Here is a 56215-nt window from a genome sequence, read left to right as displayed (position 1 = left end):
GGCTCCGCTCCGCTGCGCGTCCCTGTTCCACGGCCGTCATCGCGACGCCTCCTCGAAGACGATGTCGGTCGACGCGTCGTCGCGATCGGTGCTGGCCAGGATCTCCGCCAGGTGCACGGTGCGGACCCCGGAGCGCAGCCGGGACAGACCGCCGCCGATGTGCATGAGGCACGAGGAGTCGCCGGCGGTGCACACCTCGGCCCGCGACGAGAGCACGTTCGCCATCTTGTCCGCGAGCATCGCCGTCGAGGTCTCCGCGTTCTTCACCGCGAACGTGCCGCCGAACCCGCAGCAGACCTCCGCCTCGGGCAGCTCGACGAGCTGCAGGCCGCGCACCGCGCGCAGCAGCTGCAGCGGCTTGTCGCCGACGCGCAGCATCCGCAGGGAGTGGCAGGTCGGGTGGTAGGTGACGCGGTGCGGGTAGTAGGCGCCGACGTCGGTCACGCCGAGGACGTCCACGAGCAGCTCGGAGAGCTCGAAGGTACGGGCCGCGCCCTCCTCGGCCGCCTGCGCGAGCCCCTCGTCGCCGGCCCGGCGGGCGACCATCGCGTGCTGGTGGCGCACGCACCCCACGCACGAGCCCGACGGCGCCACGATCGCGTCCACGCCGTCGTCGAGGGCCCGCCCGAACACCTCGACGTGGTGGCGCACGACCGGCAGCGCCGTGTCCAGGTAGCCGGTGTTGACGTGCATCTGGCCGCAGCAGGTCTGGTCCGCCGGGAAGACGACCTCGTGCCCCAGCCGTTCGAGCAGCTGCACCGTCGCGATCGGCGCCTGCGGGAACATCGCGTCCCCGAGGCAGGTCGCGACGACGGCGATCCGCATGGGCGGGTCCTTCCCGACGGCCGGTGTGGTGGTCCTGGCGAGTCTGCCCGGTCGGGCCGACCGGCGCTCACCGTCACCGACGGCCGACGACGACGCCCACACGTGTGGTTACCCCGTGACGCTCCGCAATGCAGTAGTCCGCGTTCCGACTACTGCACTCCGCTCTGACCGGTTCCGTCGTCACCCACCGTGTCAGACAATCGGGCACATGCCTCACGTCCTGCACCCGCGTGCCGGGCAGGGACGTGCGACCCGTCGTCAGGAAGCCTGACGATGCCCGGGCGGCTGCGAGCGGCGGGGGGCGAGGAGGTCGAGGCGGCACGCGACCCGATGGTCGCGGGGCTGCCGGGTGCGGTGGCGCTCCTCGCGGCGCACCGCGCCGACCCCCGCGCGCCGCTCGCGGCCGCCGTCGTCGGGCCGGGCGGATCGGGGAAGAGCGCCGTGATCTCCGCGCTCGTCCGCTCGGCCCGCCGACGTGGGGTGACGACCCGACGGATCCGCTCCGGCGACACCGTGCCCTTCCCCTCGGACGAGGACGCGCTGCTGCTCGTCGACGACGCGCACGCGCTGGACGAGGCGACCCTCGCCGAGCTGACCGACGTCGCCGACGACCCGGACGCCCGCCTCGTCGTCACCGCCCGTCCGTGGCCGTGCCCGCGCGCGCTCTCCACGCTGTGGCTCGCGCTCGGCCGGGAGCGCGCACCCGTGACGCTCGAGCCGCTGACCGCGGCGGACACGGCCGACCGCGCGTCCGCCGTGCTGGGTTCCCGGTGCCCGCCGCCCCTCGCGACCACCCTGCGCCGGCTGTCCGGGGGCTCCCCCGCGGTCGTCGACCGGCTCGTCACGCAGATCCGGGACGGCGGCCCCCGCGGGGTGTCGGCCGCGGCCGAGCGCGGCTCGCAGGAGGTTCCGCCCGGCGTGCTCGACCTGCTGCGCCACGAGATCGGCGGGCTCGACGACGGGACGCGGCGGCTGCTCCTCGCGCTCGCGGTGGGAGCGCCCCGGGTCCCGGCCGCGCTCGCGGACGTCCTGGAGGTCGACCGCACCACGCTCGAGGACCGGCGCGAACGGGCCCGGGCGAGCGGTCTGCTGCTGCCCGCCCCGGACGCGCCGCCCGAGCTCGGCGCCCCGGTGGAGACCGTGCCGCCCCTGGCCCGCCGCAGTCTCGTCCGGCTCGCGGCCGCCGACGAACGCCTCGACCTCGAGCGCCGCATCGCCGAGCAGGCGCTGGCGCGAGGCGCCTCGGTCCTCGGGCCGGCGCGCCGACTGCTCGGCTCCGGCCTGCGCGGCGGCGACCTGCCGCGGGTCTTCACCGCCGCCGGCGACGAGGCGCTCGCGTCGGCCCCGCACCTGGCCGGGGCCCTCTACGCGGATGCGGTGGCCGCCGGGGCGTCCCCGGAGTCGGTGGTGCTGCGCCGGGCCGAGGCGGCCGCGCTCGCGGGCGACCTCGACACCGCGCTGCGGCTGGCCGACCCCCTCACGGCGGCTCGCGACGACGAGGAACGCGCGCGTGCGGTGACCGTGGTCGCGACCGTCATGGCCCACCGCGGGACCGGTCGACGCGCCGCCGGGATGCTCGTCGCGGAGCCGGGCCTGCGCGCCCTGGCCGCCCCGGGCCTCGTCGGGAACGGGGACCGGGAGCGCGCCGACGCGCTGCCCGAGGCCGGGACGACGATCGGATCGACCACCGTCCGGTCCGCGGTCGCGCTGACCGCCGAGGGCGTCCTGACCTCCCTGCGCCCCGACCCCGGCGCCGCGTCGGCCGCGCTCTCGGAGCTGACGCGGGCGGCGTCGCTGCTCGAACCGCTCGGGTCGGGGGTCCTGCTGCCCGACTCGCCGTCGGCGCTGGCCGCCCTGGTCGCGCTGCACGCCGGTGAGGTCGACGTCGCGGAGTCGGTGCTGCGGCGCGCCGTCGAGACCACCCCGGGCGGACCGGCACTGGTGCCGCGGCACCGCCTGCTGCTCGCGTGGGTGGCCATGGTGCGCGGGGACGTCGCCGGCGTGCGCGAGCAGGTCACGGCCGCCCGCGCGGACCGCCCGCTGGAGCCCCGGGACGAGCTGCCCGCGGCTGCCCTGGAGATCGCCGTGGCCCGCCGGACGGGCGACTCGGCGGGCCTGAAGGCCGGCTGGAGCCGGGCGCGGGAGGCGCTGGTGCGCCACCCGGTCGACCTGTTCGTGCTCCTCCCGCTCGGCGAGCTGCTCGTGGGGGCGGCCCGGCTGCGCGAACGGTCGGCGGTGCGGGTGGCGTGGGACGCGGCCGACGCGGTGCTCACCGCGCTCGGCGACCCGCCGCTGTGGCGGGCGACCACCAGTTGGTACGGGTTCGCGGCCGCGATCACCGCCGAGGACGTGCCCGCGGCGGAGCGTCAGCTCGCGGCGCTGCGGGCGGTGGCGCACTCGTCGGTGCTGGCCGGCGCTCTGGCCCGGGGCGCCGAGGTATGGCACGCGGCGGTGGTCGGGGAGGTCGACCCGGCGACGGTCGAGAGCGCGGCCCGGGGCCTGCACCGGCTGGGCTGGACGTGGGACGGTGCACGCCTCGCGGGCGAGGCCGCCATCCGCACGCGCGACCGGCGCGCCATGGCGACCCTCCTGGCCTGCGCCCGTTCGCTCGCGGACTCGGGCCGGCCCGCGGCGGACGGCGGGGACCCCGTCCCGACGGCGGGCCTGGTCGCCGACCCCGGCGAGGTCTCACTCTCCGAGCGCGAGCGCGAGGTGGCCCGGCTCGTGCTCGCCGGGCTGACGCACAAGCAGATCGGGGCGCAGCTCTACATCTCCGCGAAGACCGTCGAGCACCACGTGGCCCGCATCCGGCAGCGGTTGGGGTCGACGAGTCGCGGCGAGCTGTTCGCCCGGCTGCGGGAGTTGGTGGGCGGCCCGGTCTAGGCGATCGTGGTGGTCGCGCCGGCCGGCGCCGTGAGGGGGACGCGTCCCGGGCCCGACCCCCGTCAGGCCCGGGACGCGAGGATCAGGAGGCGGAACCGGCCGTCGCAGGTACCGCCACCGGGAGCGGGCCGGAGGAGACGCGCGGAGCCGGGAACGGCCCGTCGTCGGGAACGACCTCGGGTCCGGTGCCGCGGGTGAACTCGAGCGTCGTCGGCTCGAACCCGAGGAGACGCTGGAAGTGGCGCAGCCCGGCGTCGAGCCAGAGGGCGGTGTCGACGGCGAGGTGCCGGACGCCGCGTGCGATCAGCTCCTCGACGAGGTGCGCCGACAGCAGGTAGCGGGCGGGGCCGGACTCGCGGTCGGGCGCGGAGAGCATCAGGTCGAGGCGGGCGAAGGTCCCGTCGACCGACGTCAGGGCGATGACCTCGGTCGCGTCGTCCGCGTCGCGCGCCACCCACGCCTGCACCACGCCGGCGACGAGGTCGCCGCGCACCTCGGGCAGCAGGTCCTCCTCGTCGCGGGCGCGCAGCAGCGCCGCGAGCCGGACCTCGGCCTCCACCCGCCCCATCCGACGGCAGGTCACGCCGGCCTCGCGGGCCCGGCGGCTGTTGGTGCGCAGGGCCTGCTTCGAGCGCCCGCGCAGGTAGTCCTCGACCGACTCGGGCAGCTCGAGCACCGAGACCGCGAGGCGCCGCGGCACGCCGGAGCGCGCCCCGTCGTACTTGGCCGCCATCCGGTCGCCGGTCGCCGAGACCGAGCAGGTCACGGTCAGCTGCGGCAGGTCGGCCAGCACCGGCACCCGCTCGCGCAGCGCCGGGACCGCACAGGCCACGGTGGCCGCCGTGCGCCGCACCCGGCCCTGCACCCGGTGCCGGCGCTGCAACGCCTCGCCGAGACGCACGAACTCCGGATCCGCCAGCCCGCCCACAGTGCCTCCGTTGTCCGAGGGGCCGCCCGGCCGGGGAGACGATTCGGCCGGGCGCTGTCCACCACCGACAACGGCGCGTCCGTATGGCTCTCCTGATACTCCGAACGGTGCACTGACTCTGCGTCCGTAAGCACCACTCGTTCGAGTGTCAGGAGCCCGTGAGCGACACCAGCATCCCCTCGATGCTCCGCACGACGACGCCGCACGCGTCGCTCGTCGTCCGGTCCGACAACGGCGAGGCCGCCCGTCTGCGCCAGCGCTGCAACGTCTCGACGGCGGCCGCACGCGCCGTCGCGGCGTCAGCCTCCGGGTCGATCCCGAGGCGCACCGCGGCCCGCGTCCCGGAGCCCCCGACGAGGCGCTCCGCCTCCTCCCGCACCTCGGCCGGGAGGCCCACCGCCCGCGAACGCAGCGCGGCCAGCAACCGCAGCTCGGCGAACTCGTGCCCGCTCGCGAACACCCGCTCGACCTCGGTGGCCAGCGCCTTCGCCGCCGGCCGCGGCTCGCGCCGCAGCACCAGCTCGACGGCGAGCAGCGCCGACCGGGCCTTGAGCAGGTCCCGCCGCTCGGCGAACTGGGTCGCCAGCACCTCCCGCAGCTCGTCCAGGCCGCTGCGCCGCACCAGCTCGGCCGCGAGGGCCGCCGCGTCCGGGGCCGCCCCGCCGTCGGTCCCCTGGCGCAGCAGGGCGAGGGAGGTCCGGATCCCGAACAGCCCGAGCCGGCCGAGCAGCGCCGCCCGGGTGCCGCCGCCGACGTCGTCCGGCACCGCGGCGACCACCGACGGCGGCGGCGCGACGAAGCGGTCGGCCGAGAGCAGCATCGACTCGGTGACCGCGGGATCGACGCCCGCGAGCGAGCGCAGCGCGAGGTACTCGTCCTGGCGCAGGGTCCGCCCGGTGAGCGCGAGCAGCCCGGCGACGGCGACGACGGTCTGGCACAGCGTCGAGAGCTTCTCGTCGGTGCGGTACCGGCCCGCGATCCGGCGCGCCGAGATCAGCGCGTCGAGCCGGCCGGACCCGATCTCGTCGGCCCGGGACAGGACCGCGACGGTGTTCACCGGGGTCGCCCGGGCGACGTGCCGGTCGTGGAACGACTCCAGGAACCGGGCGTCGGCCGCGTGCAGGTGCCGCATCAGGTAGAGCACGGCGTCCGCCTGCCCCGGGGCGTCCTCGGGGGTGAGGAACTCCCCCGCCCGTCCCGCCGCGTCCGCGGTCAGCGACGCGATGCCCGGGGTGTCGATCAGCGCGGTCGTCCGCAGTCCCGACGACGGCCAGTCGACCATCAGCCGGTCCACGGTCTCGGGGTCGGTCCCGTCGAGATCGATGACGAGGCCGCCGTGCTCGTCGCGGTGGGTGCGCAGCGGCCGCGGCTCCCCGCGCCGGGGGTGCAGGACGATCCGCGGGCTGGGCCCGTCGGAGTACCAGGTGACGACCCGCGTGCACTCCCCCGCGTCGGTCGCCGCGATCTCCTCCCCGACCAGCGCGTTGAGCAGCGTCGACTTGCCCGCCTTCACCTTCCCGGCGATGGCGAGACGCAACGGTTCGTCGAACCGGTCGAGGTGGTGCCGGAGCCAGCCGGCGGCCTGCGGGCTGTCCGCGTACTCGTCGAGGGCGGCCCGCACCAACGAGCGGGCCCGCGACCCGAGGTTCTGGCGGGGAGCGGTCGTCGTCATCGCTGCGGGTCTCCCGCGACGAGCTCGCGGGCCTGCGTCTCGAGGCCGCCCAGGCGCCCGAGCTCCGCCTCGAGGTCGGCGATGCGCCGCTCCCGGTCCGTCGTGACCGTCCGGACGGCCTCCTGCGCCGACTTGACCGACTCCGCCATCGACGTCGTCAGTTCCTGGGCGAGTTCCTGGAAGTGGTCGCGCAGGGTCCGCTGGACGATGCGGAGCATGTCGCGCGAGTCCTTCCCGACCTGGAACGACACGTCGTCGACGTGCTTGCGCACCGCGGTCTTGGCGTCGTTGCGCCGCTTCGCGAGCAGGCGCGCCTTCTCCTCCTTGACACCCTTCATCCCGAGGACGAGCGCCACGCCGCCGGAGATCGGGTTGATCATCGCGAGGCCGGCCAGCGAGGTCGCCATGCCGGCCATGAGCATGCCGCCGTAGCCGCCGCGGATACCGGTGAAGAGTTTCTGCCCGAAGCGGTAGCGCTCCATGTCCGGGCGGACCATCGGGTTGACCTGCCCGCCGAGCCCGCGGGAGGAGATCCGGTCGACGTCCGGGAGCGCCGCCTGCCCCCCGGCGACGAAGTGGTCGGCCACCTGACCGGCCAGGTGCCGCGCGCGCTGCGAGGCCCAGACGAAGTTCGTCGACGCCGCCGCGGCGACGCCGGTGTGCACCCAGTCGGCGAACTGGTCCCAGATCTCGCCCGGATCGCTCTCGTCGATGCGCTCCTCGGCCTCCTTCTGGATCGAACGCATGCGGTCGCGCAGGTCGTACTCGATGTCCGACGTCAGGTCCCCGAACCCGTCGTTGAGGGTCAGCTGCCAGCGCGCCGAGCGCTTCTTGAGGTTCTCCGCCCGCTCCTGGGCCTCCTTGAGCCGCGCGATCAGCACCTCTGCGTTCCCCGGGTCCTGCTGCGCCTCGAGCTCGGTCCGCATCTTCTGGGACATCTGCTCGACGGCGGACTGCACGTCACGGGAGGCCGAGCGGCGGTCCATGACCTCGGCCTGCTTGGTCACGCGGTCGCGCAGGTAGCCGACGAGGGCCTTGAAGCCGGCCTCCTCGTTGAGCGCGGCGTCGTTGGTCCGCGCGGCGACCTGACGCAGCACCGACGACGTCGGCAGGAGCTCCGCCGCGATCCCGGCCCGCGTGAGGTGCCCGCGGTCGAGCTCGGCGATCCGCCGCCATTCCGGGTGCAGGTCGGTCTTCGTCAGCACGCAGGCCACGTTCGGGCACAGCGACATCGCCTGGGACAGGAACCGCAGCTCGGGGGCGGTGTACTCCTGCGCGGCGTCCGAGATCAGCAGCACCGCGTCCGCCGTCGGGAGGGCCCCCATCGTCATCTGCCCGTGCGCCGAGCCGAGGCCGCCGACGCCGGGGGTGTCGACGACGACGAGGCCGGTCGAGAGCACCCGCCGCGGCAGCCGCACCTCGACGTAGCTGACGTTCTCCCGGTTGCCGGGGTTGCCCGCCTCCGAGACGTAGCGGCGGATGTCGCCGAGGTCGACGTCGGTGCGTTCCTCCCGCGACTCCCCCTGCCCGTCGACGGCCTGCTCGCGCACGACCGTCACCGACGGCTGCCCGCTCGTGTACTTCACGACCGTCGTCACCGCGGTCGAGATGTCGTCGTCGACGGGACAGACCTCGGCGTTGACCAGGGCGTTCACCAGCGCGCTCTTGCCCTGCTTGAACTCCCCGACGATCAGCACGCGGATGTCGGGGTCCGCGATGCGGCGGCGGGTGGCGCGCAGCCGCTCGGACAGGTCGGGGCGGTCGTAGGCCTCGGTGGCCTGGAGCGCCAGGTCGATCAACGCGAGCGAGCGGTTCGTCTCGGCCACCGTCGTCTCCCTCCGGGGCTGGCTGGGGTCGGGTCAGGCGGGGTCGAGCTGGGCGTCGTGGTCGGAGTCGTGGTCCGAGCCCTGGTCCGAACCCTGGCCGGAAGCGCTGTCGACGTCGTGGTCGGAGCCGCTGTCGTCGTACTCCGAGCCCGACGACGGGTCCGACCGGTCCTCGGCCGCGAGACCCGAGCCCGGGTCGGGATCGGTCTCCGACCCGCTCGGCTCGTCGCGGTCCTCCGGCCCCGGCCGGAGGTCGTCCGCGGTGGTCGTGACCCGCGGGTCCGGGGCACCGTGCCCGAAGGTGCCGTCCGCAGTGGCGGGCTCCCCCGCGCCGGGCCCGTCTCCGAACCCGTCGTCGAGCCCGTCGTCGAGCGCGTGGTCCTCGCCGACCGGCAGGTCGTCGTGATCGAGGCCCGACTCCGGGGGGAAGTCGGGGTCGCCGACGTCGAGGTCCTCGTAGCCGATGTTCGCGACGAGGTCGTCCTCGGGCAGGAAGGTCTGGTGCTCCTCCTCGGTCCGGACCACGGGCTCGGTCACGGTGATCCGCCCGTGCTCGTCGGTGGTGATCACCCGACCGTCCGCCCCCACGACGGCCGACCCGTGCTCGCCCTCGTAGAGCAGCTCCCGACCCGGCTCGGCGGTCAGGACCGTGCCGTCACCCGCGATGACGTAGGCGCCGTCGGGACCGGAGTAGGCGATGGGCGGCTGTCCCGGCCCGACGACGGGTCGCGCGTATGCCCCGGTGTCGGAGAGCGGGTGGCCCGGGAACGGGCGGGTGGTCGCGGCGACGTCGTCGGACACCGTGGCGCGGCCGTGCTCGCGCGCCTCGGCCTCGAGCCGGTCGATCTCGTCCGGGTCGAGCCGCCCGTGCTCGTCGAGACCGATCCGCTGGTCCAGGGCGCTGGAGAACACGTGGCCCTCGCCGGCGTTCGCGACGCCCGGGACGACGTGACCCTGCGCGTCGAGCGGTTCCCCGGTGTACCGGTCGTAGTGGTCGACCCCGTCCGGCAGCTCGCGGTAGTCGTTCGTGACGGTCCCGGTGCCGTCCGGGCCGTACTCGATCGGGTGCCCGTCGGCGGTGAAGTTCGCGGGCGGGGTGAAGGGGTGGTCGCCGCTCGGCGGCGTCTCGCCCCGGGCGGCCGCGAGGGCCTCGGGGGTGTGCATCGCGGCGTACTCGCCGATGGGGACCCCGGCCTCGCCCGCGGCCCGGTCGTAGGCCTGGACCTGGCCGAACCCGGTGTGCGGGTTGCCCGGCTGGTAGCCGGCGAAGCCGACGTTGACGTGGCCCGCCTGGTACGCGGCGACGTAGGACTGCGGGTCGGGGTAGCCGTGGCTCGCGGCCTCGGCCGCGAGCGCGGCCCAGCCCTCGTCGGTCCCCGGTGCGGGCAGTCCGTCGCCGAGCTCGCCGAGCGGTTCGTGGACGGTGGGGCGGGCGGCGGTCATGGTCGTCATCTCCTGGAGCGCCCGCTCAGGGGGCCACGTCGAGGTCGGGATCGAAGCCGTGGTGGTCGTCGGCCACGGGGTGGTGGGCGCCGAGGTCGTCGTCGGCCGGGTGGTCGGGCAGGTGGTCGAGCGACCGGTCGTGCAGCTCGACCGGATCGCCGGGGTCGTCGACCGGTTCGGTCGGCTCGACCGGCTCGTGCGGAGGGCCGGTGGGCGGAGCTCCCGCCCCGGGCAGGAAGGCGAGGGTCGGGGCCGCGGCGTCAGCGGTCGCGTCCGAGCCGTCGAGGTCGTGGTCGACGTCGAGCCGGGTCATGACGTCGAGGTCGTGGTCGTGGTGGGCGCCGTCGAGATCGCCCGTGCCGTCGAGGTCGAGGTCGACCCCCGGGCCGGCGTCCACCACGCCCTCGAGGCCGTCCGGTGCACCCGCGAGGTCGTCGACGAGGGTCCCGGTCCAGTCGTCGAGGTCGTCCTCGGCGGGCACGACCCCCGTCACCACGGACGGGACGACGCCGAAGTGCCGGGCGAGCGCGTCGACGGCGCTCTCCCCCGCGAGCTGCACCGGCGTGGCGGGGAGGTCGACGACGGCGTCGAAGCGGGCAGCGACCGTGTCGGTCACGAGCGGCATGGAGTGCGCGACGTCGGCCGGGTCGAGGTCCGCGAGGCCCTGCGCCCCGATCTCGTGCTGCGGGTCGGCGGCGAAGCGCGCCCGCGCCGCGGGGTCCGCCACCAGGCCGGTCATCCAGTCGAGCAGGCTCTCCGCTCCCGGCGCCGTGTCCGTCACGCGTGGTCACCTCCTCGTCGTCGTACCGGTCGGGGCCCGGTCCTGCCCGCCGTGGCGGGCCGGACCGGGGACGAGGTCAGAGGTTGAGGAAGCCGGCGTCGGTGTCGACGTTGTTGTTGTCGGTCTCCGAGTTGTCGTTGTGCGAGTTGTCGTTGTCGACGCCGTCGTTGTCGTCGTGCGAGTCGTGGCTCGAGTTGTCGGTCGAGTTGTCGTTGTGCGAGTTGTCGTTGTCGACGCCGTCGTTGTCCTCGGTGTTGCTCGAGGACACGTCGCCGTCGCCACCGCCCAGGCCGACCGCGCCGCCGTGCGAGGCGTCGATGGAGCCGCTGTTGACCCCGCCGTCGCCGAACCCGGTGGTGTTGCCGTTGCCCTGCACCCCACTGTTGGACACCGAACCGCCACCCGCCGCCGAGCCGGTCCCGAAGGCCGAGCCGTCGCCGACCTGGGCGCCCTGACCGGTGTTGACGTTGCCGCCGACCGAGCCGCCGCCGAGGGCCACCGCGCCGTCGCCGGTCGCGTTGCCGGCGCCTACCGCGGAGCCGTCGCCGACGGCGTTGCCGTTCCCGGTGGTGATGTCGTCGAGGGTGTTGTTGTCGCCGACCAGCACGTTGCCGTTGCCGGGCGCGACCTGGTTGTTGTCGCCGGTGGTGACGACGGCGTCGTCCCCGTCGATGTCGAGGTTGTCGCCGAAGGCGCTGCCGTCGCCGACCTGGTTGTTGTTGCCGGCCACCTGGCGGTTGGTGATGTCGCCGAAGTTGTTGCCGCCGATGTTCGTCGACTGGTCGACGATCGAGGTGTAGGTGTTGTTGATGTAGTAGTTCATGACCCGCTCGGCGGCCTCGTGGTGCGTCTCCCCGGGGAGCGGGTCGCAGTTCGGCGGGGGCGGCGGCGCGACGTGCCCGCCGCCACCACCGCCGTGGCCGCCGCCCGAGCCGCCGCCGCTCTGGTTGCCGATGTTGTACTCGCGGTTGAAGCTGCCGGAGTTGACGATGGCCTGCTGCAGCGTGGGGCCGTCGACGTCGCCGAGGCCGGCGTTGTCGAGCGTGTCCCCGGGGTTGGCGAGCGCCTCCGCCCGGGCGTCGGGCGAGAGGCCCATCAGGTACTGCACGACGCGGTCCCAGGCCTCGGCGAGGTCGTTCTGGGACTCGTTGGTGGCGATCGGGGCCTGGCTCATCAGGATCACTCCTCGGGTGACGGTGCCGGTCTGCGGGGCCGCCCCGGTCGGTCGGTGCGGCGATGACGAGAACGCTAGGAATCGGCGGCCCCCGGGCCATCGGGGCGAATCCGTCGGCCGAGGGGGAACGAGTGCGGAGTGTGCTGACCCACGGTGATAGGTGGGAGGGGGGACGTCACTCGAATGGATGCGGGGATTCGCCCTAGTCCCGTCCGCGGCCCCGCTGTGTCCACCACGTGGCCGCGATACTCGGCCGGTCACGACCGCACGGCAGGAGAGAGGGGACGACGGCATGAGCAGCCCGCGCTACCGGCTCGGCATCGACCTGGGCACGACCTACACCGCCGCCGCCGTCTCGCGGCCGGCGGGCGGGTCGGCCTGGGGCGAGCCCGAGATCGTCGCGCTCGGGAGCCGCTCGGCGTCGGTGTCCTCGGTGCTCTACCTCGCCGCGGACGGGACGGTGCTGGTCGGCGAGTCCGCGGAGCGGCGGGCCCGCACGGAGCCGGAACGGGTCGTGCGGCAGTTCAAGCGCCGCATCGGGGACGACGTCCCGCTCGTCGTCGGCGACGCCGTGCACACCGCCCAGGACCTCGCCGCGCGGATGGCCCGCTGGGTCACCGACAAGGTCGCCGAGCGGGAGGGCGGACCGGCCGAGACGGTCGCGGTCACCCACCCCGCGAGCTGGGGCGAGCACAAGCGCGAGCTGCTGGCCACGGCGCTGCGCGAGGTCGGGCTGCCGGCCACGACGTTCCTGCCCGAGCCGCAGGCCGCCGCCGTCGCCTACGCCGCGAAGGAGCACGTCGGGACCGGCTACGCGGTCGCGGTCTACGACCTCGGTGGCGGCACCTTCGACTCGGCCGTGGTCCGCAAGACCGCCGACGGCTTCGAGCTGCCGGGTGCCCCGGAGGGCATCGAGCAGCTGGGCGGCGTCGACTTCGACGACCGCGTGTTCGACCATGCCCGGGCCGGCGTGGGCGCCGCGTTCGACGAGCTCGACCCGGAGGACCCGGACGTCGTCTCCGCGATCACCCGCCTGCGGCAGGAGTGCGTGGAGGCCAAGGAGGCGCTCTCCTCGGACACCGAGGTGACGATCCCCGTCCTGCTGCCCTCGGTGCGCACCAACGTCCGGCTCACCCGCCGCGAGTTCGAGGCGATGATCCGCGGGTCGCTCGACCACACCGTGGCCGCGCTGACCCGCACCGTCGCCTCGGCCGGCCTCTCCGCCGACGACCTGCAGGCCGTCCTGCTCGTCGGGGGCTCCTCGCGCATCCCGCTCGTGGCCCAGATGGTGTCCGAGGAACTCGGCCGCCCGGTCGCCGTGGACGCCGACCCCAAGACCGCGATCGCGGTCGGTGCCGTCCTGGCCGTCGCGCCCCGTGCGGCGGCCCCCCGCCGGACCGCCGCTGCGTCGAACGCCTCGAACGCCTCGGCCGGCGCGGCGAACGCGGCCGTCGCCGCTGCGGCGACCTCGACGCTGGCGACCGGCGGGTCCGGCACGTCCGGCCGCTCCGGCGGACCGGCCGGCCCGTCGTCCGGCCTCCTCGACCTGCGCGCCGCGGCCGCCGCCCCCGCACCGGCCCGGCCCACCCGGGCCGCCCCGCCGTCGGGTCCCGTCCCGCCGCAGGGTCCCGGCCCGACGACGGGTCCGGGCTCGTCGCGCTTCCCGGCCGTCACCGGCGGCACCCGCACCGGACCGCCGTCGAGCCGCTTCCCGGCACCGGACGCCCTGCGCACCGGGCCTGGCTCGGGGTACTTCCCGTCCCCGAACCGCGGGCTGGGGCCCTCGTCGGGCCCGTTCCGGTCACCGGCCGCGGACGACCGCACCACCCTGACCCCGGGCGGACGCACTCCGCCCCGGCCCCCGGTCGCGGGTCCCGCGGCGACGCGGGAGCCGCTCGAACAGCCACCGGCGGACGCCCCGCGCTCCCGGACCCGGCTCCTTCTCACCATCGGCGCCGCCGTCGCGCTCGTCGCGGCGCTGACGACCGGCGGGGTGGTCTACGCCCGCAGCGCGTCGGTGTCGGCCACCGTGACGCCGCCGACCAGCGAGGCGGTCCCGCCCCCGCCCCTGCCCACCCCGTCGGACGTGGCCGTGGACGACGCGGCCCCGGCGGGTACCGGGGGGTCGGCCGGCAGCGGGTCCCGCGGTGGGTCGTCCGGCGGGGCGTCGGATGGCTCGGGCGGGTCCGGCGGCTCCTCCGGCGGTCATCACGGCTCCGGGACCACCACGACGACGACCACGACGTCGAAGCCGCCGAAGGGCACGCCCCCGCCGCCCGAGCCGACCCCGACGGCCGGCGCGATGAACTAGCGGGGACCCACCACGTCGTCGCGGGTGCGGGCCGAGGGGAACGGCAGGGTGTGGATCTCGCCGTCGTCCACGCGGTCGTCCAGGGGGCGCTCGTCGGCGGCGCCCCGCGTCTGCACCCACAGCCACGCGCCCCACCCCGCGGCCGCGACGCCGACGAAGCTGACCAGGCGGTACAGCAGCACCGCGGCGAGCGCGGGGTGCGAGGGGACCCCGCCGGCGACGAGGGCGGCGAGCAGCGCGCCGTCGACGAGCCCCAGGCCGCCCGGCAGGAAGGCCAGGCTCGACGCGGCGGTGGCCGCGGCGTAGGCGACGAGGACCAGCGAGAGGGTCATGCCGTTCGCGCCGACGGCGACGCAGCAGGCGGCGAGGCAGGCGATGTCGAGCAGCCAGTTGGACAGCGCCGAGAATCCGACGACCACGCGGCCACGGGCGTCGAGCTCGATGAGGGCGAGCCCCTCGATCTGCGTGACGAGTTCCGGCACGCCGGTCTCGCGCGGACGCCGCCGGACCCGGTTGACCAAGCGGAGGCCGCCCGAGGCCGCCGCGGTGATGAGGCCGGGACGGCGGCTGACGACGACGATCACGGCGCCGAGCGCGACCACGCCGGCGAGCTGGAGCAGCTGCGGCCCGAGCGTGGTCGCCCGGCCGTTGACCACCAGCGCGGAGCCCACCGCGATCCCGGCCAGGGCGAGGCTGGCGGCGACGCCGCCGGCGACCATCGTCCACGTCGTCACCGGCCCGGAGGCACCCCACGCGCGGCGCTTGCGGAAGGTGTAGGCCGTCGACAGGGCCGCGCCGCCCGGCACGGTCAGGTGCAGGGCGTTCGCCGCCAACGTGACCATGACGACCGCGCGGAACCGGACGCGGACCGCCGCGGCCCGCAGCAGCCGGTGGTGGAGCAGGGAGAACGCCAGGATCGAACCCGCCTCGCAGGCGACGGCGACCGTCACCCACATGGCGTCCGCGTCGGCGAGAGCCGCGCCGGCGGCCTCGATGGTGGGCCAGATGAGGACGGCGCCGACGACGAGCGCGGCGACCACGGCGATCCCGACGACGACGCGGGTGGTGCGGGCGGACGCGACCCGTCGGACCCGGCCGATCACCTCGCCCGTCGTCACCGTCACGTCCTCCACTGTCCTCCATCGACCGCGTTCCGTGCACGCGGGGTGTCGAGCATCGCCGACCGGATTAGCCGTTCGGCGGCACCGCCACACCCTCCGTTCCGGGTCGTCGGTGGGTCGTGCGTCTCAGCGCAACGACCGCACCCACCACCACGTCGCCGCCTCGTCCTCCCGTGCGACGTCCCGGACGAAGCCGCAGCGCGTGAGCACGGTGGTGGAACCGTTGGGGCCGGGCGCGGTCCTCGCGACGACCCGGTCGAGCCCCGCCGCGCGCGCGGCACCGAGCCAGACGCGCACCGCCGCCGTCGCGAGGCCGCGGCCCTGCCGGGCGGGCGCGACGTGGTAGCCGACCTCCACCTCGCCGTCGCACGGCGGCCCGGTGAAACCACCCATCCCGACGACCTCGTCGCCCTCGACGAGCAGGTGCGTGAGCCAGCGCGGGTCGACCCCGCCCTCGAGGGCCTCGACGGTGGGCTCGAGCGTGCCCGGCTCGTCCCACCCCTCGACGAGGACCAGCCCGAACCGGTCCGCGAACGCCTCCGGCTCGAAGGCGAGGGTCACCGCCTCCTCGACGGTGACGGGCCGGACGTCCACGCGAGCACACGCTAGGGGCTTGCCACGACGGCGAGAATCGCGGACATGGGATCCCTGTGGCACCCGTTCTCCGACATGGCCGCCGTGCGCGAGCACGAGTTCGTCGTCGACCGCGCCGAGGGCGCCTGGGTGTACGACGAGGCCGGCCGCGCCTACCTCGACGGGTGCGCGAGCCTCTGGTATGCCAACGTCGGCCACGGCCGGCAGGACATCGTCGACGCGGCGATGCGCCAGATGAGCCGCCTCGAGGCGTACTCCTGCTTCGCGGACATCGCGAACCGTCCCGCGCTCGAGCTCGCCGACCGGCTCGCCGCCCTCGCGCCGACCGGGCCGGACAGCAAGGTGTTCCTCGGCTCCGGCGGCGCCGACGCCATCGACACGGCCGTGAAGATCGCCCGCTCGTACTGGCAGGCGCGCGGCGAGCACCAGCGGGTGCACGTCGTCTCCCGGGAGACCGGCTACCACGGCACCCACGGCTACGGGACCTCGATCGTCGGCATCCCGGCGAACCGCGAGGGCTGGGGCGTGCTCGCCGGCGAGAACACCGTCGCGCCGCAGGACCTCGACGGCGTGGAGAAGGTGTTCGCCGACGTCGGACCGGAGCGGATCGCCGCGTTCGTCATGGAGCCGGTGACCGGGGCGGGCGGGGTCCACATCCCGCCGCCGGGCTACGTCGAGGGCGTCGCCGAGCTGTGCCGCCGCCACGGCGTGCTCCTGGTGATCGACAGCGTCATCTGCGGGTTCGGGCGGCTGGGCACCTGGTTCGGGATCGAGCGCTTCGGCGTCACGCCGGACCTGGTCACCTTCGCCAAGGGCGTGACGGCGGGCTACCTGCCGCTCGGCGGCGTGCTCGTGTCCGCCGACGTCGCCGCACCGTGGTGGACGACGCCCGGCGAGCGGACGCTGCGCCACGGACCGACGTACTCCGGTCACCCCACCTGCTGCGCCGCGGGCCTCGCCACGCTCGACGTCTACGAGCGGGAGGGCCTCATCCCGAAGGGCCAGGAGCTGGAGACGGCGCTCGAGGCGTCCCTCGCCCCGCTGCGCGATCACCCGTACGTCGCCGAGGTGCGGGCCGGGTTCGGCCTGCTGGCCGCGGTGGAGCTGACGCCGGAGGTGCTGTCGGCGGTGCCCGACGCGCCCAACAAGGTGCTCGCCGGGGCCCGGGCGGCCGGGCTGCTGGTGCGCGGCCTGGGCAAGGGGGTGGCCGTCTCGCCGCCGCTGATCGTCACCGACGAGGAGATCCGCCTGCTCGGTGAGGGCATCCGCGCGGGGCTGGACGCCCTGCCGGTCGAGTCGCCGGTCCCGAGCGCGCCGGGCGCCTGAGGGGACCTAGAGCCAGCCGCGGTTCTTGAAGATCAGGAACAGCGTCAGGGCGGCGACGATCATCAGGCCGACGGCGAACGGGTAGCCGAAGGTCCAGTGCAGCTCCGGCATGTCGTCGAAGTTCATGCCGTAGACGCCGGCGATCACGGACGGCGTGAAGATGATCGCCGCCCAGCTGGAGATCTTCTTGACCTCGTCGCCCTGCGCGAGGCTGGTCTCCGAGAGCCGCCGCATCTCCTCGTTCTGGCGCTGGCCCACGAGCGAGGCGTTGACCGTGAGGAGCCGTTCCAGCAGCTGGCGGAACCCGTCGGCGGCCTCCACGCAGGACTCGACGTGGTCGGCGACGTCGCGCAGGCCCCGGTGCAGGACCACCGCGCCGGGGTCGTCCTCGGTCTCGGCCACGAGCGTGCGCAGCATCGCGCGCAGCGGATCGGTGGCGCGCTGGAACTCGATGACCTCGCGCGAGAGGTGGTAGATGCGCCGCGACACGTCCGGGTCGCCGCCGAACACCTCGGTCTCGATCTGGTCGATGTCGCGGCGCAGCTCGCGCACCACGGGGTGGTAGTCGTCGACGATCCGGTCGAGGATCCCGTAGAGCACGGCGCGCGGACCGAGCCGGAGCAGGTCGGGGTCGTCCTCGAGGCGGCGGCGCACGTCCGCGAGGTCGGGCGTCTCGGCGTGCCGCACCGCGACCACGAAGTCCGCGCCGAGGAACAGGTGGATCTCGCCGACCTGGACGTCCTCCTCCGCGTCGACGTACCAGGCGGGGCGCAGCACCACGAACTCCACGTCGTCGTACCGCTCGAGCTTCGGGCGCTGGTGGGCGTGCACCGCGTCCTCGACGGCGAGCTCGGGCAGCGCGAAGTCCCGCGCCACCCGCCCGATCTCGTCGTCGTCCGGCCGCAGCAGACCGATCCACGCGAAGTCCGCGGCCCCGCGGCCGTCGGCGGTCTCCTCGTCGCGCAGGACCGACAGCGTCCCGTCGAGGGACTCCGGCTCGGCCTCCCGCCGGCCCGCCCGGTAGACCGCGTTGTCGACGACGCTCATGGCCGGACGGGTACCCGAATGTCAGCGCCCGAACTGCACGCGGGCCCGGCGCGCCGTCACCGGATCGGGAAGGTCTGCGTCTGTCCGGCCGGGGGGACGGGCGACGTCGGACGGTCGCCCGCGCCCGTCGCGATCGGCTGCGTCGTCGTGCCGGATCCCGACGACGGGTGGCTCGGCGCGGGCGGCGAGGTCGCCGTCGACGACGCGGCGTGCTCGACGCCGCCGTCCCCGGACTCGTCGGCGGCGCCGGAGTCGTCGTCGGAGGAGGTGGAGGAGCCGCTGGAGTCGGAGTCACCGGAGTCGGCGTGGTCGGAGTCGTCACTGCCCGGCAGCCCGAGGTCCGTGAGCACGTCGCGGACCGTCTCCCGGGCCCGGTCCGCCGCCCGCTCGGCCTGCGTGCGGGCCTGTCCGTACTCCTCGGCGCTGCCGTGGCCCCCGTGGCGGCCGTGGCCGTCGTCGTGGCCCGAGCCGTCGTGGGCCAGGGCGGTGCCGGCCCCGAGGACACCGGTGACGGCGACCGTCAGGGTGGTGGCCGCGACGCGGGCGGCGGTGGGACGGTGCCGGCGGTACCGGCGGTGCTCCTGCGGGCGGGCCGCGTGGGCTCCCATGGTGACGATCTCCTGCTCCCGGGTCACGGTGGCATCACGAACGTATCCCGCTGCGGCCACGGGTACACGTCCTTCCGTCGGGGCCTACGCTGCGTGAGGTGGCCAGGTTCTACGACGTGCACCCGCAGAACCCGCAGCGGAGGACGATCGCCCAGGTCGTGGCGCTGCTCCGCGACGGCGGGTTGATCGTCTACCCGACCGACTCCGGATTCGCCCTGGGCTGCCGGATCGACGCCCGGGAGGCGGTGGAGCGGATCCGGACCATCCGCCATCTCGACGACCGGCACCACTTCACCCTGGTCTGCCGGGACTTCGCCCAGCTCGGGCACTTCGTGGAGGTGTCGAATCCGGTGTTCCGGGCGGTGAAGGCGGCGACCCCGGGACCGTTCACCTTCATCCTGCCCGCGTCGCGGGAGGTGCCGCGGCGGCTGGCGCACCCGAAGAAGCGCACGGTCGGCGTCCGCATCCCGGACAACGCCGTGACCCGCGACCTGCTCGACGAGCTCGGCGAGCCCCTGCTCTCGAGCACCCTGCTGCTGCCCGGCGAGACCGAGCCGCCCACCGAGGGCTGGGAGATCGCCGAGCGTCTCGAGCACCAGGTCGACGCGGTGCTCGACTCGGGCGACCAGGGCAAGGAGCCCACCACCGTCGTCGACCTGTCCGGGCCCGAGCCGGAGATCGTGCGCCAGGGCGCGGGCGAGGAACGCGTCTGGCGCTGGTGAGGCTCAGCCGCGCGTGACGTCGAACCGCACGTCGCGGCCCTGCACGGTGCTGACCGTGGCCTTGAGGTTCACGGGCTGGCCGTTCTGCGTGCCGGTGCAGGTGATGGTCGCGCCGACGGTGGCCGGGAGCGGGCCCGGGCAGCGCACGCTGCCCGCGGGCAGCCGCGCCGCCTGCTCGATCTGCGCCGCGACGTCGGTCGCGGCGACGTCGGTGGACGGGAGCCAGCTCGTGGGGATGCCGACCGTCAGCGCGACGACCAGTGCGGCCTCGACGAGGGTCAGCAGGGCACCGACGACGATCGCGGCGGTGGCCGTGCCGCGGCCGGTGAGCCGCTCGGTCGGCTGCTGCTCGAAGACCGCCCGCCCGGACGCGGCGATCCGGCGCCTCGCGACGATCCCGAGGACGAACCCGACCGGGGCGACGAGGACCGCGAGGACCAGCGCGACGACGGCCATCCGCGACGCGCGCGTCGGGGCCGGGGCCGGCATCCGGTTCGGCCCGCCCGGCCCGTAGATCGACTGCACGGGCGGCCGCGGCGGCGGCCCGCCCGGACCGCCGGCCTGCGCCTGCGGGAAGGGACCCGTCGGCGGCCGCGGGGGACCCGGCGGACCCGGCGGCCGGGGCGGGCCGGCTCCCGGGTACGGCCCCGGCGGGCGCCCCGGACCGGGTGGGCCGGGCGGCGGGGCCTGCGGGGGCATCGGCGTCTCCGGGCGGTTCGCGAGGATCGGGGGCTCGCGCCGGATCGTAGCGACCACACCCGACGGCGGGCACCGGCCGCGGGCGGGTCCGGGACACGACGACGCCCCCGCCGGACGGTGTCCGACGGGGGCGTCAGGGAGTGCGGATCAGGCCTCGGTGGATCCCTCGGTGGATCCCTCGGCCGGGGTCTCGGTCGGGGTCACGCCCGCGATCTCGATGCGACGGGGCTCCGGGGTGACCGGCTGCGGGGCGACGTGGGCGCCCGCGATGCGGACGGTGAGCACCCCGGCGTCGTACGAGGCGGACACGGCGTCGGCCGTGACGTGCTGCGGGAGGGCGAAGCTGCGGCGGAACGAGCCGCGCCGCGACTCGCGGAAGCCCTCGCCGTCGTGCTCCTCGCGGCGCTCGCCGGCGATCGAGAGCCGGCGGTCGACGACCTCGACGGTGACGTCGGACGCGACGTCGACGCCGGGCAGCTCCACGCGGACGACGGCGTCGTCGCCATCGCGCACGACGTCGGCGGCCGGGACGAACCAGGCGGACTCGGCCTGGCGCGGGGCGACGGAGGCGACCGAGCCGCGGACGAGGGCGTCGGCCAGCCGGAAGGCGCCGAACGGACCGACGAAGCGGGGGTACCGGACGGTCAGAGCGGTCATGGTGGTCCTCCTCGGACGGTGAAGGGAGCTCGACCTTGCGAGCCACTGACTCCCATAACCTGAGTCGGGACGACTCAATTCCCGCTCCTCGCCGATTCTGGGAGCCTGGGTCCATGAGCGAGCCCGGGCCCGACTACACCGCCGACGGCGTGCCGACCTTCGACTACGTGCGCGACCGGATCGAGCGGCGCGCGGCCACCGCCGACGGCGCCGACGAGCTGGACGCCGCGACCCCGGAGGCGCACGACCTCGACCGGCAGGAGGCCGAGCGCGCCGAGGCCGCCCGGGCGAAGCTCGAGGAGATCCGCCGCAGCCTCGGCTGATCTCACCGGCCCCTCAGCCGACGCACAGCCTCCGCGCGCACGGTGGAGGGCACGGGCGCAGCGAGGAGGCCGGCGATGACGGTGACGACGGCGGGACGGACGAGGACGAGGACGGCGCTGCGCTGGTGGGCGGCCGACGCCCGGGGGCCGCGGCGGCACCAGGCCGACGCGGCCGCCGGCTTCACCGGCCGCGGGCAGCGGTACGCACGGCACGCCCTGGCCGTCGCCGACGGGGTCGGGGACTCCCCGGCCGCGGCCCGGGTCGCCCGGATCGCGGTCGACCACGCCGTGCGGACCGCGGTCCTCGACGGGCGGGCCGACCTGGCGGTGCTCGCCGCGCACGACGTCCTGCTCGGGGCCGGCCTGCCGGGCGACGCCGCGCTCACCGTCGCCCTCGGGCCCGACACGCGACTGGCCGAGGCGACCTGGACCGTGGCGTGGGTCGGCGACGTCCGCGCGTTCGCGCTGACCGACGGCCGTGTGCGGGCCCTCACCCGCGAGCACACCGTCGGGGCCGAGCTGCGCGCGGCGGGGATCGCCGTCGCCGACCACCTCGACCACGTCCTGACGACGAGCGTCCGCACGGTCCGCAGCGCGGTCGGGATCGGGGTCGCGGCGATCGCGGCGCCGGACGCGCTCGTGCTCGCCACCGACGGCGTCCACCGGGCGCTCACCGCCGACGCGTTCGCCGCGGTGTGCGCCCGCACGCCCGCACCCGACCTGGCCACGGCCCTCGTCGACGCCGCGGGCCGGGCGGGCACCGGCGACAACGCGACCGCGCTCGTGGTGTCCACCGGCGCCTGACCCACACTGGCCGGGTGCGTGCCCTGTTCGACCTGACCGCCGCCTACGAGCCGACGCCGGAGCAGCGCCGCGACCCGGTGCCGCCGGTCGAGGCCGTCCTGTTCGACTTCTCCAACACGCTCTTCCACATGGTCGACACCGCCGACTGGCTGCGCGCGGTCGGCGGGACCACCGGGCGGGAGGTCCCGGTGGCCGGCACGCTCGACGAGCTCGCCGTCGCCGCCGCGCTCCCGGAGGTCGCGGCCGCACAGCAGGGCCGCGACCTCTCCGACGACGCCCATCGCGCCGCCATGCGGGCCTGGTTCTCCCGGGTGCCGGTGCTGCGCGGGGTCGAGGACACCGCCGTCGACCTGCTGCGCGCCGCCGACGCCTGGGTGCCCTATCCCGACACCGCCGACGTCCTGGCGGCCCTGGCCGAGCGCGGCGTCCGGGTCGGCGTGGTGTCCGACATCGGCTGGGACATCCGCGTGCACGCCCGCGCGGCCGGCGTCGAGCACCTCGTCGGGACCTGGGTGCTCTCCTGCGAGCTCGGCGTCGAGAAGCCCGACCCCGCCATGTTCACCACCGCGTGCGCCGCCCTCGACGTCGACCCCCGGGCCACGGTGATGGTCGGCGACAACCCGGGGCGCGACGGCGGGGCGGTCGCGGTGGGCTGCCGGGTGTTCCTGCTGCCCAGCGAGTTCCGCCTCGGCGAGCGCGGGCTCGGCGCCGTGCTCTCCCTGCTCGACTGAGCGGCCGACCGTGGACGAGGTGCTGCTCTGCGACGTCGACGGCACGCTGGCCCTGCGCGCCGACCGCTCCCCCTTCCCCGGCCCGCACGGTGAACTGCGGTCCGGCGAGGACCTCCCCAACCTCCCCGTGATCCGCGTGCTCGACGACCTGCGCCGGTCCACCCCGCACGTCGTGTTCCTGTCCGGCCGGACCGAGGCGGCGCGGGTGCCGACGGAGTGGTGGCTGCACGCCCACGTGCTCGGTGGACGGGAGTGGCCGGAGCTGCACCTGCGCGAGGTCGGCGACACCCGCCCGGACGACGTGGTCAAGCGGGAGCTGCACGACCGGCACGTCGCCGGGCGCTACGCCGTGCGGCTCGTGCTCGACGACCGGGCGCGGGTGGTCGCGATGTGGCGCGCCCTCGGCCTGACCGTGCTGCAGGTCGCCGACGGCGACTTCTAGGCCGCGGCCCGCGCCCGCACGGCCGTGAGCGCGCCGAGCACGGCCACCATGCCCATCCCGCCGTAGAGGTACACCGCCGACGTGACGGTGTCGTCGCCGCCCAGCGCCACGGCGACCCCGGCGAAGGCCGCTCCGAGCGCGACCGCCAGCATCTGGATCATCGTGATCGCGGCCGAGGCACGGTCACCCTCGGCGTCGTCGGGATCGGGCGGACCGGTGTCATCGGCGGCCCCGCCGCCGGCCATCGCGCCGGCCGCCAGGTGCGGCCAGGCCACGCCCACCCCGAGCCCGGCCAGGAGCAGCCCGACCGCCCACCAGCCGACCGCACCGGGCGTCTGGGTCACGGTGAGCAGCGCGAACCCGGCGACGCCGAGCAGCGGACCGATCCCGACGGCGAGCCGTCCCCGGCCCACCGACGCGCTCGCCATCTCCCCGACCACCCAGCCGCACGCGAGCGCCACGCCGAGGAAGCCGGCCCACACCGGGTCGAGCCCGCCCAGCCGCTGCCCGAACAGGGGCACGAACGCCTCGACGGCGGAGATCCCGATGAGCACCGCCGCGGTGAGGTAGACGGCGGCGAGCGACCCGCCCCGGGTGAAGGTGGCCAGCGGCAGCACCCGCGCCGCGCCCGGCCGGCGCTCGTGGACCACGAGGGCGACGAGCAGCGCGAGCGCGACCACCAGGCCGCCCGCGGCGACCAGGATGCCGCGGGCACCGACGCCCGAGCCGGACACGGCGAGCCCGGAGACCGACAGCACGGCGGCGGCCCCGCCGACGAGCAGCACGGAACCCAGCGGGAAGGGCGTGCGGGCCGCGGGCGGCCGGGGCGCGACGCGCCGCAGCCCCGCGGGCACGGCGAGGACGACGAGCAGGCTGACCCCGACCATCGTCACGAAGGCCCCGCGCCAGAGCCCGGCCTCGGCGAACACGCCGCCGAGCAGCGGCCCGACGAGCAGGCCGACGCCCCACATCGCGGAGATCGCGGCGCTGCCGCGGGTCCACAGCTCGCGGGGCAGCGCGGTGCGCAGCAGGGCGTAGGCCAGCCCCGCCAGCAGGCCGCCGCCCGCGCCCTGGACCGCGCGGCCGACGAGCAGCACCGCCATCGACGGGGCGAGGGCGTCGATCGCGGTGCCCACGGCGAACGTCGCGGCGGCCAGCGTGTAGGCCCGGCGCGCCGACCAGACGGCGAGCGCCCGCCCGGTGAGCGCCGAGGCCACCGTGGCCGGCAGCAGGTAGACCGTGACCACCCACGAGTAGAAACGCTCGCCGCCGATCTCGGCGATCGCGGACGGGAGCAGGCTCGCCGTCACGTAGGTGTCGATCGCGAAGAGCAGCACCCCGCCGCAGAGCACCCCGACCGCCCCGCGGCGCCCGGGGGCGAGCAGCCCGGCCCATCCCGTCGTCATGACCCCGTCCGTCGCACGGACCCCAGGATGCTCCGCCGTGGCGGCCGCGACACGTACGGAAATCCCGCTGCGGGCTGTAGTCTCCTACGTCCGGAGGAGTCACCGACACCGGAGGACCGGCGTGGCCGAGAACGCCCTCGAGGGGCCCGAGCACGCGGACGCCCCCGGCGGACCGGACGATCCCGGGCCCACCGCCCGCCGGATCATCGTCGGCGCCCAGCTCAAGCGCCTCCGCGAGGAGGCCGCGGTCACCCGCTCGGCCGCCGGGTACCACATCCGCGGCAGCGAGTCGAAGATCAGCCGGATGGAGTCGGGCAAGGTCGGCTTCAAGCACCGCGACGTCGACGACCTGCTCACCCTCTACGGCGAGGGCGCCACCGAGCGCCGCGCCCGGCTGCTCGAGCTCGCCCAGCAGGCCAACGAGCCCGGCTGGTGGCAGCGCCCCGGGGAGGCCGTGCCGGACTGGTTCTCCGAGTACGTGGGCCTCGAGTCGGCCGCGGTCCGCATCCAGACCTACGAGCTGCTGTTCGTGCCCGGGCTGCTCCAGACACCGGAGTACGCGCTCTCGATCATGACCCGGGGCCGCCCCGACACCGCCGGCGCCACCGAGCGCGAGCGCGTCGAGGTCCGGATGAAGCGCCAGCGCGTCCTCGACCGGCCCGGGGCGCCGCGGCTCTGGGCGGTCGTCGAGGAGGGTGTGCTGCACCGTCCGATCGGTGGGCCGGCGGTGCTCGGGGCGCAGCTCGACCACCTCGCCGAGATGGCGCGCCGCCCGAACGTCACCCTCCAGGTGCTGCCCTCGGAGCTGTCCGGCTACGGCAGCGAGACGGCGTTCACCATGCTGCGCTTCGCCGAGCCCGACGTCCCCGACATCACCTACATCGAGGGCCTCACGGGCGCGTTGTACCTCGACCGTCGCGGCGAGGTCGAGGAGTACTCGCGGCAGATGGACGAGCTGACGATCGACGCGTTGAGCCCCGAGGAGAGCCGGAGCCTGCTCGCCAAGCTGCGCGCCGACATCGCCTGAGCCCTGCCCGTTGCTTCTGCACATGCAGACGGCGCACGCGGGTGCTACCGTCGTATCGGTTTCAAGCACCGACGGCGGACGGGACGACCGATGCACACCACGGCCTCGCATCTGGAGGGTGCGGCGTGGCGGCGCAGCCGGCACAGCGGCAAACAGGGCAACTGCGTGGAGCTCGCCGCCGTGGACGCCGCGGGGTCGGACGGGTACGTCGCCGTCCGCAACTCTCGCTTCCCCGACGACGCCGCGCTGCTGCTGACCCGCACCGAGCTCGGCGCCTTCCTCTCCGACGTGCGCGCCGGCCGGTTCGACGACCTCCTCGAGGGAGCCTGATGGACGGCCGTGCGCACTGGCTCACCTGCGCCCTCGACGGCCGGGACCACGCCGTGCTCGCGCACGATCCGGAGTCGGGCGCGCACCGTGGCGCCTGCGGCCGGACGGTCTGGGCCTCCTCGCTCGCGAGCCCGCCGGCCACGCGCTGCCCGGAGTGCAGCGTGGCCACCGGGGAGCGCGACGCCGCGGACCGTCGGCCCACCCTCCTCGACCGGCTGCTCGGCCTCCGTCCGGCCTGACCCGCACTGCTGGACCCTCAGCGGGTCCCGACGAGGTCGGCCATCGTCTCCAGCGTGGCGCGGTCCCCACCGACGACCATGGTGGTCACCAGCGAGTCCTGCCACGCCCCGAGCTCCTCGGCGATCTTCGCCCGCGGACCGACCAGGGCCACCTTCTCGACGAGGGCCGTGGGCACCGCCCGCGCGGCCTCGGCCTTCCGGCCGCCGAGGTAGTGCTCCTGGATGGCGGCGCACTCGGCCTCGAAGCCCATCCGCGCGAACACGCGGTAGTGGAAGTTGACGTCCTTGGCGCCCATGCCGCCGATGTAGAGCGCGAGGTGGTCGCGGACCCGGTCGGCGGCGGCCTCGACGTCGTCGTCGATCTCGACCTGCACCATGCAGACGACCTCGTAGCCCTCCGGACGTCCGCCCTCCCGCCGGGCGAAGCCCTCGTCGAGGGACGCGCGGTAGTGCCCGTCGTCGTACGGGGAGTAGAAGAGCGGGATCCAGCCGTCGGCGATCTCGGCGGCGAGCGCGACGTTCTTCGGGCCCTCGGCGGCGAGCAGGATCGGCAGGTCGGTGCGCCGCGGGTGCAGCGTCGAGCGGAGCGGCTTCCCGAGCCCCGTACCGCCCGGGTACGGCAGCGGGTAGTGCTCGCCGTCGTTGACGAGCTTCTCCCGCGCGATCGCGTCGCGCAGGATCCGCACGTACTCCCGCGTGCGGGCCAGCGGCTTCGGGTAGGGCGCGCCGTACCAGCCCTCGACGACCTGGGGGCCGGAGGCACCGACGCCGAGGGCCACCCGGCCGTCGGAGAGGTGGTCGAGGGTCATCGCCGCCATCGCGGTCGCGGCGGGCGTGCGCGCGGACATCTGCACGATCGACGTGCCGAGCCGCAGCCGCGTGGTCGCCGCCCCGAGCCACGCGAGCGGGGTGAGGGCGTCCGACCCGTAGGCCTCGGCGGTCCAGACCGAGTCGAACCCGAGCTCCTCGGCCGCCCGGACCTGGTCCGCCATCCCGGGCGGCGGACCCGCACCCCAGTACCCCAGCGCCAGTCCCAGCTGCACGTGTCCTCCTTCTCGGATGGTCCGTCAGCGCCGCAGCATCGGTGCCGGGGGGTCGCCCGGGCCGAGGCTGAGGACCTCGACGAACCCCTCGACCAGGCAGCGGCCGAACAGCTCCCGGTCGGTGATCGCGGCGGGGTCGATGTTCGCGCCGAGGCAGCACGTGTCGCCGTGGGTCACCATCGTGATCATCGCGGCGCAGCCGGGGCGGGGCGCGAACGGGAACATCCGCTCGACCTTCGCGCCGGCGAGGTAGACCTCCTCGCGGATGCCCGGCACGTTGGACGCCTGCAGGTCGTTGCCCTTGGTGACGCCTCCGGCGACGGCCGCCATCACGCTGCCCGGCAGGCGCGCGAGCAGCGGTGAGACGAGCCCGACGTCGTCGGCGGCGGGTTCCGCCCGCCCCCGCGCGACGTCGGCGGCGATCCGCGCCATCCGCGCCGCCGGGTCCTTCTCGACGAGGTCGCCGGTCAGCCGCAGGGAGGCGATCCGGTTGCCGCCGGCCGCGTCGTCCTCGGAGCGCAGCGACACCGGGATGGACATCCGGATCGTGTCGGTGGGGCTGCCCAGTGCCTCGTGGTAGAGCCGGAACGCGCCGAGCAGCGCCGCGAGGTAGGCGTCGTTGACGGTGCCGCCCACCGCCTTCGCGGCCGCGCGGAACGGCGCGAACGGCATCTCCATCGACACGAACCGCCAGTCCGGCCCGCGCGGCGCGAGCAGCGGGGAGGGGGTGGCGCCGGGGTCGCCGATGACCCGGATCGCCGACAGCCCGAAGGCCACCGCCTCCCGGGCCTTCGCGATCGGGTCGCGCAGCGCGGAGCCGACGGCCCGCACCATGTGCACCGGGACGGCGGCGAGCGCCTCGGCGTCGTGCCGGACCTGCCGGCCGAGCGCGGCCCAGGGACCCGGGCCCGCGTCGGCCGGGGGCGGCGGCTGGAGCTTGTCGCGGTCGGTCTCCCGCGAGCGGTTCAGCAGCCCGTTCAGCAGCTGGACGCTGCCGAGCCCGTCGGTGGTCGCGTGGTGGAGCTTGAGCAGGTAGGCGGCGCGGCCGTCGGGCAGGCCCTCGACGAGCACCGCCTCCCACGGCGGGCGCTCCCGGTCGAAGGGGGTGAGCGCGAGGTGCTCGGCGATCCGGAGGACCTCCGACCAACCCTCCCCCGCCGGCACGGACAGGCGCCGCACGTGGCGGTCCAGGTGAAAGTCCGGGTCCGGCGACCAGACCGGGGCACCGAGCCCGAGCGGCGGCTCCACCACGCGCTTGCGGAAGCGGGGCACCATGCGGGTCGCCCAGTCGTGGGCCTCGACCAGGCGCGACCAGTCGGGCACGGCGTCGAGGTCGGCCACCGCGACCATCGTCGAGCGCAGCGCGGGGTCGGCCTCTGCGCGCCACATCATGGTCTCGAAGGCGGACATCTCGTCGGCGTCCGCCCAGCGCAGGCCGGTCTCGCTCACGGCTTCTCCTCCAGTCCCAGCGTCTCCAGGAACAGCCCGCGGACGTGCGCGACGTGATCGTCGAGAGTCTCGACGGTCCAGTCGCCGGTGTCGATCGGAGGGTGCACGGTGACCTGGGCCGTGCCCGGTCGGATCGTGCGGTCGTGGCGCCACATCAGCTCGCCGGCGTTCTCCAGCACGATCGGGACCATCGGCACCCCGGCCTGCATCGCGATGTGGAAGGCGCCCTTCTTGAACCGCCCGGGCCGCGGCGTCGGCGACCGCGTGCCCTCCGGCGCCATCGCCAGCGACATCCCGCCGCGGACCTTCTCGACCGCGGGGGCGAGGGCCTCGCGGGCCTGCTTCGTGTTGCCGCGCTCGACGAAGGCGACGTCGGCGATCTGGAACAGCTGCCCGAACACCGGCATGGCGCGGGCCTCGGCCTTGGCCACGCCGGTGAAGTCGTGGCGCAGCAGGGTCATGACGACGATCGGGTCGATCGCGCTCTGGTGGTTGAACACGAAGACGGCGGGGCGGTGCGACCACAGGTGCTCGGCGCCCTCGACCTCCACGTCGACCCCGGCAAGCCCCAGCCCGAGCTCCGACCCGAGCGACCCGGCCAGGTTGACGCCGTGGTGGCGCGAGAGCCGCAGGGCGGCGGAGCCGAACGCCGCCGCGGTCCCGGAGAAGAACCCGGCGTAGAAGCCGAGCGTGCCGGTGATCGCCTCGACCGGCGGGACCGCGCCGCGGGGCGCCACCGGCAGCGCCGGGTGCACCCCGTCGGGCTCCCCGACGACGGTCGGGTGGGCGCCCAGGTCGAGCACCTCGGCCGCGTCGGCGGGGCCGTAGACGAACGCCTGCCCGAGGTCGACGTCGTGGTCGTCGGCCCACCCGACGACCGCCGCGGCCGCGTCCGGGCCGCTGCACACCGGGGAGCCGAGGCCCGCGACGACGTGGCCGTCGTAGGAGAGCCGGGTCGCGACCACGTCGTCCGCGCCGAGCGCCTCGGCCAGTGGCGCGACGTCGAGCGGGGTCGCCGCCGACACGAGGACCACCCGGTGGCCCCGGCCGGCGTGCCGGACGGCGAGCCGCCACACCTCGGGATGCAACCAGGACGCGGTGGTGGCCCGGAACGTCGCAGCGCACTCCTGGGCGACCTCGTCCACCGACCGGCCACGTCGCGCCCGCACCACCCGCTCGACGTCGGCCGGGTTCACGGCCGCGGGTCCGGCGACCCCGCTCGCGACGTCGGCCACGAACCGGCCCCACAGCGAGTCGGGCGCGGCGAACGGGGCGATCGGGCTGCCCGCGAGGAGGCCGCCGTCGACGACGACGAACGCGGTGACCACCTCGCCGGACGGTGCGGCGTCGATCCGGGCGACGGTGCTCATGCCAGCAGCTCCTCGGTCAGGCGCTCCTCGAGCCGGGCCAGCTCGACGAGCCGGCCCCGGACCTCGTCGATCTCGGCCAGGAACGCCGCGCGACCCTCCCGGCCGGCCCCGTCGAGCAGGCCGCGGTTGCGCGCGAGGTCCAGCGCCGAGGTGTACAGCTCGATGGACACCGAGTCCGGCCGGGCCACCCGGCCCTGCCGGAGCATCTGGCGTCCCAGCCCGAGGCACTCGCGCGGGAACGCCTTCGCGTCGATCTCCGTGGCCGGGTCGGTGCCCGCGAGCTTCGTCGCCACCACCCACTGGGCGTCGACGAACGAGCGCAGGGTCCGGGGCGCCACGAGGAACCGGGCGTCGTGGAGCAGGGTCGTGGCGCCGTCGTCGTCGGTGACCCGCTCGCGCCACCGCGGGTCGAGCAGGTCCGTCTCGGCGGTGATCTCGTCGGAGAACCGCCGCTTGGACGGGAAGAAGAACTCGAACTTGAGCAGGTCGCGCAGGGCGAGCGCGTCCGCCCACGCCGCCTCGAGCGGGTCGGTGCCCGCCGGCGCGCGCGAGGCCGCGAGCAGGGCCAGTTCGACGATCGCGCGGTCGACGAAGTGGTGGATCGCGCCGTTGCGGTAGAACGCGGCCACCCGGTGGCGGCCCTCGCGGATCGACCAGACCGGTTCGTCGCCGCCGTCGTAGCGCTCGACCACCTCCCCGGTGACGAGCCGCTCGAGGGTGCGGGAGAGTCCGCCGTCGTGCAGGCCCTCGCGGGGTCCGGGGCGGCCGAGGGCGTCGAGGTGGTCGAGCAGGGGTTCGGTGGACACCCGGATCTGCTCGTGGGTGAGGGCCCGCCCACCCGTGCCGAGCAGCGCGAAGGTCACGAGGGCGGTCGGGGTGGCCGGTGTCGCGCGGTTGATCCCGTCGCAGATCGTGAAGGCGACCTTGTCGAGCCGGTTCGGGCCCTCGCCGGCCTCGTCGAGGGCCGCCCTGAGCGAGAACGGTTCCCCGAACCGCACCCGCGCGGTGCCGTGGTTGTGCCGCTGCCCGCGCACGTACCGCGCGAGCCAGCCGAGGCCCTCCGCGGACTTGCCCTGCCCGCCCTGCTCGGCGGCCATCGCGTCGAGTTCGTAGAGCCGGTCGTAGACCATCGAGGTCGGGACCAGCTGGACGTCCGGGGCGCGGCCGTCGTCGAGGGCCGCGACGAGGTAGGCGAGCAGCCCCATGCTCGGCCGGCGCAGCTTCCCGGTCCGCGAGCGGCCGCCCTCGATGTACCACTCGAGGTTGAACCGTTTCGCCACGAGGTGGGCGATGTACTCGCGCAGCGCGAGCTTGTAGACGCGGTCGTCGCCGCTCGAGCGCCGGATGAACACGACGCCCGCGCGCTTGCCCAGCGGCCCGATCGGCCAGAACGACATGTTGTTGCCGCCGAGCACGGTGTTGCGCGGCAGGTCGAGGTCGCGCAGCACCTCGCCGAGCACGAGCGGGTCGGCGTAGGAGCGGTGGGTCGGGAGGAAGACCAGCGGCGCGGTGCGGTTGAGCTCGCGCAGCGGCTCGACGGTCTCGGCGTCCACCTCCACCTCCCACGCCGTGGTGTGCAGCGGGGAGAGCGCGACGCGGAAGGCGTCGATCGAGAGCGGGTTCTGCACGGCCGCGAGGTCGGCGAGCCGGTCCCGCATCTCGTCGAGCACCTCGTCGAACGGGCGGCCCTCGGACTCGGCGAGCTCCCGGACCTTCTCCCGGACGCGGGTCGACGCGATGATCTGCTCGACCACCAGCCGCGGCACGGTGTAGTGGTCGCCGATCACGGCACGCTCGGCGCGCTCGCAGGCGAGCACCCCCGCGCGGTGCACGTAGGCGGCCAACGGCTCCTCGCGGGCCTGCTCGTCGTGCCGGCGGTCCAGGTCGGCGAGCGTGGCCGGCTCGCCCTCGACCACCCGCACCCGGTCCGGGACCGAGCGCGCGAGCCGGCGCTGCCAGAAGGCGGGCGGCCGCCGGTGGCCGAGCAGGGCGAGCAGGTCGGCCGCCTTCGGGCGGTGCGGGGCGCCCGAGCCGTCGGCCCACTCGGCGGCCCGCGTCGGGGGCAGCCAGGTCACGCGGACCGGGACGACCGTCGTCCCGCCGTCCGCGCCGGCGAGCGCCCGCTCCAGGTCGTCGACGGACAGGCACACCGGGGCACCGGGATGGTGCTGCGCGGCCCAGTCGGCGATCAGCTCGCGCTCCGGCGCGGTGCGCGCCGCCCCGAGCACGATCACCGCCCCGGTCCCACCGGTCGTCGGGGCTTCCTCCCGGACGCCAACGGCCATCGCCCTGCACCCCCGTCGTCGCGGTCGAGCTGTGGTCGAACTCCGACGGCATGGTTACCCACGCCACACCCGATCACGCCGACCGACCGGACGGGTCAGCCGCGCATGATGAACCCCGCCCGCCGACGGTAGGTCGCCGGCGCCTCGTGGAACTCCTGCTTGAACCGGCGGCTGAACGACGCCAGGTCGGCGAAGCCGCTGGCGTGCGCGATCTCGGTGAGGGAGAGCGCCGCGTCGCGGGGGTCGAGCAGCCGGCGGCGGGCGTGCTGGAGCCTGCGGGTGCGGATGAGCGCGGACACCGAGAGGTCGCCGTCGGCGAACACCCGGTGCAGGGTGCGGACCGAGACGAAGAAGGCGCGGGCGATCTCCTCGGGACCGAGGTCGGGGTCCGCGAGGTGCTCGGTGACGTACTCGTCGACCCGGGCCCGCAGGTCGTCGGCGCTGCCCGGGGACAGGACCTCGTCGCGCCGCAGGGACTCCCCGACGGCGGTCCCCAGCAGCGCGGCGAGCTGCCCGGCGAGCCGTCCGCCCGCGGTGTCCCCCAGGTCGGGCGGCGAGGTCGCCGTCTCGGCGAGGGCGTGCCCGACGATCGTGCCGAGGCGGTCCTCCCCCAGGGTCCGGGCCGTGGCGGCCCGCGTGACGTCGACGCCGAGCGGCACCAGCTCGCGGGGCCAGGTGAGCACGTTGAGCGTCCACGGGCCGTCGAAGTGCCAGACGAAGGGCCGGTCGGTCTCGTACACGGCGTAGCGACCCGGCGTCAGGACCGCCTCGCGACCGTCCTGCTCGAGCACCGCGCGACCGCGGGTCACCATCCCGACCTGCAGGTAGGTGCGCGGGTCGGCGCGGACCAGACCGGGGGTCCGGCGGGCGCTCTGACGCACCGAGCTCACCACCGCCGCGGACAGGTGCCCGACCAGGGTGCTGCGCACCGACGAGACGAACCCGCGATCGACGTCCACCGTGTCGTCGACGTCCAGCGACACGAAGTGCTCGCGGAGGATGTCGTTCCAGCGACCGAGCCCCTGCGCCGTCTCGGCGGCGCAGCCGACCCCGGGCTCGTCGAACGGCCCGACGGGGTGCATGGCTCGTGTCATGGGCGGGCGGCTTCCGGTGGTGGTCCGACGACGCTAGGGCCGAGCGTCGCGCACCCGCAAGGTCTGGCACGGAGCGACAAGACCGCTCGGTGTGCCGCAGACCACCATCCCGGGCACACGCACCAGCCTCCGACCACCACCTGGAGTGCACGTGACCGCTCTGGACGACCTGACCCTGACGCCGACCACCACCGTCCGCGCCGCCTGTCCGCACGACTGCCCGGACACCTGCGCGATGCTCGTGACCGTCGAGGACGGCCGCGCCACCAACGTGGCCGGCGACCCCGACCACCCCATCACCCGCGGCGGGCTCTGCGTCAAGGTCAACAACTATCCGGACAAGACCTACAGCCCGGACCGGCTGCTGTACCCGATGAAGCGGGTCGGACCGAAGGGCCTCGGCCGCTTCGAGCGGATCTCCTGGGACGAGGCGCTGGAGACGATCGCGTCCACGTTCAAGGCCAAGATCGCCGAGCACGGCGCCGAGACCGTGATGCCGGTCAGCTACCTCGGCAACCAGGGCATCCTCAACGGTCTCTCCGTGGGCGACGCGTTCTTCCACCGGCTGGGCGCCACCGTCACCGAGCGCACCTACTGCGACTCCGGCGCCTGCACCGCCTACGCCTCCACCGTCGGGGCGACGGCGGGTGTGGACCCGGAGAGCATCGTCCACTCGAAGTACATCATCATCTGGGCGTCGAACACGATCTCGACGAACCTGCACCTGTGGCCGATCATCGCCGAGGCGCAGAAGCGCGGCGCGAAGGTCGTCTGCATCGACCCGGTCCGCCACAAGACGGCCCGCCGCGCCGACTGGCACATCCCGATCCGCCCGGGCACCGACAACGCGCTGGCCCTGGCGATGATGCACGTGATCATCGCCGAGGGGCTGCACGACGAGGAGTACGTCCGCGAGCACACGCTCGGCTTCGACGAGCTCGCCGAGCGGGTGCAGCAGTACACCCCGGAGTGGGCCTCGGAGGAGACCGGCATCCCGGTCGAGGACATCCGCACCCTCGCCCGCGAGTACGCCACCACCGACCCGTCGATGATCCGCATCGGCGTCGCCATCGAGCGGCACGCGGGCGGCGGTCAGACCGTGCGCTCGATCGCCTGCCTGCCGGCCCTGGTCGGGGCGTGGCGCCACGTCGGCGGCGGCCTGCTGCAGCTGCCGCTGTGGGCCCACCCGGTCAACTGGCCCGCCTTCATCCACCCCGAGTTCCGCACACCGGGCACCCGGGTCATCAACCAGTTCCTGCTGGGGCGGGCCCTCACCGGCGAGATGGATCTCGACACCCCGGTGACCGCGTTGATGGTCTACAACTCGAACCCGATGGTCGTGGCCCCGGAGCAGGAGAAGATCTCGCGCGGCCTCGAGCGCGAGGACCTCTTCACCGTGGTCAGCGACCACTTCATGACCGACACCGCGCGCTACGCCGACATCGTCCTGCCTGCGACGACCGCCCTCGAGCAGCACGACATCATGTTCAGCTGGGGCCACTTCTACGTCACGCTGAACACGCCCGCCGTCGAGCCGGAGGGCGAATCGGTCCCCAACACCGAGCTGTTCCGCCGGCTCGCGGCCGCCATGGGCTTCGAGGACGAGTACTTCCGGCTCACCGACGAGCAGCTGCTCGAGCAGAGCTACGACTGGTCGGCCCCCGCCATGGAGGGCATCACGCTGGAGTCGCTGCGCGAGACCGGGTGGGCGCGGCTGAATCTGCCGGGCCCGGACGAGTACCGCCCGCACGCCGAGGGCGGGTTCCCGACCCCGAGCGGGAAGACGGAGTTCAGGAGCTCCGCGCTCGAGGCGATGGGCAACTTCGTCGTGAACCTGTTCCGGCAGCTCTCCGACGACCACCAGCCGGGGACCCCGGTCGACCCGCTGCCGCACTACATCGCTCCGCGCGAGAACAGCGAGCTGTACCCGCTCAACCTGCTCTCGCCGAAGTCGCACGCGTACATCAACTCCAGCGCGGGCGACCAGGCGATGCAGAAGCGCGTCCAGGGCGAGCAGACGGTGACGATCCACCCGGCCGACGCGCAGGCCCGGGGGATCGATGAGGGGAACTACGTCGCGGTCTCCAACGACCGCGGCCGGTTCGTGGCGCTGGCGAAGATCTCCGAGGAGGTCGCACCGGGCGTCGTCGTCTGTCCCATGGGATCGTGGGGCAAGAACGCGAAGGAGGGCACCACGGTGAACGCCGTCAACCCGTTCGTCTTCGCGGACCTGGGGAACGCACCGACGTTCTCCGACACCCGCGTCGAGGTCACCCCGGTCTGACCATGCCCACCGTCGCCGACGCGCACCTGCGGACACCGAAGGTCCACGGACCCGACGTGTCCGTCGGTGCGGCGCGCGTGTTCTTCCTCGACGGGCACGTGCACGCGCTGCTGCTCGTCGACCGCGGCGTCCTCGTCGCGGTCGTCGAGCGGGAGGACCTCGAGGGCGTCCCCGACGTGACCCGGGCCCGGTCGGTCGGGTGCCTCACCGGCCGGGTGGCGGCTCCCGACGACGACCTGGAGCAGACCCGGCAGGCGATGGCCGCCCGGGCCCAGCGCCGGCTCGCCGTCGTGGACGGCGCGGGGGCGCTGCTCGGGCTGCTGTGCCTCAAACGGCACGGTCGCGGGTTCTGCTCGGCCGCCGACGTCGCGGCCCGCGACGCCGACCGGGCGGCCACCCAGGCGGGCTGACACACCGCACACGACGACGCCGGCCCTCCCCTGACGGGGAGGGCCGGCGTCCGTGCGTGTGGGGTCAGAGACCCAGGCTCATCCCGCTCAGCGGGGACGCCTGCTCGCCGTCGGCCTTGTCCTCGTCGGCCTTCTTCTCGTCGGCCTTGTTCTCGTCGGCCTTCTTCTCGTCGGCCTTCTCCTCGTCGGCCTTCTGGGCCGGCTGGATCGGCTCGGTCTCCGGCGCGGGCGTCGCCGCGGCGGCCGGGGCGGGAGCGGCCTGGGCCGGAGCGGCCTGCGCGGGCGTCGCCTGCGCCGGAGCCGGCACACCGAGGAGCGAGCTGAAGACGCTCATGATCGGGGACTCCGGCGCAGCCGGCTGGGCAGCTGCGGGCTGCGCGGCAACAGGCTGAGCAGCAGCGGGCTGGGCGGTAGCGGGCTGAGCGGCGGCCGGCTGCGCGGCGGCCGGCTGGGCAGCCGCAGGCTGAGCGGCCGCGGGCTGAGCAGCAGCGGGCTGAGCTGCGGCCGGCTGAGCAGCGGCCGGCTGGGCAGCAGCGGGCTGAGCAGCGGCCGGCTGCGCGGCAGCAGGCTGGGCAGCAGCAGGCTGCGCGGCTGCAGGCTGAGCAGCAGCGGGCTGCGCGGCGGCGGGGGCCGGAGCCGCGAGTGCAGCCGCCGGCGAGGCGGCGGCGGCCGCGGCGAGCACGCCGATCGTCAGGGCGCGTGAGCGCGCGGACAAGGACACGAACGACCTCCACTGCAGGGCGGGGAGCGGGACGGGCGCACGGGGCACCCGTCGGGGGATGTCGTTCGTCGTAACGATTCCTGTGGCGGGGCGATGCGATCACCGCCCCGGAGATCTGCCGATCGAGGGGGTCGATGTCCCCCGTCGTAATGACGGGGTCCGAACTGTCCGGAACTCGCGTAGCCCGGGCAGGTGACGCGTTGGTCAGGCCCGGAGCTTCGAGCTGCCGGCCGGTCCGCCGGAGTGGGCGAGCCGCTTCGCCATGCAGTCGTCGGCGGGGAAGCCCTGCGCGTCGCACCAGGCGTTGGCGGCGTCCGCCGTCGCGAAGGACTGCGGGTAGATCACCACCCAGTAGTCGGTGCCCTGGAACACCGGCCAGTCGCCGGACCAGAGCAGCGACGCGGACGGGTAGTTCGCGGCGAGGGAGGAGTAGTGGGCGAGGATCGAGGCGTCGTCGTAGGTGATGCCGTCGGCCTTCGTGCCCTCGCGCTTGGCGGACAGCTGTGGCACCCAGGAGCCGACGACCCCCTCCACCGTCGAGCGGTCCGCCTCCACGATCGCCTGCAGGCTGGCGGACGCCGCGGCCCCCGACGACGCGTCGGTGTCGGTCGCGTCCGACGCCTCGCGGGCGACGGGCACGCCGACCGTGACCGTCGGCGCCGCGACCGGGGTCGGGACGACCGTCGCCGTCGCCGGGCGCAGAGTGATGAGCATGCCGAGCGCCAGCAGCACCGCGGCGACCGCGGCGGACACCCCGGCGACGATCCACGGGGCGTTCGAGCGGCTGGGCGCCGGCATCCCGACCGGGACCGACGGCAGCGGTGCGGGTCGGTACGGCGCGGCCGGCATCGCCGCGGGGGGCGGGTAGCCCCGCCCGGCCATCGCGGGCACCCGTGCCGCCACCTGACGGGCTCCACAGTTCACGCAGAAGTGCAGGTCCGGCACCAGCGCGGCACCACAGCGGCAACGCATCGCGATCATCCCCCGACGATCCGACCGGGCGGGCCCCGGCCGTTCACCGTCTGCATCGGGACCGCTGGGATCCCGTTAGCCAGCACCACTCGAACGGGTGACGAATCAGGAGAGGTCGTAGTCGAAGGTCACACGGTGCGTGCCGTCCTCCTCCAGGTGCAGTCGCCCCGCGCCGCGAATGCCCGCGAGCTCGCCCGTGCCGCTGCCCTCGACGATGTGGAGGTACTCGTCCGAGCGGTCCGCCCCACCGGTCGAGGCCGAGTGCAGGTACGCGAACGCACCCGTGCGCCCGTCGAGAGAGCCGTCGAACGCGTCCATGGCGACGTAGCTGCCGATCGTCCCGTCGTAGGCCGAGGTGAACAGCGTCGTCGAGCGCCCGGACACGGCGCCGGAGTAGGCCTTCGTCAGGCGGGCCACCCCGAGGGGCAGGGCGGTCTCGACGGGTGGGTCAAGGGGGACGTCGACGGCCTCGAACGACGTGACCTCGAAGGTGCCGGTGGTCTGCATGGCGCGGACGCTAGGGGCGCGACCCGTCGTCGGGATTGAAGATTCGCGACCCCGTGCCAGGGTGGCGCCATGGCCAGCCACACCGCGCCCGGGATCGCCGTCGTCACCGGAGCGGGCTCCGGGCTGGGGCGGGTGATCACGCGTGCCCTGCTCGACGACGGGTGGCGGGTCGCCCTGGCCGGGCGGCGCCGGGAGGCCCTCGAGGAGACGGCGGACGGCCGGGAGCAGGCGCTCGTCGTCCCGACCGACGTGGCGGACGCGATCGCGGTCGAAGCCCTCTTCCGCGCCGTGCGCGACCGGTGGGGGCGGCTCGACCTGCTCGTGAACAACGCGGGCATCACGGGGCCGGTCGGGACGCCGGACGAGGTGGACGTCGAGGGCTGGGACGCCACGGTGGGGGTGAACCTCACCGGGACGTTCCTGTGCGCCCGCGAGGCGTTCGCGATCATGCGGGCCCAGGAGCCGCAGGGCGGCCGGATCGTCAACAACGGCTCGATCGCGGCGCACGTCGGACGACCGGGCGGGATCGCCTACACGGCGACGAAGCACGCGATCACCGGGATCACGCGCTCGATCGCCCTGGACGGGCGGCCGTTCGGGATCGCCTGCGGACAGTTCGACGTGGGCAACGCCGCGACCGACATGACCCGGCGCATGCAGGAGGGCATCGTGCAGCCGCACGGCGGCCGCATGGTGGAGCCGACCTTCGACGCCGAGCACGTGGCCGACGCGGTGCGCTACATGGTCGGGCTGCCACTCGACGCCAACGTCCCCTTCCTCACCGTCATGGCGACGACGATGCCCTACCTCGGGCGGGGCTGACCTACCTCAGTAGGGCGGGTCGTCGTCGTCCTCGGTGTGTGCCGCGGGGGTGACGCGTCGGGCGGGGCGGCGGGCGAGGAGGTATTCGACGGTGGCGAGGGCGGCGGCGGTGATGCGGCTGTCGGGGGTGGGTCTGGGGGTGTAGTCCGCGGTGGTCGGCGCGGGCTCGTCGGTGGGTGGCTCGTGGTGGGTGGGGAGCGGGTCGGGCAGGGGTCGGACGACGCGGCTGTGGGTGTGGTGGACGGTGCCGGTGGGGTCGGTGATCTCGAAGTGGCCGGGGCGGGGTTGGTGGTAGGTCCAGCCGCGGCGGTGCTTGGCGGCGTGGTGGGCGGGGCAGAGGTTGGCCAGGACGTCGGCGTGGGTGCGGCCGCCGTGGTGCCAGTCGAGGGTGTGGTCGTGTTCGCAGCGGCGGGCGAGCACGGTGCAGCCGGGGGCGACGCAGACGGGGTCGCGGGCGTCGATCCAGCGGGCGAGGGCGGCGCGGGGCAGGCGGCGGTGGGCGTCGCGGGTGGTGGTGGCGGGGTGCTCGTCGGGTGGGGCGTCGCGGGAGCGGCGGTAGGCGGCGAGCAGGTCGGCCAGCCACGGGTCGCGTTCTGCCGTGTCGTGGAGGGTGTCGTGGAGGGTGTCGAGCAGGGCCTCGGGGGCGGTGATCTCGACGGCGCGTCGTCGGTGTCGGGGGTCGCGGCGGGCGTCGGGTGGGGCGCGGTGAGCGAGCAGGTGGGTGAGCCGGCCGTGGTCGTCGTGGACCAGGACGTGCCAGCGGGCGGCGCCGAGGTCGGTGGCGCGGCGGCGGGCGATCTCGGGGAGGGTGCCGCCGAGGCCGGGGAGTTCGGCGGGTCGTTCGTCGTGTCCGAGCAGGGTCGACAGTCGCATCCGGAGCGCGACCGCGGTCGGGTGCGGGAGCACCTCGGGTGACGAGCCGGCGCCCGAGCCGTCCTCGCCGCCTCGCTCGTCGCCGTCACTCCGGGCGCTGCCGTCCGGGGCGCTGCGATCCGGGGCGCTGCCATCCGGGGCGCTGCTGAGGTCGTCGCGCAAACCCTCGTCCGGCCCGTCGTCAGGCCCGTCGTCAGGCCCTCCATCGGGTCCCTCGTCGAGGTCGACGGGACCGCCGCCAGGGCCGTCCGGACTGTCCGGCCCGTCGTCTGGTCCGTCGCCGTCGCCGTCGCCGGGGCCGTCCGGGCCGTCGTCCGACCCGTCGTCGGGTCCATCGTCGGGCCGGTCGTCGTCCGGGTCGTCGTCCGGGTCGCTGTGGGCGGGACCGGCTCCGCCGCATTCGGCGACGATCGCCTCGATCACCGCGGGATCGTCGAACCCGGCCAGGGTGCCGTCGAGCAACCGGGCGAAGATCCGCGCGCCGATGAACCCGACCCCCAGATCGACCCCGAGGAACGCCAACCGCCCCTGCGCCTCGACCGCCAGCGCATCGATGTGCGCCTTCGCGTCCTGCGCCAGATCCGGGCGCAGGTCATAGCCACACAGGTCCACCGCCCCCGACGGCGCGGTCCGCGTCGCCACCCGCGCCCGCGCCACCGCCGCCGCCAGCCGCCCCGCCGCCCACGCCGGATCCAGGGCGCGAGCGACCTCGAGGATCCGCTCCCGCAACGCCTGATACGCCAGACCGGGCGCCTCGGGCAGCACGATCCGCACCACCTCGGCGACCTGCTCGTCCTCCAGCCCCTCGGTCGCGGAGTCGAAGATGTCGGCCTTGCGTTCCTCCAACACCCCCGCATACATCGCCTCCCCGAGCGCGGGCTGCGCGTCGAGCACGAAACACGCCAACCCGTAGCGCGCCGACGCCGTGACCGCCGACCACCCCAGGCTCGCCGCCGCCGCCTTCGGGGCGAACCCGTCATCGAGGACCCGACGACACTCGTCCGCCCGCGACCGGCAGGTCTGGCGCAGCGCATCCAGGAACACCACGTCGTCGTGGTTGCGCTGCCGGAACGCCGCCCGCATCCACGCCGCCACCTGCTGACCCGGCAGGCCGGCCACGTCCACCTGCGCCAACGCGGCCGCGAGCCCCGGACCAGCAGGGATCCCCACGAACGGGTCCCCTCCCGGAGCCTCGACACCCACCACCGCTGCCATGATGTCGGGTGGCCCGGGGGAATCTCACCCCCGGGCTCCCACAGATCCCGGCGTGACAATCTCTTGTCACCGGGCTCTTGCCATCTTGTTCATCGGGCCGGAGGAACGCTGGCGACCCATTTCCAGTGCGCGAACAGGCGGGGATACCTTCCGATGATCCCCAGCCAGCACCGGACGGCCGCCTTCTGCGCTCGCAGTCGTTTGTATTTCTTGCGGATCCATCGCACCAGGTAGGCGTTGATGCGGGCGAACAGGCCATACAGCGCGGAGCGGTAGAACGCCCCGTAGTACTGCATCCATCCTCGCACCATCGGATTCACCCAGTGCGCGAGTTCGGAGAAACTCAGGCGTATGTGCCGGTGCAGTCGCCAGGACCGCACCTGCGCACTGATCCGTGTGAGGGCAGCCTTGCTGATCGCGGGAAGGAACCCAGAGAAGGTCCGCCCGCCGCGACCTTTGGCTTCGCGTTGACGGAAGGTGAACCCCAGGAACGTGAACGACGTATGCTCCGCGGAGCGACGCCGGTTCCCGTCCTGGCAGTAAACGATCCGTGTCTTGTCGGGATGCAGACGCAACCCGACCTGTTCCATGCGCTCGCCGATCGCCGCGACCATTGTCTCGGCTTGCTCGCGGCTCGTGCAGTGCACGACCGCGTCATCGACGTAGCGCTCGAAGGAGATACCGGGAAAGGCCCGGTCCATCCACGTGTCGAACGCGTAGTGCAGGAACATGTTCGCGAGCACCGGTGACACCGGCGACCCTTGCGGCGTTCCACGGTCGCGAGCGACGAGGTCACCGTCACGAGTCTGAATGGGTGCTTGCAGCCAACGCGTGACATACAGGACGACCCATCGCTGGTCGGTGTGCGCCTCGACCGCCTTGATGACGAGGTCCCACGGGACGCTGTCGAAGAACTTCTGGATGTCCAGATCGATCACCCAGTCGGTCTTCCAGCAGCGCTTCCTGCAGGTCTCGACCGCATCGAGGGCCGAGCGGCGCGGGCGGTAGCCGTAGGAGTCCGGGTGGAAGATCGGTTCGACCGACTTCTCCAGCCTCCGTGCCACCACAGTTTGCGCCACCCGGTCCGCCACGGTCGGAATACCCAGGACCCGTGTCCCGTCGCCGTGAGCTTTCGGGATTTCCACCGCCAGCACCGGCGAAGGTAGATAGCTACCCGAGGACATCCGATTCCAGATCTTGTAGAGGTTTCCCCGCAGATCCTTCTCGAACTCCTCGACCGAGCAGCCATCCACCCCCGCTGCACCCTTATTGGATCGCACCTGCTCCCAGGCCTGTTGCACCTCCCACTTCGAAATGACGAACGACTTGCCCGAGGACTTCAGTTCGCTCACTGCGATTCCTCCCGGCTAGATTCCGGTTGATCGAACGAACAAACCACAGATGGCCCGACCCCTTCGCTCCACTCCCACCGCGTCAAGCAGGAGATTCACAGCTACTACGAGTCGGTCCGCCGGCGCCCACCGCATCGGTACTCAGTCCCTCCCGGTTTCAGTCGGTCGGGATTCTCCCTCTCGCCACCGCAGAGATGGCAGTATCGGTGCACGCCTTCCCACGTTCCCCACCGGAGCAGCAGACCGGGCTCACGCCGCCTACATGCCGGGCACCGACTGGCCAATAAACGGGCTCCCGCCAGCCTCATCCCAGGATTGTTCGAACGTCCCGGTTCTGATGCCATCCACACTAATTACGACACTTCACAGGCTACGACGCAGCGTCTTCCCGATCCCCACCTGACACCTCACACGGTGCCTTTTCCCACATCGCTCACCACGACAGTCTTCAGCTAACGCAGCAGTGGGCGGTTTGGAGCCTCCCCCGTAGGTCGACTCCGAAGGGCCACAACCTTCATCTCCGATGGAGCAACACAAGAAACAGGACTCCGCCTACATCAGAGCCTCCTTCTTGTGCGCGTGGCACACTCGAACACTAGTACGAGGGTCCGACAATCACGGCCGGTTCAGCGGGCCCGAGAAGCTTCGCAGCCCTAACGTGATCACGTGCTGGCCTTCCTGATCCTCGGCTTCCTCGTGGTGCTCGGGGCGCTCACGGTGCTCGCGGCGGCGGTCGGTTCCGCGGCCTGGTGGGTGCTGCTCGGGGTCGTCGCCCTGATGCTGGTCATCGGCATCGTCGACGTGGTGCAGACCCGCCACGCGATCCTGCGCAACTACCCGGTGATCGGGCACCTGCGCTTCCTCATGGAGGCGATCCGCCCGGAGCTGCAGCAGTACTTCATCGAGCGCAACGTCGACGGTCGCCCCTTCCCGCGCGACACCCGCACGATCGTCTACGAACGCGCCAAGGGCATCGCCGGGGAGAAGGCCTTCGGGACCGAGCTCGACGTCAACGCCGTCGGCTACGAGTACCTCGTGCACTCCGCGGCTCCCGCGGACGAGCCCGCGCAGCCGCACTACGTGCGCGTCGGCGGCCCGGACTGCTCCAAGCCCTACGACATGGCCCTGCTCAACGTCTCGGCGATGAGCTTCGGGTCGCTCTCGGCCAACGCGATCCGTGCCATGAACGCCGGCGCGGCACTCGGCGGATTCGCCCACGACACCGGCGAGGGCGGTCTGTCGAAGTACCACCTCGAACGCGGCGGGGACCTGATCTGGGAGCTCGGCAGCGGCTACTTCGGGGCGCGGCTCCCCGACGGCGGCTTCGACGCCGCCCAGTTCGCCGACAAGGCCTCCCACCACGCGGTCAAGTGCGTGTCGCTGAAGCTCAGCCAGGGCGCCAAGCCGGGCATCGGCGGCGTGCTCCCGGGCCCGAAGGTGACACCGGAGATCGCCGAGGCACGGGCGGTGCCCGTCGGGAGGACCGTCACGAGCCCGTCGCGACACACCGCCTTCTCCACCCCGCGCGAGCTGGTCCGGTTCATCGCGCGGATGCGGAGGCTGGCGGGCGGCAAGCCCGCCGGCTTCAAGCTGTGCGTGGGCACCCGGGTCGACGTGCTCGCCGTCGTGAAGGCCATGGTCGACGAGGGCACGACGCCGGACTTCATCGTCGTCGACGGCTCCGAGGGCGGCACCGGCGCGGCGCCGCTGGAGTACGAGGACCACATGGGAACCCCGCTCACCGAGGGCCTGATCCTCGTGCACAACGCCCTCGTCGGCGCCGGGCTGCGCGACCGGGTGCGGATCGGGGCGTCGGGCAAGGTCGCGACGGGCACCGACATCGTCAAGCGACTCATCCAGGGCGCCGACTACACCAACTCCGCGCGGGCGATGATGATGGCGACCGGCTGCATCCAGAGCCAGCGCTGCCACACCAACCAGTGCCCCGTCGGCGTTGCGACGCAGGACCCGAAGCGGGCCCGCGCGCTCGTCGTCGAGGACAAGCTCCACCGGGTGCACCGCTACCAGCACGCCACCGTCATGGAGGCGACCCGGATGACCGCGTCGCTCGGCGCGACCTGCCCCGCCGAGCTGCACCCGCGGATGCTGCACCGCCGGATCACGCCGACCGAGACCCGCTCCTACGCGGAGCTGTACGAGTGGCTGCGGCCCGGTCAGCTGCTCGCCGAGCCCCCGATGGGCTGGGTCGACGACTGGGAGCGCGCGGACCCCGACCGCTTCTAGCGCGCGGACCGGTAGGCCGCCCAGACCTCCGGACGGAGCCGCCCGCGGTCCGGGACGTCGATCCCGGTCGAGCGGGCCCAGGCCCGGACGTCGGCGGTCGTCGGCTCCGGCGCCGGGTCGGCCTCCCCCAGCTCGGACTCGGCCCCGGGGATGCGGGAGGCGATCACGGCCTCGTCGCGGGCCCAGGTCGATGCGGCGGCGAGGAAGCGGTAGGTCCACTCCTCGGCCAGCCCGCGGGTCTCGGTGAAGACGATCGGCACGCCCGGGTACCGCACGGCGAGCTCGGCGATCCCGTCCGCCACCACGGCCGGTCGCACGTACTCCAGCGCGAAGACCTTCGAGTACCGCTCCTCCACGACGACGGCCGCGCGCGGCAGGGTCGCGAGCTCGGCCACCGCGTGTCGGAGCGTCGAGTTCGTCAGGCTCGACACGAGGTCGGGCAGCGACTTCCGCTCGACGGCCGCGACGACCCGCCCGTCGACCTCGACGCCGTAGTCCCCGCAGCTCAGGGTCCGCTTCGTCGTCCGGGCCTGCTGCCCGGTGAAGCGGTAGGCGTAGCGCTCGTGCGAGTCGACGAGGATCTCGAGCTCGGCGTCGGTCCCGGTCGCCCGCGCCGTCGGGGTCCGGACCTGCGGACGGGCCTGCTTGCGGGTGTTCGGCGACTGCCAGAACACCATCTCCCGCCCTCGCGCCCGGGTGTGGACGATCTGGGAACGGCGCTCGGTCCGGCGGTCGGCGATGACGTCGATCGCGGCGCCGGTCCGAGCGCAGGACACCAGGGGCACCCGCTCGACGATCTCGGGCTCGGCCGGCCACTCCTGCGCGTCGACGGGGTGGCAGTACAGCGCCTTCGTGCGCGGCCACGTGCCCGACGTGCGGAAGACGAGACCACCCGCCGTCGGGACCCGGAGCAGGAAGGGGAGCTTCGAGTCCGGGTCCGGGTTCCGGGCGATCAGCAGCTCCGCCACGCCTCGACGGTAGCCGCCCGGCCCGTCGCGGCGACGATCCGGTCGAGGAGCGGGGCGTCCGACGGCAGCACCACCGGCGTGCCCCAGAGCTGCGGCACCGGGGCGCGCGGGACGAACTCGAGGACGTGCTCCAGGGTCGCACGCAACGTCTCCTCGTCGAACGCGATCGGCCGTCCGGTGGCCTGCGCCAGGTCCCAGCCGTGCACGACGACCTCGGTCAGCGCGATGCGCCCCCACGTCGCGTTCGGCAGTCCGAGCTCCCCGTGGCCCACCCATGCGGCCGGGTCGCGCCAGATCGCGGCGAGGCGGTCGAGGCCGCCCGGTGCGACGACGTCGAGGTGCCCGAGGAGGCCGCGGACGTCGTACTCGGGACACGGGGTCGCCAGTCCCAGCTCGGACTCGTCCAGCGAGGCGATCAGCGTGCCGGTCACGGTGCAGGCGGGCGCCAGGTCGATCATGTCGGTAGGACCGGACCCGACGACGGAACTCATCGCCACCCGTCGTCGGGAACGCCTCCGGGGATCACCTCGCCGGGCGCGTAGGGCTCGCGGGTGAAGACGAAGCTGCCGAGGTCGAGGTGGCTGACCGCTCCGTCCGCACACCGGACCGCGCGGAGCGTCTCGCCCGCGTAGTAGCCGTCCAGGCCGACCCACGTCCCGTCCGCCCGCGGGGAGAAGCGCGAGGCCCGCGCCCCGCCACCGAGACCGCCGACGGTCAGCTCGTCGGTCCCGCGCAACCGCAGCGCGATCGGCGCCGCGCCCCAGTACCAGGGCCCGAGCAGCTCCAGGAGCTCCGGAGCCACGACGGCGGGTCGCCACGGCGCGGGCAGGCGCGGCTCGCGCTCGGCGACGATGCCGATCAGGTCCGCGACGAGGCCGCCGATGGCCGGTCCGGAGGTGGCGTTGGCGAAGGCGACCGCCGCGAGGTCCTCGGCGGGATCGACCCAGAGCGTCGCGACGAAGCCCGGCATCGACCCGGTGTGGCCCGCCAGCGCCCGCCCGGAGTGGCGGAGCAGCTGCAGGCCGAGGCCCTGCGCACGGTCGGCGTCCCCGGCCTCGGACGGCGCGGAGGGACGGCGCATCTCCTCGACGACGCGCGCCGGCAGCACCCGGTCGTCCCCGTGCAGCAGGAACGCGCCGTAGCGGGCGAGGTCGGTCGTCGTCGACCACATCTGCCCGGCCGGCGCCATGAGCCCGGCGTCGTGGGCGGGCTCCGGGTGCAGGACGTCGGCCCACGGGTGGACGGCCCAGCCGGACGCGTGCGGGGCGGCCGGGTGGTAGGTGGTGCGGCCCATCCCGAGCGGCTCGAGGATCTCGCGGGTGACGGCGGTGAACCAATCGTGGCCGCGGAGCTGACCGACCATCGCCCCGAGCAGCCCGAACCCGACGTTGGAGTAGTGGTGACGACGCCCCGGCGCCCGCAGCGGCGGCTCGGCGACGAGGCTCGCGAGGTCCGGCCGGACCGACCCGTCGGAGCGCTCCCACCACGGCGATCCGGTCTCGGCCGGCAGCCCCGAGGAGTGCGCGAGGAGCTGGGCGATGGTGGCGTCCGGCACCGGGGTGTCGGGCAGGTGGTCACCGAGCCGGTCGTCCAGCGAGAGCCGGCCCTCCTCCCGCAGGCGGAGCACGACGACCGCGACGAAGGTCTTGGTGATCGACCCGATCCGGTACTGCGTGTCGTCGGTCGGCGCCGCGCCGTCGACCTCGCCGCGCGTCCCGCTCCACACCACCGAGTCGCCGCGCAGCACGGCCCCGGCCGTCGACGGGGCCCGGCCGCGGGACTGCTCGACGGCGAGGCGGTGGGTCAGGGCGTGGGCGGTGGCGTCGAGCAGCACCGGCCCAGTGTGAATCAGTTCGCGGGCGGCCCGGTGCCGGAGTCGGTGTCGCCGCGCTCGGCCGGGTGGTCGTTCTCGGCGAGCGAGACCGAGGAGACGACCTCGGACGGGCTGCCGTACTCGACCGGCGGGACGGCGCGGATCGCGCGGGCGGTCTGCTCGTCGCCGGCGCGCTCGGCGGCCGCCACGAGCGCGTCGCGGTCGGCGGGGAACGACTGGCCGTTCAGCACGGCGTCGAGGCGGGCACGGGTGGTGGACGCTGCCATGGGTGCAGGTGCCCGACGCCGCGTGCACCACACACGTGCTTCCGGGTAGCCGCGCCGATGACCTCCTACGGCTACTTCCTCTCCTGCGAGCAGTACTCGCCGCGCGAGCTCCTCGACCAGGCCCGGCGCGCCGAGGACGCCGGGTTCGAGCGGCTGTGGATCTCCGACCACTTCCACCCGTGGAACGACGCGCAGGGCCAGAGCGCCTTCGTCTGGGGCGTGCTCGGCGCGCTCTCCCAGGTGACCTCCCTGCCGGTGTCGACCGCGGTGACCAGCCCGATCATCCGTATCCACCCGGCGATCCTCGCGCAGGCGACCGCCACCGCCTCCGTGCTGCTCGACGGCCGCTTCGTGTTCGGCGTCGGCACCGGCGAGGCGCTCAACGACCACGTCCTCGGCGACCCGTGGCCGCCGATCGGCGAGCGCTTCGAGATGCTCGAGGAGGCGATCGGGATCATCCGCCGCATGCACGAGGGCGGCGTGGTGAACCACCGCGGCAAGCACTACCGCGTCACCGACGCCCGCCTCTACACGCTGCCGGAGCACCCGGTGCCGATCTACGTGTCCGGCTTCGGGGAGCAGGCCACGGAGCTGGCCGCACGGATCGGCGACGGGTACTGCGGGGTGGCGCCGGACGCGTCGCTGCTGGAGACCTACCGGGGCGCGGGCGGGCGCGGCCCCACCCAGGGCGGCACCAAGGTGTGCTGGGGCGACGACCGCGAGGCGATGATCGACCACGCGTACCGGATGTGGCCCAACGACGGCTTCCCCGGCCAGCTCGCCCAGACCCTGCCGCGGCCGTCGGACTTCGAGGACGCCGCGCAGCTGCTGCAGCGCGACGCCGTCCCCGGCCTGTTCTCCTGCGGCCCCGACGTCGACGAGCACGTGTCCCAGCTGCGGTCCTACGCGGACGCGGGCTACGACGAGGTCTACGTGCAGCAGATCGGACCCGACGTCGAGGGCTTCTTCGCGGCGTACGCGAAGGAGGTCCTGCCCGCGCTACGCGGATGAGTCGTCGCGCCCCCGACCTCGCCACCGCTCGAGCCACACGGGCCCGAAGATCGGGACGGCGATGAGGAACAGCACGAGCAGCGGGATGCCGGCGAACACGCCGGCTCCTTCCCAGAAGGTCATGACGGCTCCAGGTCCGGTCGAGGGCTCATGACGGTGGCGGCGTGCGCGAGGGGGACCGACGGCGGCGCGGGCGGGCGCTCGATCGGCTTGCGGACCTGGTGGGAGATCCGGAGCAGCAGCGCCACGGCGACGTACTCGGCGAGCAGCGAGGAGCCGCCGTAGGAGAGGAACGGGGCGGTCAGCCCCGTCTCGGGGATCAGGTCGGTCACCCCACCGACCACGATGAACAGCTGCAGGGCCAGGGAGAACGACAGCCCGGCGGCGACGAGGGTGGAGAACGGGTCGCGGGCCGCCGTCGCCGTGCGCAGGCCCCGCTCGATCAGGAGCAGGAACACGCACAGCAGCGCGGCGAGCCCGGCCAGCCCGAGCTCCTCGCCCAGCGCGGCGACGATGAAGTCGGTGTTGGCGAGCGGCACCAGGTCGGGGTGGCCCGCGCCGAGCCCGGTGCCGAGCAGGCCGCCGTAGGCGAGACCGAACAAGCCCTCGGAGAGCTGGTAGCCGGTGTTCGCGAAGTCGGCGGTCGGGTCCGCCCACACCGCGACGCGGACGCCGACGTGGGCGAAGAGATGGTCGGCCAGCACGCTGGAGCCGACGAAGAACCCGAGCCCGATGAGCACCCACGACACCCGCTCCGTGGCGATGTAGATCATCGCGAGCACGATCCCGAAGAACAGCAGCGACGCCCCGAGCTCCTTCTCCAGCGCGAGGACCCCCACCGCCGCCAGCCACGCGATCAGCAGCGGCGCGAGGTCCCGCGGGCGTGGCAGCTCCATGCGCCCGATCCGCCGACCCGCCGTCGCGAACAACGCCCGCTTCTCGACGAGGAACGCCGCGGCGAACACGATGATCGCGATCCGCGCGAACTCGCCGGGCTGGAGCGAGAACGGCCCGAGGCGGATCCACAGCTTGGCCCCGTTGACCTCGGAGATGCTCGACGGGAGCAGGCCGGGCAGCACGAGCAGGACGAGCCCGACCAGTCCGAACAGGTAGCCGTAGCGGGAGAGCACCCGGTGGTCGGGCAGCCGCCACAGGACGATCACCAGCAGCACCAGCGCCCCGGCGGCCCAGGCGAGCTGGCGGGGCGCGTCGGCCGACGGCGCCGGGTCGCCCGCGACCAGCGCGTCCGTCGCCAGCCCGAGATCGAGCCGGTGGATCATGACGAGGCCGATCCCGGTCAGCAGCGCCACGCACGGCAGGATCAGCGGGTCGGCGTACGCCGCCCACCGCCGCACGGCGAGGTGCGCCCCGCCGAACAGCGCCAGGTAGGCCAGGCCGAGGTAGCCGAGCGCGGGGCTGAGCGCGTGCTGCTGGTCCAGCTCCACCGACACCAGGGACGCGGTGGTGATCCCGGCGGCGAGGACGAGCAGCAGCAGCTCGGTCCGGCGCCCGGTCGGCGGCGCCGGAGCCTCCGACGACGGCTCGGGCTCGGTCAGTCGACGCACGGGACGCCTCCGGCCTGGACGGGGCCGCCGGACGGGCCGGCGGTGGACGGGGGAGCGGGCGGGCGGTAGCCGGTGCCGAGCACGACGCGCAGGTGGCCGGCCGGGAGGCCCGGGTCGGTCGTCGGCGTGACGCCGCCGCCGAGCAGGGCGGCGGCGAGGGCGGCCGCCGCCTCCGAGCCGGGGGGCGCCGCGACCGTCGAGGCCGCGCGGGTGTCGACCGTCGTCGCCGCGCCGGGGCTGAAGCCGTGGTCGACCAGCATCGACTCGGCGGTGGCCGCCTCCCCCGACGTCCCCGAGGCGTTGTCCACCTCGACGGTCACCCCGGTCGCCGCCCCGGGGTCGGGCGCAGGAGCCGGAGCCGGCGGCGGTGCCGCGGCGGCCGCGAGCTGCTGTCGGATGAACGCCTGCACGTGGGCCGGGTCGACCTCGTTGTCGTCCTCGTCGTTCGCCTGGACGTAGCCCTCGATCGGCAGCGTGTAGAAGGCGGCGTCGCCGCTCGTGAGGTTCTGGGCGGACGCGGCGAAGGAGAGGGCGTCGAAGCCCTGGTCGAGCACGATGTCGCGGTGGGCCACGTCGAGCAGTGACGCCAGCTTCGTCGGGTCGGTCCACGTGCCGGCCGCCGTGACCTGGTGCATCGCCGAGGACAGGAATGCCTGCTGGCGGTGGGTGCGGTCGAGGTCGCCGTTGGTCAGGCCGTGGCGCTGCCGGACGAAGGCGAGGGCCTGCGCGCCGGTCAGCTGCTGGACCCCGGCCGGGAAGTCGGCCCCGGAGTAGGAGTCCTGCACCGCATGGTTCAGGCAGACCGTGACGCCGCCGAGCGCGGTGGCGAGGTCGTAGAAGCCGGCGAGGGTGATCTCCGCGTAGTGGTCGACCGTCAGCCCGGTGAGGGCCTGGACGACGCCCACCGTCGCGCGCCGTCCGGCCTCCCGACCGTCCTGCTCGAGGGTCGCGGGGTCGGTGACCCCCTGCGCGGTCAGACGGGCCTCGGTGGCGGCCTTGGTGACGCCGTAGGCCTGCTTGATCTTGTCGGGCCGGTAGCCCGGGATCGGGACGAGGTCGTCGCGCGGGATCGAGAACGCGGTGACGCGGCCGCCGTCGGCGGGGACGTGCAGCAGGATCAGGGTGTTCGTGTTGTACCCGCCCTCGTTGCCGTCGCCCGCGTGCAGCGCGTCGAGGACCTGCTGCGGCAGGGGACCGCCGTTCTGGTCGCGCCGGGTGTCGAGCCCGATGAGCAGGATGTTCGTCGAGCCGTCCACCGAGTGGGATCCGGCGGTCACGAGCGACGTCCCGGTCAGCGAGCGGTCGGTGGCCCAGGCGGCGCCGGTGGCGAGCAGGACCAGGGCCGAGCAGAGAGCCGCGATCAGCCGGCCCCGGCCGAACCGTCCCCGGCGTCGGGGCGGCGCGGGTGGCGAGGCCGGCGAGCGCGGCGGGCGCGGCGGGCGCGGGACGAGGGCGACCGGCCGGGAGGCCCCGCGCGCGGCGGGACGTCCCGGCCGGGCGTCAAGCACCACGGCGGCGTCGCCGGGCGGGCGGGGTGTGGCGGAGCTCCTCGTGGTGGGCGATCGCGCCCCTCACCAGGTCGACGACGTGCGGGTCGTCCACCGCGTAGACCTGGTGCTTGCCCTCGCGCCGGGCGCTGACCAGGCCCGCGAGCCGGAGCTTGCCGAGGTGGTGGCTCACGGTGGCCACCGACTGCCCGGTGAGCTCGGCGAGGGTGCCGACGTCGCGCTCGCCGTCCGCGAGCAGCCACACCAGCTCGACGCGCACGGTGGCGGCGAGGAGCCCGAAGGTGCCCGCCGCGTCCTGGATGACGGCGGGATCGGGCGCGTCCCCGGGGGGTGGTGGGGCCATCGTGTCTCCTCTCCGGCGTGAGCGAGCATACTTGCACGATCGTTTGACTGTCCGAAGGACGAGGGGTCTACTGATCACCGTCGACCGACCGCGACCCGAAGGAGGTGAGCCCGCATGACCGACATGACCGACGACGGAGGTCCGGGCCGCCACGCGGGCGGTCGGCTCCCCCGGAACCCCTGAGGGCTCCCGGTGCCAGGCCGGCCCGCGTGGTGGCGCGCCCCCGATCCGCTCGACCGGCGACAGGGACCGACCATGCCCACCCCTGCTGTGCCCACCACGCTGTCCACCGACCCGACGTTCGCCGTGCTCCGCACGCTCGACACCGGGCCCGGCGGCCTCACCGAGACCGAGGCCACCCGCCGTCAGGACGTCCACGGTGAGAACGTCGTGGACCTCGACCCGCGACCGTCCCCGCTCGCCGCCACGTGGGCGGCCCTGCGCAGCCCGTTCGTCGCGCTGCTCTGCGGGCTGGCCGGCGTCTTCGTCGTCGTCGGCGACGTCCGCGGGGCCGCGACGGTGGCGGTGATGGTCCTGGCCTCCGTGGCGCTGCGCCGCTGGCAGCAGGTCCGGTCCGACCGCGCGGTCCGGGCCGTCGGCTCCCGGCTGGTGACCACGGTGACCGTCCGCCGCCGGGCCGACGACGACGCCGAACCGTGTCCCCGCGAGGTGCCGCTCGGTGACGTGGTCCCCGGCGACGTCGTCCTGCTGGCCCCGGGTGACGTGGTCCCCGCCGACCTCCGGCTCCTGACGAGCGCGGACCTGTTCGTGGACCAGGCGGTGCTCACCGGGGAGAGCCTGCCGGTGGCGAAGTCGGCGACCAGGTCGGGCGAGGGCGGGCCGGAGTACTCCCCGGTGCTGTGCCTCGCCGGCTCCGAGGTCGTCGCGGGGACCGCCACGGCCGTCGTCGTCGCCGTCGGCGCCGCGACCTACTCGGGCGCGCTGGCCCGCCGCGCCGCCCGGGAGCGGCCCGAGTCCTCGTTCGACCGCGGCGTCCGCGACGTGAGCCGGACACTCGTCCGCTTCATGCTCGTCCTCGTCCCGATCGTGTTCGCCGTCAACGGCGCCGTCAGCGACGACTGGGGCCAGGCCCTCCTCTTCGCCACCGCCGTCGCGGTCGGCCTCACGCCCGAGATGCTCCCCGTCGTCGTCACCACCACCCTGGCGCGCGGCGCGCGGCGGCTCGCGCGCCACCACGTCGTCGTCACCCGGCTGAACGCGGTGCAGGACCTCGGCGCCACCGACGTCGTCTGCCTCGACAAGACCGGCACGCTCACCGAGGAACGCCTCGTCGCGACCCACAGCATCGACCCGTGGGGGCGTCCCGACGACGAGGCCGCGGCCTACGCCGTCCTCGCGGTCCGCTCCCAGGTCGCGCCCACCGGCCGGCTGGACGAGGCCGTGCTCGAGCAGCTCGCCGACCCGACCGACACCCTCGACGAGGAGCTCTACACGCCGGTCGACGAGATCGGCTTCGACCAGGTGCGGCGCCGCGCGACGGTGGTGCTGCGGCGCCACGACGGGGAGCGCCTGATGATCACCAAGGGCGACCCGGACGAGGTCCTGCCGCGGTGCACCGAGGCCCGGCACGACGGGGACGCCGTCGAGCTCGACGCGGGTCGCCGGTTCGCGGCCGAGGACCTCGCCCGCGCCCACGCCGACCAGGGCCTGCGGCTGCTCGCCGTGGCGGCGAAGCGGCTGCCGCGGCTCGGCGAGGTGACCGAGCGCGACGAGCGGGGGCTGACGCTCGTGGGCTTCGTCGGGTTCGTCGACCCGGTGCGGGAGAGCGCGCCGGCGGCGGTGCGCGACCTCGCCGGGCACGGCGTCGAGGTCCTCCTGCTCACCGGCGACAACCGCCACGTCGCCGCCCGGGTGGCGCACCAGGCCGGCATCCCCGCCTCCGACGTCGTCGTCGGGGAGGACCTCGACCGGCTCGACGACGTCCGGCTCGGGCGGCTGCTCGACCGGGCGCGGGTGTTCGCGCGGGTCACGCCGGCCCAGAAGGTCCGGGTCGTCACCGCGCTGCGGGCCCGCGGCCGGGTCGTGGGCTTCGTCGGCGACGGTGTCAACGACGCCCCCGCGCTGCGCACCGCCGACGTCGGCATCGCGCCCGACTCCGCCACCCCGGCGACGAAGCGCGCGGCCGACCTCGTCCTGACCGACCCCGACCTCGCCGTGCTCGCGGCGGGCGTCGTCGAGGGCCGCCGCACCCTCGGCAACACCCTCAAGTACGTGACGATCACGGCGAGCTCGAACTTCGGCAACGTCCTGACGCTGGTCGTGGCCGCCGTGCTGCTGCCCTTCCTCCCCCTGCTGCCGCTGCAGCTCGTGGTGCAGAACCTGCTCTACGACGCCGCCCAGCTGGCCCTGCCGTGGGACCGGGTCGACCCCGAGTACACCGCGCAGCCGCGGCGGTGGGACACCTCGGAGCTGGTCCGTTTCATGCTGACCTTCGGGCCGCTGTCCTCCCTGTTCGACCTCGCCACCTTCGGCGTGCTGTGGTGGGGCCTCGACGCCGGGGCCGCGCCGGGCACCTTCCGCGCCGGCTGGTTCGTCGAGGGTCTGCTCACCCAGCTCGCGATCGTGCTCGTGCTCCGCACCCGCGGCGCGCCGTGGCGCCGACTCCCCCGACGACCGGTGGTGCTGGCCTCCGTCGCCGCCGCAGCGACGGGCCTCGTGCTGGCCTTCACCCCACTGGCCGGTCCGCTGCTCCTGCAGTCCCCGCCACCGGCGTACCTGCTCTGGCTGGGCGTGGCCATCGTCGGCTACGCGGGGCTCGCCCAGCTCCTCAAGTCCGTCCACCTGCGACGACGGGGGCGCTGGCTCTAGCCGGTCCGCGTCCCGGCCCGCCCGCCGACGTCCTTCGTTCAAACATCTGTATGACCATGAGAGTGAGTAGTGCCATGGCCGACCGCCCCAGCGCCGTCCTCGACGACGCGCACCTCGGCGACATCCACGGCGCCCTCGGCACCGTGCGGCTCGACGACACCGGCGCACGCACGTCGCTGCCCGCCCGCCTGAAGACCCTCGTCGCGATCGTCGGGCCCGGCCTCATCGTCATGGTCGGCGACAACGACGCCGGGGCCTTCGGCACCTACACGCAGGCCGGGCAGGACTACGGCACGAGCCTGCTCTGGACGCTCCTGCTGCTCGTCCCGGTGCTCTACCTCAACCAGGAGATGGTGCTGCGGCTCGGCGCCGTCACCGGGGTCGGGCACGCCCGGCTGATCCTCGAGCGCTTCGGCCGCTTCTGGGGCGCGTTCAGCGTGATCGACCTGTTCCTGCTCAACGGTCTGACGATCGTCACCGAGTTCATCGGGATCAGCCTCGGGCTCTCCTACCTCGGTCTGCCGACCGTGCCCGGGGTGCTGGTCGCCGCGGTCGTGGTCGTCGCGGCCGCCTCGACCGGGAGCTTCCGGCGCTTCGAGCGGGTCTGCCTCGTCCTCGTCGTCGGGAACGTGCTGCTGATCCCGATCCTGCTCATGGCGCACCCGCCGCTCGGGCAGCTCGCCCGGGACTTCGTCGTACCGGGCCTGCCGGGCGGCCAGCTCTCGACGATCATGCTGCTGATCATCGGGATCGTCGGCACCACCGTCGCCCCGTGGCAGCTGTTCTTCCAGCAGTCCTACGTCATCGACAAGCGCATCACCCCGCGCTTCATGGGCTACGAGAAGGCCGACCTGTGGATCGGCATCGTCATCGTGGTGCTCGGCGCGGGCGCGATGATGGCCTTCACGACGACCGCCTTCGCCGGGCAGCCGGAGTTCGGGGACTTCACCGACGCGGGCGGGGTGGCCGACGGACTAGGCCGCTACGTCGGGCCGGCGGCGGGCGTGATGTTCGCGCTCGCCCTGATCGACGCGTCGATCATCGGCGCCGCGGCGGTGTCCCTGTCCACCGCCTACGCGATCGGCGACGTGCTCGGCCTGAAGCACTCGCTGCACCGCGGGGTCCGCGAGGCGAAGGGCTTCTACGCCGTGTTCGCCGGGATCCTCGTGCTCGCCGCGGTCGTCGTGGTGATCCCGGGCAGCCCGCTCGGGCTGCTCACCGAGGGCGTGCAGACCCTGGCCGGCGTCCTGCTGCCGTCGGCGAGCGTGTTCCTGCTCCTGCTCTGCAACGACCGCGAGGTCCTCGGCCCGTGGGTCAACGGCCGCGTGCGC

General features: G+C 74.4%; 50 protein-coding genes (1 of these 50 running past the window's edge). 18 read left to right on the top strand and 32 right to left on the bottom strand.

Features of this window, described 5'->3' with window-relative positions:
* Window positions 1-36: 36 nt before the first annotated feature.
* On the bottom strand, window positions 37-825 hold the full coding sequence (locus ACQPYX_RS02455; RefSeq protein ID WP_433801318.1) for a (Fe-S)-binding protein: 789 nt from the start codon (window positions 823-825) through the stop codon (window positions 37-39).
* A gap of 273 nt (window positions 826-1098) precedes the next feature.
* Here ACQPYX_RS02455 and ACQPYX_RS02450 point away from each other — a divergent pair, with 273 nt between their 5' ends.
* Window positions 1099-3708, top strand: coding sequence for a LuxR C-terminal-related transcriptional regulator (locus tag ACQPYX_RS02450; protein ID WP_433801317.1), 2610 nt, complete (start codon window positions 1099-1101; stop codon window positions 3706-3708).
* A gap of 82 nt (window positions 3709-3790) precedes the next feature.
* On the opposite strand, the gene ACQPYX_RS02445 is transcribed toward ACQPYX_RS02450, so the two are convergent.
* The 6 genes from ACQPYX_RS02445 to ACQPYX_RS02420 all read right to left on the bottom strand — a co-directional run bounded on the left by ACQPYX_RS02445 (window position 3791) and on the right by ACQPYX_RS02420 (window position 11532).
* Window positions 3791-4636, bottom strand: coding sequence for a hypothetical protein (locus tag ACQPYX_RS02445; RefSeq protein WP_433801316.1), 846 nt, complete (start codon window positions 4634-4636; stop codon window positions 3791-3793).
* 148 nt (window positions 4637-4784) lie between these two features.
* Window positions 4785-6308 (bottom strand): dynamin family protein, encoded by a 1524-nt coding sequence (locus ACQPYX_RS02440; RefSeq protein ID WP_433801315.1) that lies wholly within the window; start codon window positions 6306-6308, stop codon window positions 4785-4787.
* Complete coding sequence (locus tag ACQPYX_RS02435; protein ID WP_433801314.1) at window positions 6305-8134, bottom strand: dynamin family protein; 1830 nt, start codon at window positions 8132-8134, stop codon at window positions 6305-6307. Before ACQPYX_RS02435 ends, ACQPYX_RS02440 begins: the two co-directional genes overlap by 4 nt.
* A gap of 33 nt (window positions 8135-8167) precedes the next feature.
* Window positions 8168-9577 carry a hypothetical protein gene (locus tag ACQPYX_RS02430; RefSeq protein ID WP_433801313.1) on the bottom strand — a complete coding sequence of 470 codons (1410 nt, stop codon included), beginning with the start codon at window positions 9575-9577 and terminating at the stop codon, window positions 8168-8170.
* A 25-nt stretch (window positions 9578-9602) separates the two neighbouring features.
* The gene (locus tag ACQPYX_RS02425) at window positions 9603-10358 is read right to left on the bottom strand and encodes an IniB N-terminal domain-containing protein (RefSeq protein WP_433801312.1); all 756 of its coding nucleotides are present in this window, start codon (window positions 10356-10358) and stop codon (window positions 9603-9605) included.
* A gap of 76 nt (window positions 10359-10434) precedes the next feature.
* Complete coding sequence (locus tag ACQPYX_RS02420) at window positions 10435-11532, bottom strand: hypothetical protein (protein WP_433801311.1); 1098 nt, start codon at window positions 11530-11532, stop codon at window positions 10435-10437.
* Between the two features lie 292 nt (window positions 11533-11824).
* Between ACQPYX_RS02420 and ACQPYX_RS02415 the strand changes: the two genes are divergently transcribed.
* Window positions 11825-13843, top strand: a complete 2019-nt coding sequence (locus ACQPYX_RS02415; RefSeq protein WP_433801310.1) for an Hsp70 family protein — start codon at window positions 11825-11827, stop codon at window positions 13841-13843.
* Here ACQPYX_RS02415 and ACQPYX_RS02410 read toward each other — a convergent pair.
* Together ACQPYX_RS02410 and ACQPYX_RS02405 are read right to left on the bottom strand one after the other, a co-directional pair.
* Window positions 13840-14967: a lysylphosphatidylglycerol synthase transmembrane domain-containing protein gene (locus tag ACQPYX_RS02410; RefSeq protein WP_433801309.1), complete on the bottom strand. Its 1128-nt coding sequence runs from the start codon at window positions 14965-14967 to the stop codon at window positions 13840-13842. The genes ACQPYX_RS02415 and ACQPYX_RS02410 overlap by 4 nt on opposite strands.
* 123 nt (window positions 14968-15090) lie before the next feature.
* Window positions 15091-15558, bottom strand: coding sequence for a GNAT family N-acetyltransferase (locus tag ACQPYX_RS02405; protein WP_433801308.1), 468 nt, complete (start codon window positions 15556-15558; stop codon window positions 15091-15093).
* A 45-nt stretch (window positions 15559-15603) separates the two neighbouring features.
* On the opposite strand from ACQPYX_RS02405, the gene ACQPYX_RS02400 reads away from it, so the two are divergent.
* Window positions 15604-16884, top strand: a complete 1281-nt coding sequence (locus ACQPYX_RS02400; protein ID WP_433801307.1) for an aspartate aminotransferase family protein — start codon at window positions 15604-15606, stop codon at window positions 16882-16884.
* Between the two features lie 6 nt (window positions 16885-16890).
* Here ACQPYX_RS02400 and ACQPYX_RS02395 read toward each other — a convergent pair whose 3' ends face one another.
* Together ACQPYX_RS02395 and ACQPYX_RS02390 are read right to left on the bottom strand one after the other, a co-directional pair.
* Window positions 16891-17931: a magnesium and cobalt transport protein CorA gene (locus ACQPYX_RS02395; protein WP_433801306.1), complete on the bottom strand. Its 1041-nt coding sequence runs from the start codon at window positions 17929-17931 to the stop codon at window positions 16891-16893.
* A gap of 56 nt (window positions 17932-17987) precedes the next feature.
* Window positions 17988-18566 (bottom strand): hypothetical protein, encoded by a 579-nt coding sequence (locus ACQPYX_RS02390; RefSeq protein WP_433801305.1) that lies wholly within the window; start codon window positions 18564-18566, stop codon window positions 17988-17990.
* A 71-nt stretch (window positions 18567-18637) separates the two neighbouring features.
* On the opposite strand from ACQPYX_RS02390, the gene ACQPYX_RS02385 reads away from it, so the two are divergent.
* Window positions 18638-19261, top strand: a complete 624-nt coding sequence (locus tag ACQPYX_RS02385) for an L-threonylcarbamoyladenylate synthase (protein ID WP_230757473.1) — start codon at window positions 18638-18640, stop codon at window positions 19259-19261.
* Window positions 19262-19264: 3 nt separating this feature from the next.
* Here the strand turns inward: ACQPYX_RS02385 and ACQPYX_RS02380 are convergent, their stop codons facing one another.
* Together ACQPYX_RS02380 and ACQPYX_RS02375 are read right to left on the bottom strand one after the other, a co-directional pair.
* Window positions 19265-19960 (bottom strand): DUF4333 domain-containing protein, encoded by a 696-nt coding sequence (locus ACQPYX_RS02380; protein WP_433801304.1) that lies wholly within the window; start codon window positions 19958-19960, stop codon window positions 19265-19267.
* A gap of 147 nt (window positions 19961-20107) precedes the next feature.
* Window positions 20108-20617: an Hsp20/alpha crystallin family protein gene (locus ACQPYX_RS02375; RefSeq protein ID WP_433801303.1), complete on the bottom strand. Its 510-nt coding sequence runs from the start codon at window positions 20615-20617 to the stop codon at window positions 20108-20110.
* Between the two features lie 113 nt (window positions 20618-20730).
* Between ACQPYX_RS02375 and ACQPYX_RS02370 the strand changes: the two genes are divergently transcribed.
* From ACQPYX_RS02370 to ACQPYX_RS02355, 4 genes are all read left to right on the top strand, one after another.
* Window positions 20731-20940: a hypothetical protein gene (locus ACQPYX_RS02370; protein WP_433801302.1), complete on the top strand. Its 210-nt coding sequence runs from the start codon at window positions 20731-20733 to the stop codon at window positions 20938-20940.
* A gap of 75 nt (window positions 20941-21015) precedes the next feature.
* Window positions 21016-21744: a PP2C family protein-serine/threonine phosphatase gene (locus ACQPYX_RS02365; protein WP_433801301.1), complete on the top strand. Its 729-nt coding sequence runs from the start codon at window positions 21016-21018 to the stop codon at window positions 21742-21744.
* Between the two features lie 14 nt (window positions 21745-21758).
* Window positions 21759-22475, top strand: coding sequence for an HAD family hydrolase (locus tag ACQPYX_RS02360; protein ID WP_433801300.1), 717 nt, complete (start codon window positions 21759-21761; stop codon window positions 22473-22475).
* Between the two features lie 10 nt (window positions 22476-22485).
* Window positions 22486-22917, top strand: a complete 432-nt coding sequence (locus tag ACQPYX_RS02355) for a hypothetical protein (protein WP_433801299.1) — start codon at window positions 22486-22488, stop codon at window positions 22915-22917.
* On the opposite strand, the gene ACQPYX_RS02350 is transcribed toward ACQPYX_RS02355, so the two are convergent.
* Window positions 22914-24323 (bottom strand): MFS transporter, encoded by a 1410-nt coding sequence (locus tag ACQPYX_RS02350; protein ID WP_433801298.1) that lies wholly within the window; start codon window positions 24321-24323, stop codon window positions 22914-22916. The two genes, ACQPYX_RS02355 and ACQPYX_RS02350, sit on opposite strands and share 4 nt — an antisense overlap.
* 121 nt (window positions 24324-24444) lie before the next feature.
* Between ACQPYX_RS02350 and ACQPYX_RS02345 the strand changes: the two genes are divergently transcribed.
* From ACQPYX_RS02345 to ACQPYX_RS02335, 3 genes are all read left to right on the top strand, one after another.
* Window positions 24445-25350: a helix-turn-helix domain-containing protein gene (locus ACQPYX_RS02345; RefSeq protein ID WP_433801297.1), complete on the top strand. Its 906-nt coding sequence runs from the start codon at window positions 24445-24447 to the stop codon at window positions 25348-25350.
* Window positions 25351-25440: 90 nt separating this feature from the next.
* The gene (locus ACQPYX_RS02340; RefSeq protein WP_433801296.1) at window positions 25441-25680 is read left to right on the top strand and encodes a DUF397 domain-containing protein; all 240 of its coding nucleotides are present in this window, start codon (window positions 25441-25443) and stop codon (window positions 25678-25680) included.
* The gene (locus ACQPYX_RS02335) at window positions 25680-25919 is read left to right on the top strand and encodes a hypothetical protein (RefSeq protein WP_433801295.1); all 240 of its coding nucleotides are present in this window, start codon (window positions 25680-25682) and stop codon (window positions 25917-25919) included. The genes ACQPYX_RS02340 and ACQPYX_RS02335 overlap by 1 nt, the downstream gene beginning before the upstream one ends.
* 17 nt (window positions 25920-25936) lie before the next feature.
* Here ACQPYX_RS02335 and ACQPYX_RS02330 read toward each other — a convergent pair whose 3' ends face one another.
* From ACQPYX_RS02330 to ACQPYX_RS02310, 5 genes are all read right to left on the bottom strand, one after another.
* Window positions 25937-26962, bottom strand: coding sequence for an LLM class F420-dependent oxidoreductase (locus tag ACQPYX_RS02330; RefSeq protein ID WP_433801294.1), 1026 nt, complete (start codon window positions 26960-26962; stop codon window positions 25937-25939).
* A 24-nt stretch (window positions 26963-26986) separates the two neighbouring features.
* The gene (locus ACQPYX_RS02325; protein ID WP_433801293.1) at window positions 26987-28411 is read right to left on the bottom strand and encodes a wax ester/triacylglycerol synthase domain-containing protein; all 1425 of its coding nucleotides are present in this window, start codon (window positions 28409-28411) and stop codon (window positions 26987-26989) included.
* A complete protein-coding gene (locus tag ACQPYX_RS02320) occupies window positions 28408-29781 on the bottom strand; it encodes a 1-acyl-sn-glycerol-3-phosphate acyltransferase (RefSeq protein ID WP_433801292.1) in 1374 nt (457 codons plus the stop codon). The genes ACQPYX_RS02325 and ACQPYX_RS02320 overlap by 4 nt, the downstream gene beginning before the upstream one ends.
* On the bottom strand, window positions 29778-32066 hold the full coding sequence (locus tag ACQPYX_RS02315) for a glycerol-3-phosphate 1-O-acyltransferase (RefSeq protein ID WP_433801291.1): 2289 nt from the start codon (window positions 32064-32066) through the stop codon (window positions 29778-29780). Before ACQPYX_RS02315 ends, ACQPYX_RS02320 begins: the two co-directional genes overlap by 4 nt.
* Window positions 32067-32161: 95 nt before the next feature.
* On the bottom strand, window positions 32162-33148 hold the full coding sequence (locus ACQPYX_RS02310) for a helix-turn-helix domain-containing protein (RefSeq protein WP_433801290.1): 987 nt from the start codon (window positions 33146-33148) through the stop codon (window positions 32162-32164).
* Between the two features lie 163 nt (window positions 33149-33311).
* Here ACQPYX_RS02310 and ACQPYX_RS02305 point away from each other — a divergent pair, with 163 nt between their 5' ends.
* Both ACQPYX_RS02305 and ACQPYX_RS02300 read left to right on the top strand, forming a co-directional pair.
* Window positions 33312-35444 carry a molybdopterin-containing oxidoreductase family protein gene (locus ACQPYX_RS02305; protein ID WP_433801289.1) on the top strand — a complete coding sequence of 711 codons (2133 nt, stop codon included), beginning with the start codon at window positions 33312-33314 and terminating at the stop codon, window positions 35442-35444.
* A 2-nt stretch (window positions 35445-35446) separates the two neighbouring features.
* Entirely contained in the window at window positions 35447-35854 is a 408-nt protein-coding gene (locus tag ACQPYX_RS02300; protein ID WP_433801288.1) for a hypothetical protein, read from the top strand.
* 64 nt (window positions 35855-35918) lie between these two features.
* Here the strand turns inward: ACQPYX_RS02300 and ACQPYX_RS02295 are convergent, their stop codons facing one another.
* The 3 genes from ACQPYX_RS02295 to ACQPYX_RS02285 form a co-directional block, all read right to left on the bottom strand.
* Window positions 35919-36188, bottom strand: coding sequence for a hypothetical protein (locus tag ACQPYX_RS02295; RefSeq protein ID WP_433801287.1), 270 nt, complete (start codon window positions 36186-36188; stop codon window positions 35919-35921).
* Window positions 36189-36779: 591 nt separating this feature from the next.
* On the bottom strand, window positions 36780-37556 hold the full coding sequence (locus tag ACQPYX_RS02290; protein ID WP_433801286.1) for a hypothetical protein: 777 nt from the start codon (window positions 37554-37556) through the stop codon (window positions 36780-36782).
* 96 nt (window positions 37557-37652) lie between these two features.
* Window positions 37653-38054, bottom strand: coding sequence for a DUF3224 domain-containing protein (locus ACQPYX_RS02285; RefSeq protein WP_433801285.1), 402 nt, complete (start codon window positions 38052-38054; stop codon window positions 37653-37655).
* A gap of 69 nt (window positions 38055-38123) precedes the next feature.
* Between ACQPYX_RS02285 and ACQPYX_RS02280 the strand changes: the two genes are divergently transcribed.
* Entirely contained in the window at window positions 38124-38876 is a 753-nt protein-coding gene (locus tag ACQPYX_RS02280) for an SDR family oxidoreductase (protein WP_433801284.1), read from the top strand.
* 6 nt (window positions 38877-38882) lie between these two features.
* Here ACQPYX_RS02280 and ACQPYX_RS02275 read toward each other — a convergent pair whose 3' ends face one another.
* Both ACQPYX_RS02275 and ltrA read right to left on the bottom strand, forming a co-directional pair.
* Window positions 38883-40919 carry an HNH endonuclease signature motif containing protein gene (locus ACQPYX_RS02275; RefSeq protein ID WP_433801283.1) on the bottom strand — a complete coding sequence of 679 codons (2037 nt, stop codon included), beginning with the start codon at window positions 40917-40919 and terminating at the stop codon, window positions 38883-38885.
* A 134-nt stretch (window positions 40920-41053) separates the two neighbouring features.
* Entirely contained in the window at window positions 41054-42316 is a 1263-nt protein-coding gene (ltrA, locus tag ACQPYX_RS02270) for a group II intron reverse transcriptase/maturase (protein WP_433798656.1), read from the bottom strand.
* A gap of 666 nt (window positions 42317-42982) precedes the next feature.
* Between ltrA and ACQPYX_RS02265 the strand changes: the two genes are divergently transcribed.
* Entirely contained in the window at window positions 42983-44560 is a 1578-nt protein-coding gene (locus ACQPYX_RS02265; RefSeq protein WP_433801282.1) for an FMN-binding glutamate synthase family protein, read from the top strand.
* Here the strand turns inward: ACQPYX_RS02265 and ACQPYX_RS02260 are convergent.
* The 4 genes from ACQPYX_RS02260 to ACQPYX_RS02245 are packed head-to-tail and all read right to left on the bottom strand — an operon-like array spanning window position 44557 to window position 47628.
* Entirely contained in the window at window positions 44557-45528 is a 972-nt protein-coding gene (locus ACQPYX_RS02260; protein ID WP_433801281.1) for an ERCC4 domain-containing protein, read from the bottom strand. The genes ACQPYX_RS02265 and ACQPYX_RS02260 overlap by 4 nt on opposite strands.
* On the bottom strand, window positions 45513-45986 hold the full coding sequence (locus ACQPYX_RS02255; protein WP_433801280.1) for a TIGR03086 family metal-binding protein: 474 nt from the start codon (window positions 45984-45986) through the stop codon (window positions 45513-45515). The genes ACQPYX_RS02260 and ACQPYX_RS02255 overlap by 16 nt, the downstream gene beginning before the upstream one ends.
* Before the next feature lie 29 nt (window positions 45987-46015).
* Entirely contained in the window at window positions 46016-47359 is a 1344-nt protein-coding gene (locus ACQPYX_RS02250) for a serine hydrolase domain-containing protein (protein WP_433803655.1), read from the bottom strand.
* Window positions 47360-47376: 17 nt separating this feature from the next.
* Entirely contained in the window at window positions 47377-47628 is a 252-nt protein-coding gene (locus ACQPYX_RS02245; RefSeq protein ID WP_433801279.1) for a DUF2795 domain-containing protein, read from the bottom strand.
* 57 nt (window positions 47629-47685) lie between these two features.
* Here ACQPYX_RS02245 and ACQPYX_RS02240 point away from each other — a divergent pair, with 57 nt between their 5' ends.
* Entirely contained in the window at window positions 47686-48639 is a 954-nt protein-coding gene (locus ACQPYX_RS02240) for a TIGR03557 family F420-dependent LLM class oxidoreductase (protein ID WP_433801278.1), read from the top strand.
* Here ACQPYX_RS02240 and ACQPYX_RS02235 read toward each other — a convergent pair.
* Genes ACQPYX_RS02235 through ACQPYX_RS02220 form a run of 4 tightly spaced genes read right to left on the bottom strand, consistent with a single transcriptional unit; the run spans window position 48628 to window position 52055 of the window.
* A complete protein-coding gene (locus tag ACQPYX_RS02235) occupies window positions 48628-48762 on the bottom strand; it encodes a hypothetical protein (RefSeq protein WP_433801277.1) in 135 nt (44 codons plus the stop codon). The two genes, ACQPYX_RS02240 and ACQPYX_RS02235, sit on opposite strands and share 12 nt — an antisense overlap.
* Window positions 48759-50204, bottom strand: coding sequence for an FtsW/RodA/SpoVE family cell cycle protein (locus tag ACQPYX_RS02230; protein WP_433801276.1), 1446 nt, complete (start codon window positions 50202-50204; stop codon window positions 48759-48761). Before ACQPYX_RS02230 ends, ACQPYX_RS02235 begins: the two co-directional genes overlap by 4 nt.
* Window positions 50192-51715, bottom strand: coding sequence for an LCP family protein (locus ACQPYX_RS02225; RefSeq protein WP_433801275.1), 1524 nt, complete (start codon window positions 51713-51715; stop codon window positions 50192-50194). Before ACQPYX_RS02225 ends, ACQPYX_RS02230 begins: the two co-directional genes overlap by 13 nt.
* A complete protein-coding gene (locus tag ACQPYX_RS02220; RefSeq protein WP_433801274.1) occupies window positions 51705-52055 on the bottom strand; it encodes an ArsR/SmtB family transcription factor in 351 nt (116 codons plus the stop codon). Before ACQPYX_RS02220 ends, ACQPYX_RS02225 begins: the two co-directional genes overlap by 11 nt.
* A gap of 255 nt (window positions 52056-52310) precedes the next feature.
* Here ACQPYX_RS02220 and mgtA point away from each other — a divergent pair, with 255 nt between their 5' ends.
* Window positions 52311-54884 (top strand): magnesium-translocating P-type ATPase, encoded by a 2574-nt coding sequence (gene mgtA, locus ACQPYX_RS02215; RefSeq protein ID WP_433801273.1) that lies wholly within the window; start codon window positions 52311-52313, stop codon window positions 54882-54884.
* Window positions 54885-54958: 74 nt separating this feature from the next.
* On the top strand, window positions 54959-56215 hold the 5' portion of the coding sequence (locus ACQPYX_RS02210) for an NRAMP family divalent metal transporter (RefSeq protein WP_433801272.1). The gene runs 354 nt beyond the window's last position; the window shows 1257 of its 1611 coding nt (coding positions 1-1257); its start codon is at window positions 54959-54961; its stop codon lies off the right edge, out of view.

It is taken from the genome of Actinomycetospora sp. CA-084318, assembly GCF_050955885.1.
In the GTDB taxonomy this organism is placed as follows: domain Bacteria; phylum Actinomycetota; class Actinomycetes; order Mycobacteriales; family Pseudonocardiaceae; genus Actinomycetospora.
This window is presented reverse-complemented; position numbering and strand designations above follow the sequence as displayed.

Bases quoted from the DNA above. Each gene is read 5' to 3' on its own strand.
- ACQPYX_RS02455 (WP_433801318.1), bottom strand. From the start codon at position 825: ATGCGGATCGCCGTCGTCGCGACCTGCCTCGGGGACGCGATGTTCCCG.
- ACQPYX_RS02450 (WP_433801317.1), top strand. From the start codon at position 1,099: ATGCCCGGGCGGCTGCGAGCGGCGGGGGGCGAGGAGGTCGAGGCGGCA.
- ACQPYX_RS02440 (WP_433801315.1), bottom strand. From the start codon at position 6,308: ATGACGACGACCGCTCCCCGCCAGAACCTCGGGTCGCGGGCCCGCTCG.
- ACQPYX_RS02430 (WP_433801313.1), bottom strand. From the start codon at position 9,577: ATGACCGCCGCCCGCCCCACCGTCCACGAACCGCTCGGCGAGCTCGGC.
- ACQPYX_RS02420 (WP_433801311.1), bottom strand. From the start codon at position 11,532: ATGAGCCAGGCCCCGATCGCCACCAACGAGTCCCAGAACGACCTCGCC.
- ACQPYX_RS02415 (WP_433801310.1), top strand. From the start codon at position 11,825: ATGAGCAGCCCGCGCTACCGGCTCGGCATCGACCTGGGCACGACCTAC.
- ACQPYX_RS02400 (WP_433801307.1), top strand. From the start codon at position 15,604: ATGGGATCCCTGTGGCACCCGTTCTCCGACATGGCCGCCGTGCGCGAG.
- ACQPYX_RS02395 (WP_433801306.1), bottom strand. From the start codon at position 17,931: ATGAGCGTCGTCGACAACGCGGTCTACCGGGCGGGCCGGCGGGAGGCC.
- ACQPYX_RS02380 (WP_433801304.1), bottom strand. From the start codon at position 19,960: ATGCCCCCGCAGGCCCCGCCGCCCGGCCCACCCGGTCCGGGGCGCCCG.
- ACQPYX_RS02375 (WP_433801303.1), bottom strand. From the start codon at position 20,617: ATGACCGCTCTGACCGTCCGGTACCCCCGCTTCGTCGGTCCGTTCGGC.
- ACQPYX_RS02370 (WP_433801302.1), top strand. From the start codon at position 20,731: ATGAGCGAGCCCGGGCCCGACTACACCGCCGACGGCGTGCCGACCTTC.
- ACQPYX_RS02365 (WP_433801301.1), top strand. From the start codon at position 21,016: ATGACGGTGACGACGGCGGGACGGACGAGGACGAGGACGGCGCTGCGC.
- ACQPYX_RS02350 (WP_433801298.1), bottom strand. From the start codon at position 24,323: ATGACGACGGGATGGGCCGGGCTGCTCGCCCCCGGGCGCCGCGGGGCG.
- ACQPYX_RS02340 (WP_433801296.1), top strand. From the start codon at position 25,441: ATGCACACCACGGCCTCGCATCTGGAGGGTGCGGCGTGGCGGCGCAGC.
- ACQPYX_RS02335 (WP_433801295.1), top strand. From the start codon at position 25,680: ATGGACGGCCGTGCGCACTGGCTCACCTGCGCCCTCGACGGCCGGGAC.
- ACQPYX_RS02320 (WP_433801292.1), bottom strand. From the start codon at position 29,781: ATGAGCACCGTCGCCCGGATCGACGCCGCACCGTCCGGCGAGGTGGTC.
- ACQPYX_RS02315 (WP_433801291.1), bottom strand. From the start codon at position 32,066: ATGGCCGTTGGCGTCCGGGAGGAAGCCCCGACGACCGGTGGGACCGGG.
- ACQPYX_RS02310 (WP_433801290.1), bottom strand. From the start codon at position 33,148: ATGCACCCCGTCGGGCCGTTCGACGAGCCCGGGGTCGGCTGCGCCGCC.
- ACQPYX_RS02300 (WP_433801288.1), top strand. From the start codon at position 35,447: ATGCCCACCGTCGCCGACGCGCACCTGCGGACACCGAAGGTCCACGGA.
- ACQPYX_RS02295 (WP_433801287.1), bottom strand. From the start codon at position 36,188: ATGAGCGTCTTCAGCTCGCTCCTCGGTGTGCCGGCTCCGGCGCAGGCG.
- ACQPYX_RS02290 (WP_433801286.1), bottom strand. From the start codon at position 37,556: ATGATCGCGATGCGTTGCCGCTGTGGTGCCGCGCTGGTGCCGGACCTG.
- ACQPYX_RS02285 (WP_433801285.1), bottom strand. From the start codon at position 38,054: ATGCAGACCACCGGCACCTTCGAGGTCACGTCGTTCGAGGCCGTCGAC.
- ACQPYX_RS02280 (WP_433801284.1), top strand. From the start codon at position 38,124: ATGGCCAGCCACACCGCGCCCGGGATCGCCGTCGTCACCGGAGCGGGC.
- ACQPYX_RS02255 (WP_433801280.1), bottom strand. From the start codon at position 45,986: ATGATCGACCTGGCGCCCGCCTGCACCGTGACCGGCACGCTGATCGCC.
- ACQPYX_RS02245 (WP_433801279.1), bottom strand. From the start codon at position 47,628: ATGGCAGCGTCCACCACCCGTGCCCGCCTCGACGCCGTGCTGAACGGC.
- ACQPYX_RS02240 (WP_433801278.1), top strand. From the start codon at position 47,686: ATGACCTCCTACGGCTACTTCCTCTCCTGCGAGCAGTACTCGCCGCGC.
- ACQPYX_RS02235 (WP_433801277.1), bottom strand. From the start codon at position 48,762: ATGACCTTCTGGGAAGGAGCCGGCGTGTTCGCCGGCATCCCGCTGCTC.
- ACQPYX_RS02220 (WP_433801274.1), bottom strand. From the start codon at position 52,055: ATGGCCCCACCACCCCCCGGGGACGCGCCCGATCCCGCCGTCATCCAG.
- mgtA (WP_433801273.1), top strand. From the start codon at position 52,311: ATGCCCACCCCTGCTGTGCCCACCACGCTGTCCACCGACCCGACGTTC.